This window comes from Pseudotenacibaculum haliotis, assembly GCF_042684245.1.
GTDB lineage: Bacteria > Bacteroidota > Bacteroidia > Flavobacteriales > Flavobacteriaceae > Polaribacter > Polaribacter haliotis_A.
Map to the genome: position 1 here is coordinate 749,731 of NZ_JBHULH010000004.1, position 57,671 is coordinate 807,401.

Sequence of the window (57,671 nt, forward strand, 5' to 3'; positions counted from 1 at the left end):
AGCATTATTGAACAGCACTTTATCAAACTGAAACATTGCCAGTTTAAAAGAATTAATTGCCTCATCATTAACTGCTACTTTAAAAGCCAATTCTCTAGCATTTAGCACAATGGCTTCATCAGACATTTCGGCTATTTTTGAAATCTTAAAGCTGTTCTTATTAAGTAAAACTATGTTTAACAGTTTTTGCAGATTTTGATTCGAATAGTAACGAATATTGGTATCTGTTCTTTGAGGTTGTAAAAGATTATACCTCTTCTCCCAAATTCGAATTGTGTGAGCTTTGATGCCCGAAATATTTTCAAGATCCTTGATCGTAAAATCTGTTTTTATACTGTTCAATTTTAGTGCATTTATCTTAAACAAAGATACAGGTTTTATTTAAAAATGATTTTTTCATCTAATTATTGTAACATTTTTAACAAATTGCATACTTATTTATCAAATCAACTAACAAAGAGTGCAAACCGAACAAGAAAATAAGTTTTTGACAGATTTTGAGGCCAATCAAAATATTGTTCATAAGGTTTGTAGGATCTATACGACAAATCAGGATGCACATAACGACCTGTTTCAGGAGATTGCAATACAGCTATGGAAAAATTATTCTAAGTTTAGAGGAGATGCTAAATTTAGTACATGGATGTATCGTGTTGCCTTAAACACAGCTATTTCTTTATATAGAAAGTCTAGTAGGCGAGTAAAAACACAAGATATTAGTGATATAGCTTTTAAAATTGAAGCTAAAGAATATGACGATACAGAAGAAGTTCAATTAAAAGCGCTTTATGGAGCCATTAGAACATTAAGTGATATTGACAAAGCTCTTATCTTTTTATATCTAGAAGATAAACCTTATAAAGAAATTGCAGAAACACTGGGTATTAGTGAAGTAAATGCAAGGGTAAAAATGAATAGAGCTAAAGATAAATTGAAAAAAATATTAAACCCATAAAAGAGAAATCATATGGATTTAACGCAATATAAAAAGGCTTGGGAAAATCAGCCGGAAGAAAAAAACAAGGTTTCTGCTCTAGAGATCTATAAGATGACACAAGCTAAATCGACATCCATAGTCAAATGGATATTCATTATCGGGCTTTTAGAGTTTGTTGTACTTAACTCTTTAGTCTTCTTTATTGATATTGATCAAGCTCATGAGGAGTACGACAAAATAGGGCTTAAAAAATTTATTATAGCCTCAGAGATCGTAGCTTATTGTGTAGCCATCTTTTTTATTGTTAGATTCTATATTAATTATAGAACCATCAATACGGCAGATTCTACAAAAATTTTAATGTCTAAAATTTTAAAAACACGTAAAACTGTTAGACAGTATGTCTTATTTAACCTAAGCTACATGTTTATTATTATCGTTGTGGTAGCCATTTCATTTGTAAAAGTAAACATGGAAACAATACCTGACGATAGGTTTGCACTTCTAATTGCCTTTTTTATCTTGGGTGGTTTGGCAATTTTAACTGTAATCTGGTTATTCTATCAACTCCTCTATGGTTTCTTATTGAAAAAGTTAAAAAGAAATTATAAAGAACTCTCTAACTTAGAAATAAAATAAACAACAAACCCTCTTTTTCAAGAGGGTTTGTTGTTTAAAATGATTTAAGTTCTTTTAGGAGTTGCTCTAACATATCATCTGTAAAATCCAGATGTGTTACGATTCTTATTTTTCCATCTCCCATAGGTGTTAGCAGAATTCCTTTGTCTGCCATTTTTGCTATAAAATCATCGGCATTCATATCGTCATTCACATAAAAAATAAGAATATTCGTTTCAACCGGTTCTATTTTCTTTACATAAGACAATGTATGTAGTACTGATTCTATCTGTTTTGCTTTTCTGTGATCTTCTGCCAATCTATCTACGTTGTTTTCTAAGGCATACAATCCGGCGGCAGCTAGAAATCCAGCTTGTCGCATTCCGCCTCCAAACAATTTACGAACTCTTAACGCACTGGCTATATGTTCTTTTGTTCCCAAGAGGATAGAACCTACGGGAGCTCCCAATCCTTTAGACAAACAAATAGAAATGGTGTCAAACAACTCTCCATATTGCTGAGGGGTTTCATTTTTTGCTACTAGTGCATTAAACAAACGAGCTCCATCTAAATGGTAACTTAAATTATTTGCCTCACATACTTTTTTGATCTTAATCAGTTCTTCAAAATCCCAACAAGCTCCTCCTCCTTTATTGGTTGTATTTTCTATACACACCAATCTAGAAAAAGGCACATGAATATCTGCTCTTCCGGCAACTGCTACTTCCAATTGTTCTGCTGTAAACATTCCTCTGTCTCCATCAATCAATTTACAGGTAACTCCTGAGTTAAATGCAGCGCCTCCTCCTTCGTAATTATAAACATGAGCCCACTTATCGCAAAAGATCTTATCTCCCGGTTGGGTATGTAATTTTATTGCTGCTTGATTGGCCATAGTACCAGAAGGAAAGAACAAAGCGTCTTCCATACCAAACATTTCGGCAGCGGTTTCTTGTAATAAATTTACAGTTGGATCACTCATAAATACGTCATCTCCAACTTTTGCATTCATCATAGCATCCAACATTCCTTTTGTTGGTCTTGTAACTGTATCGCTAATTAAATCTACAATCATAATAAGGTTAAAAGTTTTATTTCGCTTCTAGGGTTTTTAAGCACTATCCATTCTTTGTGTGCAAACTCTCCGCTTTTCCAGTTGATCATTCTATCTTTTCTTCTCCAATAGCTTTTGAATATCCATAAAAACAAACTATTCTTAGAGAATGTTCTTTTCAAGGTTTCGTAATTTTCTCCGCAACATCTTTCTCTAAACACCACTCTTTTAAATGTTCTTATAAAATATCTGCGTATAATTAAATTCAAGGAATAGTCCAACCATACAATCACAGAGGCTTCTTGCCAAAGAGTATCTTTTAGTAGGGTTTGATAGCTACCTGTGACAATCCATTCTTCCTTTCCTTCTACTTCACTCGTTACATCTTTGACAAATTGTTCTTTTTCTTTTTCGATCCAATTGGGTAAGAAATAGAGGTCATCCAAATCTACATGTAAAATAGATAGATCTCTTGAAAGCTTTCGTCCCAAAGTTGTTTTACCGGTACAAGTAGTGCCTGTAATAATGATCTTTCTTTTCATATAACTTAATCCGTACCAATAGGAGATCCATCTGGTATCTTTGGAACACTTGCTCTCTTAAATTTCTCCGGGTAATTCATAAAATTAAGGATTAGAGATAGGATTTCTTGTTGATACATTCTCTGAATACCTTTTGCTTTAGAGTTTCTGTAATCGTCTTGAATCTCTCTTAATTTAGCTCTGGCAATTCCGTTTACCTGCTTGTAAGTAGCATTACTTACTGCCAAAGTTATTAAATGATTTACTACCTGTGTATTAATTACATTCTGCAACTCTTGCTTATAGTTGTCTTTGTGGTTTTTCTTAATTGTTGCTTCAATTAATTCATCTAAGACTTCTACCAATCCTAATTGTTTTTTATCTAAGCTTTTGTGTTGTACCAATCGAGTAGCTCTCTCTGGATGCAGTAGCAATCCTAACGTCATATCTGAAGCTGTTTCTACAGCTCCATAAGGATCAAAAGCTACTCCGGCTTTACTTTTAAACGATTCTCTAGAACGTCCGTAACCCATCGCTCTTGGTGGGAATAATGACAAAAGGCTTTTTGGAATAGCTACTTCATCTACTGATAATGTTCTTAGCAAAGTTGCCAATGCTTTTCGTTCTGTTTTTCCGTCTACTCTTTCTACAATAGTATTACCATCTCCTTTTACCGCATAGGTATAGTTTAAACCTCCTATTACCTTACTTACAGCTTCTGTTTGATAGCGGTGGAAAAAGTAAAGAGGTACAAATACATCTTCTAGTACAGAGTAAGGTTGATTGCTTTTAATATTGTCTTTAGAGAAATTATTCATAGCCAATCTTCTTACAGCCAATACATTTTCTAACTCACCAGTAATATCTGCTCCGTTATCCCATAAATGAGCATAAGCGTGAGCTCCTCCTCTTGGTCTTGCATCTTGATCGGAAATAAAACGGGCTCCATTTTTAAAAGCATCATCCAACAACTTCTTTAATTCTGCTTCTTCATTTTGTGGAAACTCAGCATAAGAATATGTGATAGCTATCTTATCCCAATCTCCAATTTTGGTATCATAGGCGTTTGAAAAGTCTACTTTCCCATTTTTTACAGTTAAAGTAGGGTGTGGATAATCCATTACAGAAGCTCTTCCTTTTGAACTTGCAGCAAAATTATGTGCCAATCCAATGGTATGCCCTACTTCATGAGCGGATAACTGACGAATTCTAGCCAATGCCATTTGCAAAGCAAAGTCATCGTCTGTATCGTTATTTTTATATGGAGCTTGTAATGCTTGAGCTATTAAGAAGTCTTGACGAATTCTTAATGATCCTAAACTCACATGTCCTTTGATAATTTCTCCGGTCCTTGGATCGGATACTGAGCCTCCATAACTCCAACCTCTTGTAGAACGGTGTACCCACTGTATTACATTATATCTCACATCTAATGGATCTGCATCTGCCGGTAACATTTTTACCTGAAAAGCATTTTTATAACCTGCAGCTTCAAAAGCTTGATTCCACCATCTTGCTCCATCTAACAACGCTGATCGAACCGGTTCTGGAGTTCCTCTATCCAAATAGTAAATAATTGGTTCTTTTGCTTCACTCATCGCTGCATTGGGGTTCTTTTTTTCTAAGCGGTGTCTATAGATATATTGCTTTTTTATAGGTTGATTTACAGGCGTTGCATAATCTAAATAGGATAATGAAAATGATCCTGATCTTGGGTCAAAAACTCTAGGTTTGTAATTATCATCAGGTAATTCTACAAATGAATGATGTTGATGAACAGTAACCAAAGAAGAAGTAGGTGTTACACTACGAATATTGTATCCTCTGGCTTTTCCTTTGAACGTAAGCAATACATCAAACTCAACATTTTTAGGAAAGGCTTTAGTTCTTTCTAGATTGAAAGCACTCTTGGTTTTATCTAGACTGTAACTACCTTGTCCTGATCCTGACAAGCGATCGCTAACCCCGTGAGCATCTCTCATAAAAAACAAACTTGCATCTACCAAGTATTTTCCTCCTTCTGTTTTTTCAATTTTGAATCCATGCAAAACAGATTTTGCAAAGGCTTCTTTAACAGATTTTTTCTCTTCTATATTGTCTGTAATTGCTCTGTAATCTAAATTAGGTTGCACTAGCAACAGTTTGTTTCCTGCCTTTTGGAACTTCACCACTCTTTCACCTCCCAGTTGTCCTCTATCTAAACCTATATCGTTAGATCCAACACCTTCAGAGAGTGAGTTTACATACAAAAACTCTTGATCTATTTTGTCTACCTCAAGAAATATCTTGTCTTTACTTTCATCATAATAGAAAGTGAAGTATCCCTCAAATTTTTGAACGTTTTTATTGTCTTTAAAAAATTGTGAAAATCCTTGAATTGTAATGCTTAAGAAAAGAATTACGGCGATTGCTTTTTTCATTTTAGTTTGTTTGAAGAAGCGTAAATTTAAAGATATTTAGCGAAAGTTGTTTTCTTTCTATTACTTCATATAAAAAAAACACGAATGTCTAAAAAGTGTTTAAAACAATACGCTCTGTTAAGTCCTTCAACAAAAGAGAAAGGAATTCAAAAGCCGATTCTCATTTTTTAGATTATTTTTGCTGGACTTATGGTGACACAAGAACAACTAAAAGACATATCAACAAGAGTCGTAAAGCTTAAAACCTATCTGGATATTGAAAAAAAGCTGATCGAAATTTCGAATGAAGAAGAGAGAACAGCCGATCCAAATTTTTGGAACAATCCTAAAGAAGCTGAGGTTTTAATGAAATCTCTACGTTTCAAAAAGAAATGGGTAGAAGATTATAATAAAGCTGTTTCTTTAGATGAGGATCTACAAGTGCTTTATGATTTTTATAAAGAAGGTGAGGTTGACGAGTCTGAAGTTGTAGAGCAGTACAATTCTGCACATTCTTTTATTGAAGACATTGAGTTTAAGAATATGCTTTCTGATGAAGGTGATAGTTTGAGTGCTGTAATTCAAATTACTGCCGGTGCAGGAGGAACAGAAAGCTGTGATTGGGCAGAAATGTTAACTCGAATGTATACCATGTGGGCAGAAAGGCAAGGTTTTAAAATAAGTACACTCAATTACCAAGAAGGAGACGTAGCCGGAATTAAAACTGTAACTCTAGAGCTTGATGGCGATTATGCTTTTGGTTGGTTAAAGGGTGAAAATGGCGTACATAGATTGGTTAGAATCTCTCCTTTTGATAGCAATGCCAAACGTCACACTTCTTTTGCTTCTGTATATGTATATCCGGTTGCTGATGATTCTATTGAAATTGAGATCAACCCGGCTGATATTGAGATCACCACAGCACGTTCTAGTGGTGCCGGAGGACAGAATGTAAACAAAGTTGAAACCAAAGTACAGTTAACTCACAAACCTACCGGAATTCAAATTTCGTGTTCTAACTCCAGATCTCAGCACGACAACAGAGCTACCGCTATGCAGATGTTGAAGTCTCAACTATATGAAATAGAGCTTCAAAAAAGACAAGCTGCCAGAGATGATATTGAAGCCAATAAGATGAAAAACGAATGGGGTAGCCAGATCAGAAACTATGTGATGCATCCATACAAATTGGTAAAGGATGTAAGAACTGCTCACGAAACAGGAAATGTAGATGCTGTAATGGATGGAAATATCAATCCGTTCCTAAAGGCATATTTGATGTTAAACGGACAGAAAGAAAGTTAAGTTAGTTATGCTAATTTACGGAATAGACTCAAAAAATATTGGAGCTAAAAGAATCCCAGGTGAAAGATGCCCTATTTGTGATTCAACATCACTAGAAATTTTTTGTATCGTAAAATATGCCCATTTCTATTGGATTCCATTATTTCCTATGTCAAAAAAAGCATATCCTTTTTGCAAGAGTTGCAATACCAAAATTAAAAATCGGTTTATTCCAGAGAAGATTGTTTCTAAGATAAAATTTGAAAAGAAAAACGTTAATATACCTCTTTATATGTTTTCTGGAGTAGTTGTTATTCCTGTTATTATCTTAATCTTTGTTTATTTAATGAGTACAATACAAAATTAAAATAGATTCATATGATCAAAATATATCACAATCCACGTTGTAGAAAATCCAGAGAAGGTCTTCAAATTGTAGAAAACTCTGGGAAAGAGTTTGAAATAAGAGAATACCTTAAAGAGTTACCTTCAGAAGAAGAACTTTCTTCTGTAATCGGTCTGTTAAAAATCAAACCTATTGATTTGGTTCGTAAGAACGAAGCTATCTGGAAAGAAAGTTACAAAGGAAAAGAACTTTCAGACAGTGAGATTATTAAAGCAATGGCTGAAAATCCTAAATTAATAGAGCGCCCAATTGTAATTCATAATAATGTTGCAGTTATTGGTAGACCTCCTGAGAAAATTCAACAAATTCTCTAATCTTGTTCTGTTAAATGACACTGCTTTTTGTTTAACAGAATATTAACAACCCGGCATTAAACTTCCTCTCAACTTTGCAGTCGAAAGGAAAACCATCAATTCTAACTAATGAATAAAGTCACATTTTTGTATGTGCTCTTTCTGTTCAGTGCTGTTTTTGCATATGCACAGAAACCCACATCTCCCCAAGTAACCATCACAGGAAAGATTGTAGATGCTAAAACCAACGAGCCTTTAGAATATGCTACTGTTGTTTTAAAAGACATCAAAACTCAGAAGCTGAGTGGTGGTATTACCGATGAAAAAGGAAACTTTAATATTAAAACTCCAAAAGGAACTTATGAGGTAAGTTTCGAATTCATTTCATTCAAAACCGTAAAACTTCCTAATAGAGTTATAGATAAGTCTATGAGTTTTGGCACGATCAAGCTAAAAGAAGATGCCGAAGTTTTAGATGAGATCAATATTGTTGCTGAAAAAACGACTGTAGAAATTCGCCTTGACAAACGAATTTACAATGTAGGAAAAGATCTTACTGTAAAAGGTGCCAGTGCATCTGATGTTTTGGATAATATTCCCTCTGTAAATGTTGATGTAGAAGGAAATGTTAGCTTACGTGGAAGCGAGAATGTACGTATTTTGATCGATGGAAAACCTTCTGCTTTGGTTGGTCTTAGTGGAACAGATGCATTGCGTCAATTACCTTCAGATGCTATAGAGCGTGTTGAAGTAATTACATCTCCTTCTGCTCGATATGATGCCGAAGGAACTGCTGGTATCTTAAACATCATTTTGCGTAAAGGAAAAGCAACCGGTTTTAACGGATCTATTAATACTACCATTGGAGATCCAACCCAATTGCAAATTGCTCCGAATATAAACCTAAGAACAAAGCGCTTTAATTTATTTACCAATTTAGGATATAGCTACAGAAAAGGTCCGGGAAATTCCTTAACCAATTTAAGTGCATTTGAGAATGGAGTATTGCAAAGTACTCGTATTGAAGACAGAGAGTTTGAAAGAGAACGTAAAGGCTTTAATGGAAATTTTGGATTGGAAGTTTTTCTAACCAAAAACAGTTCAATTACTGGAACGTTCTTTATTAGAGATTCTGATAATGGAAGTGGGTCTACCAATAACATTGGTGTTTTTGATGCGCTTGGTGCACAGACACTCTCAGATATTCGTATTCAAGATGAAGAAGAGACCGATAAAACAACTCAATTCTCTTTAAACTATACAAATAACTTCAACACAAAAGGTCACAAATTGACTGTTGACTTCCAGTATAGTGATAGTGAAGAGGTTGAAACTGCTTTTATTAATGATTCTTCCGGTGTAGAAAATAATTTAACAGAAGAGAATTCTCAAAATACTTTAGTTCAAACCGATTATGTTTTACCGCTTGGAAAAAACTCTCAGTTTGAAGCTGGTTATCGTGGACAATTTCAAGATCTAACGTCAGATTTTTTAGTAACAAGAACTCCTCCGTTAGCTTTTGATCCTTCAAACAATTTAGTATTTAATCAAAATGTAAATGCTATTTATAGTCAATACGGAAGCAAAATCAATAAGTTCTCTTTCTTATTAGGATTGAGAAGCGAGATTACAGATGTAAAAGTTCGTTTGGTTAATACCAATGACAATTTTGACTATAACTATACCGAGTTCTTCCCTACAATCAACTTAGGGTATGAAAGAACAGAAAAACAAAGTTTCACATTAGGATATAGTAGAAGATTAAGACGTCCTAGATTTTGGTTCTTAAACCCATTTGAATCTAGAAATAGCCAGAATGTAATTTTTAAAGGAAATCCGGGATTGATCCCAACTTTCACAAATTCTTTTGACTTAGGATATCTTCAAAAAATTGGAAAATTCACAGTTAACTCTTCTATTTACTACCAACATGCCGTAAATAATATTGAGCGCGTGTCTAGAGACGAGATCAGACCTATTGGTCCCGGAGGTACTAATGAGGTAGTAACCATTAGAGAACCTATTAACCTTTCTTCAGAAGATCGTTATGGGTTTGAATTAACTACAAATTATAGTCCTTCAAAAACTGTAAGACTTTCCGGTAGTTTTAATTTCTTCAGAACACAAACAGAAGGAAGTTACTTATACGAGCAATTTAGCATAGATAACAACAATAATATTGTATCTACTCCTGTAGAGCAGGATCTAGGAAATTCAAATAGCAGTTGGTTTGCACGATTCAACTCAAGAATAACTTTACCTGGTAAGATACAATGGCAAACTCGTATGTTCTACAGAGGACCAAGAAAAACGGCTCAAAGCGAGATTAAAGGTTTGTTTTCTGCCAACCTAGCCTTTAGTAAAGATGTGTTTAAAGAAAAAGGCACTTTGGTTCTTAATGTGAGTGATGTTTTCAATTCAAGAAAAAGACAATCATTAACTTTTAACCCTTCTAGAGATAACCCAACAACGATTAATGATCAGGAGTTTCAATGGAGAGTACGTCAGATTTCTTTGAATTTCACCTACAGATTTAATCAAAAGAAAAATCAACGCGATAGGCAAAGAAGAGGCGGAGACGACTTTGAAGGTGGTGGTGAAGAGTTTGGTGGTAGACCATAATTATGGTAATCACAAAACCTATAACAATAAAAAAGGCTCGCATTTGCGAGCCTTTTATTTTATATGATATTAAAAAAACTACTTATTAGCAGCTTCTTTAGCTTCTCTCTTTAATTTAAAGTTTTCCCAAATAGTTCCACCGATCCAGTAAGGAACTACGAACGCTAGTAAGAAGATCAACAACCAGAAACCAGCTGTAAAAATAAACATGAATAATACTAATCCTGAAAATTGAGAAAAATCTAACATCTTTTTTTGTTTAAATAATCTGTGCAAAAATAATAGATATTTTCGACAAGAACTAGAAATTCAAAAAATATTTCAACAGGAAAATCCTTGCAATTGTTGATAACTGATTGTAGGGGATTTTGTAATTTTGTGAAGCATAAAAACACCAATCAAATTATGAAATATCGTATAGAGAAAGACACGATGGGAGAAGTGCAAGTACCAGCAGATAAATACTGGGGCGCACAAACCGAAAGATCAAGAAATAATTTTAAAATTGGACCGGCAGCGTCTATGCCTCTTGAGGTTGTTTACGGCTTTGCTTACTTAAAGAAAGCTGCTGCTTATACCAATGAAGAGTTAGGTGTTTTAGCAACCGAAAAACGTGATCTGATTGCGCAAGTATGTGATGAGATCTTAGATGGAAAGCACGATGATCAATTTCCTTTGGTTATCTGGCAAACAGGATCGGGAACACAATCAAATATGAATGTGAATGAAGTGATTGCCAACAGAGCTCATGAAATTGCAGGAAAAGTTATTGGAGAAGGAGACAAAACCATTCAACCGAATGATGATGTAAACAAATCTCAATCTTCTAATGACACCTTCCCTACCGGAATGCACATTGCGGCTTACAAGAAAGTTGTAGAAGTAACCATTCCGGGTGTAGAGCAATTAAGAAATACTCTTGACAAAAAAGCCAAAGACTTTGCTAATGTTGTAAAGATTGGACGTACACATTTAATGGATGCTACTCCATTGACTTTAGGACAAGAATTTTCAGGGTATGTAGCTCAATTAGATTTTGGTTTAAAAGCATTGAAAAGCTCTTTAAGTCATTTAAGCCAGTTAGCTTTAGGTGGAACAGCTGTTGGAACAGGATTGAATACTCCTAAAGGATATGATGTTTTAGTAGCTAAGTACATTGCAGAGTTTACCAACTTGCCTTTTGTAACTGCTGAAAATAAGTTTGAAGCTTTAGCTGCGCATGATGCTATGGTAGAAACTCATGGAGCTTTAAAGCAATTGGCTGTTTCTTTAAATAAGATCGCTAACGATATTCGTATGATGGCATCGGGCCCTCGTTCAGGTATTGGAGAAATTATCATTCCTGCTAACGAACCGGGAAGTTCTATCATGCCTGGAAAAGTAAACCCTACTCAAGCAGAAGCCATTACAATGGTTTGTGCGCAAGTAATGGGGAACGATGTTGCTGTAACTGTTGGAGGAACGCAAGGACACTACGAATTAAACGTATTCAAACCTATGATGGCTGCTAACGTATTACAATCTGCACAATTGATTGGTGATGCGTGTGTATCATTTGACGTAAACTGTGCTGCCGGAATAGAACCAAATCAAACGAGAATTACTGAGTTGTTAAACAACTCATTGATGTTGGTAACAGCCTTGAATACAAAGATTGGTTATTACAAAGCTGCTGAAATTGCCAATACAGCACATGCAAACGGAACAACCTTGAAAGAAGAAGCAATTCGATTAGGTTATGTGACTGCTGAAGAGTATGACGAGTGGGTGAAACCCGAAGACATGACAGGCAGTTTAAAGTAAAAAAGAAAATTATATATATTGAAAGCTGCAATTTAATTGCAGCTTTTTTTATGAAACAAATTAAAGAAGAAAAGATTATGACGAATCATGAAGAGTTTATGAGTGAAGCTGTGAAAGCAGCTTTAAAGGGAATGAGCAACAATGAAGGAGGTCCTTTTGGGTGTATCATTGTAAAAGATGGTGAAATTGTAGGTAGAGGAAACAACAAGGTAACCTCTACTAACGATCCTACAGCTCATGCAGAAGTTACTGCCATTAGAGATGCCTGTCAGAATTTAGGTTCTTTTCAATTGGATGGATGTATTGTATACACATCATGCGAACCTTGTCCAATGTGCTTAGGAGCCATTTATTGGGCACGACCAGACAAAGTTTTTTATGGAAGCAATCAAGTAGATGCTGCCAATATTGGTTTTGATGATGAGTTTATCTACAAAGAGATTCCGTTACCTTATGAGAAAAGAAGTATTCCTTTTGAACAAGTAGGAAGAGATATTGCTCTAGAGCCATTTCAAAAATGGTCTGAGAAAGAGGACAAAATAGAGTATTAAAAAAGAGCCGAAGCAAATTGCTTCGGTTTTTTATTTATAAATATCTTTCTTGAAAAACTCTTAGGTGATGGTTTACATGCCCGGCAGATAAATAGCCTAAAGCTCTAACCGACATTGGACTCCCAGAAGCTGTTCCGATTCTTGTTAAGGCCTCTTCAGAAAAACTTTGATACATTAGGATTGTAGACATTCTAACTGCATTGAACTCGCTTAAGATCTCTTTAAAATTACGATCATTGGCATTTGACACATCGTTATAATCGTCTTGTTCAAAGCCCTGCAACGAAGTTTTGTCGTTTCTTGCAAAACGCAAAGCTCTATAATTAAAGATTCGCTCTGTATCTATAGCGTGTTGCAATAACTCTTTGATGGTCCATTTGCCCTCTGCATACCTGTAAAGTTCTTTATCTTCCGGGAGTGTTGCTAATACAGCATTCACTTCTTTTTGAGATTCAATTAAAACTTGTGTTATTGATTTTCCGCTAGAAGCTAAGTCATGAATGTAGGGTTTGTAATAAGGATTGTATTCGTTTTCCGGGACCATAAGTTTCGATTTTTAGTGTAAGTTTGTCAAACGAAAATAATCAATTCTAATGACAACCTTATTCATCAATATTAAAGAGCTGATACAAGTAAGAGAAACTTCCGTTCAAAAAGTTTCCGGAGAAGAAATGAAAGAACTTCCAACAATTAAAAATGCTTTTTTATTGATTGAAAATGAGTTGATCGTAGATTATGGATCAATGGATGCATTGCAAAGCAAAGAGGTTGATGAAGTTATAGATGCTACCGGAAAGATTATTCTTCCTACTTGGTGCGATAGTCATACGCATTTGGTCTTTGCTTCTACAAGAGAAGGTGAATTTGTAGATCGTATCAATGGTTTAACCTACGAAGAGATTGCAGAAAAAGGAGGCGGAATCTTAAACTCTGCTAAAAAACTGCAAAACACCAGCGAAGAAGATCTGTATAAAGATGCTGAAGTGCGATTACAGAAAGTAATAAAAATGGGTACTGGTGCTATTGAGATCAAATCCGGTTACGGACTGAGTGTTGAAGCTGAATTGAAAATGTTGAGAGTTGTTAAAAGACTTAAAGAAAACTATAACATTCCTATCAAAGCAACTTTCTTAGGAGCCCACGCTATTCCCGCTGAATATAAGAGCAACAGAGAAGCCTACATTGAGATGATTATTAATGAGATGATTCCTTTGGTTATTCAAGAAGGTTTGGCTGATTATATTGATGTTTTTTGCGAAAAAGGATATTATACTCCTGAAGAAACAGATCGTATCTTAAAAGCCGGAAAAGAAGCCGGATTAATTCCGAAAGTACACGTAAATCAGTTCAATTCTATTGGAGGTATTGCTACATGTGTAGAAAACAAAGCTCTTTCTGTAGATCATCTTGAGGTAATTACAGATGCAGACATAGATCAACTTAAAGGATCTAACACAATGCCTGTAGCGCTTCCCTCCTGTTCTTTCTTCTTAGGAATTCCTTACACTGATGGGAGAAAGCTTATTAGTCATAATCTACCTTTAGCATTGGCTACAGATTACAACCCGGGATCTACTCCTTCAGGAAACATGAACTTTGTAGTGTCATTGGCTTGTATTCGAATGAAGCTAACTCCGGAAGAAGCTATCAATGCTGCTACAATTAATGGCGCGTATGCATTAAATCTTGAAGATCAAATAGGAAGTATTACTCGAGGTAAGTTGGCTAATTTTATGGTTACAGAAACCATAACATCCTATAACTTTATTCCATACAACTTTGGATCACACACTATAGAAGATGTGTACATCAAAGGAATTCGTATGTAATTACGATTTATCTTTTGGGCTTGATAAAGTTGATCAGTTTCGCTAGGAACCCTTCCGGAACATCATTTTCATGGTATCCGTTACCGTACTTACCGTAACCGTAGCCATAACCATAGCCGTATCCGTAACCATATCCATAACCGTATCCGTATCTGGCTTTTACGGTAAAGTCGTTAATGATATAACTAATATTGGTAACCTCTTTATTCAAATACTTATCATCTATCATCTTCATCATTCCTTTTTCAGAATAATTTTGACGAATTACATAACAAATAGCATCAGAATATTTAAACAACTCTAAGGCATCAGAAACAAGTCCTACCGGCGGAGTATCAATTACAATATAATCGTAATCTTCTTCTAATTGCTGGATCAATTGATCACACTTCTCGCTTAACAACAATTCCGATGGGTTTGGTGGTATAGGTCCAGAAAGAATAATATCCAAATTAGGAATTTTAGATGTTGTAATGATCTCATCTAAACTCTTCTGATTGATCAGGTAGTTTACAACTCCCACCTCATTTTTAAGTTCAAAATCTGTATAGATCTTAGGCTTTCTTAAATCCAACCCTAATAAGATCGTTTTCTTTCCACTCAATGCAAAAACAGTTGCCATATTGATGGAAATCATTGTTTTTCCTTCACCACTTACAGAAGATGTCAAGATCAAGGTTTTTGATTTCTTATCTTTCTTTGTATCACTCTTGAATAAAAACTGAATATTGGATCTGATTGCTCTGAAAGATTCAGCAACAGAAGATTTTGGTCTTTCAAATACAGCCAAGTTATTGATTCCTGTATTTCTACCAATAATTCCCAAAATAGGAATGCTATACCTCTTCTCTATCTCTTCAACAGTATGAACTTTATTGTCTAAAAGCTCTTTGATAATAATGTAAAACAGTGGGAAAATAACTCCAAGCATTAAGGCTACCAAATAATTAAATGTTGGTTTAGGATAGATTGGTCCTTGCCCTAGATCAATAGCAGAGTCTATTACTTTAACGTCGTTTACTGTAGCTTCAATAGCTGTTCCGGCCTCGTAACTCTTTTGCTTTAAGTATGTATAAATGAACTCAGAAAAACTCAAATTTCTTTGATAGTTGATCAATTGCTGCTCTTTCTTCGGCAGTTTTCTCAACCTGGTATCATACTTAGCCAAATCTTTGCTTAGATCTGTTTTTGTTTTATTAAGCGACCGTTTGTTGTTGCTAATATTCTCATAAAGGTTCTCACGTATCTGATTGATCGTACTTGAGATCTTTTTATACTCAGGGTGCGCCTGAGTTACTTGCGATCCTAAAAGCTCTCTTTTTGTAGATTCTAAGATTAACTCTTGTACCAACGAAGTTACTTTAGAGTCCGGTACATCAATATAAGCAGGAACAGGTACTTTAGAAGTATACACCGTATGAGAACGCACATATTGCTCTAACGAGTTTAGATCATCAATTGTTCTGTTGATCTTCCGTATGTTATTATTGATGTCTTTTGTTTGCGACAATATCTCAGCTCCTTCTGTAGATAGATCATAGATATTGTTATTCTTTTTAAACTCTCCAATAGTGTTTTCGATTTTATGCAAACTGTCAGACTCCAGTTCAAATAACTTATCGATATATCTTTTAGTCTTTTCTGCGTAAAGCGTTTTCTGTTTTTGCTTATCTCTAGCTAATACTGCAACAGAAGCATTCAGGTAATCAACAATCCTATTCTTATTAACACCTTCCATCTGTAATCGCATCAAAGAAGCTCCTTGCGTAACATTGGTTACTCTTACTCCTCTATATGCCCCTACAGCTCCATTGAAATTCACAAAATTAATATAGTAGGTCTGTCCGGGTGTTAAAGGTTTTTGACTGGATATGGTAAAATTAAAATATGGCTCCTCAATCTTTGCGTCAAAATATCCTTTATAATTAGGTGCTAAGAAGAATTCTTTTGAATATCCCTCCTCCTTCATTTCAAAAGTAGTCAGATCTCTATCAGAATAACGCATCTTCCAAAACTTGGTTGCTTCACCTCTCTCGAAAGAAAGAACAATTTTATTATTTTCTAGAGTTCTTATCTTGAGTAACTTATTTTGCAATTGATATCCTGATGTATCTACTTCTACTTTAAAAGGAGTTCCTCCGTAGACATCTTCCAATCGATATCTTCCATCTTGGAAATATCCAATATAAAACTGCAATGAGTCTACAACCTTTTCGTTGTGAGTTCTGGAAGTAAGAATAATTTTTACTGTTTCAAGAAGATCGCTGGCTCCACCCCAATTGAAAGTTAAGTTTGTTCCTGTAGAGAAAAGAGGGTTGTTCTCTTCCTTTACAGAGATCATGGTATCTAAACTATATCTCTTCTGTCTATAACCATTTAAGAACCTTGCTACAATTACAGCAATAACAATAGTTACAAGAAATAGTTGCCAATAGCCTAAAACTTTAAAAATATAGTACTTGACATCAAAAGAACCTTGTTGTTCCGAATTATTTTGGTAGTTCTTACTCATAGAATTACAAACCTCTTACAATTAGAATTGTTGATGTTACCAATGTAAATACAGAAACAATTGTAGTTAATGTTTGAAGACCTGTTGTTCCTGTTCCCCAAGATTTTTGTTTTAAGGGCATTACATTAATATAATCATTCGGCTTGATAAAAAATATCTCCGAATTCAATGCTTCAATATTAGTTAGATCAATCTCAAATTTCTGAACACCTGTAGGTGTAAAACGAAGTACCTGTACATCTTTACGATTTCCTACAACCGTAATATCTCCTGCATTGGTAATAGCGTCAATTATACTTAACTGATTTTGATATACAACTTTAGGACCGGGACTTGCCACTTCTCCCATAACCGTATACTTAATTCCATTCAAACGAACAGTAACAAAAATTTCTACACCCTCTTTTAAATATTCTTTTAACTTCTCTTCTATTTTCTTTCTTACTTCTGTTGTGGTATATCCCAAAACATTGATCTCTCCTAAATAAGGCACTCTAACGTTTCCATGTCTGTCAACAGAAAACCCTGTAAAAAAGTTGGCTCCCTGAGATTGATTTTGGATGTTGGTACCTCCTCCTCCGGTGTTGGATTTTTCAAATAACTTTACCAAAGACTCATCTTCAGCCTTAATGTCAATTGTAATAATATCATGCACCTGTAATTTGTATGGAGCATCGTTAATTTCTCGAATTTCTTTTAGCGACACCGGCTTTCCTTGAAGATAAATAAGGTCTTTATTTGGAACACATGAAGATAAAAAAGATACAAAAAGTAAAAACAAGAGAAGTTTTCTCATATCGTGGTAAAGTCATTAGTAGAGACAAATATAATTTTTATAAGCGTAAACGAACAAATTTTCTATTAATTTCGTCCCTAAATTTAAAAGTCGTTGTTTTCTAGAATTGCCTCATACCTCAAATTCTTCCTTAAATCCAAAAATCATCACGGGGTACATTCACCTTTTGTGTTCAATTTGGTTACAAAATGTTTGTATGATAAAAAGAATCTCCCTGAGTTTTCTACTTTAGAAAAGTATAGAAAAGAGCTACTATCTAATGAGGAAAAAATCCATGTTACAGATTTTGGCGCAGGGTCAAAAGTATTTTCTTCCCATATAAGGCAGATATCAAAGATAGCTCATTATGCGGGAATTTCAAAGAAAAGAGCAGAACTACTCTTGAGATTAACTCAATACTTCCAACCTAAAAACATTCTTGAATTAGGTACTTCTTTAGGAATAGCTACTTCTGCACTCTCATTAGGAAAGCCTAACAGTACTATCACAACATTTGAAGGATGTAAAGAAACTCTCAATATCGCTAAAGAGATGTTTGAGAAGTACGAATTGAAAAATATTCGTGCTCTAGAAGGAGATTTTCAACAGACTTATTTTTCTGAAGTACAAAAAAGCGTATTCGATCTTATTTACTTTGATGGCAACCATACCAAAGAAGCCACTCTCAGTTATTTTGAAGCTTGCTTGTCTTCTATTCACAATGATACAGTCTTGATTTTCGACGATATTCATTGGAGTAAATCTATGGAAGAAGCTTGGGAAGAAATCAAAGGTCACGAGAAAGTTACTGTTACTATAGACACCTATCAATGGGGACTCGTTTTTTTCAGAAGAGAACAAGAAAAAGAACATTTCATCATCAGGGTTTAAAGCCTTAAATTTGCTTTCATGAAAATATATACAAAAACAGGAGATCAAGGTACTACTGCTCTATTTGGAGGAACGCGAGTTCCAAAACATCATTTAAGAATAGAGTCTTACGGAACAGTAGATGAACTCAATTCATATATAGGTCTGGTAAAAGATCAAGCAGTAGATACAGTAACCAAAGAATCTTTGATCAAAATTCAGAATGATCTTTTTACTCTGGGAGCAATGTTAGCCACTCCTCCGGAAAAAGAAACATTGAAAAGCGGTAAAGAGCGATTAAATATTCCTAAAATAACTACTTCGTCTATTCAGTTTTTAGAAGATCAAATAGATCAGATGAATACTCAATTGCCACAAATGACTCATTTTATTTTGCCGGGAGGTCATACAACTGTGTCATTCTGTCACATTGCAAGGTGTGTTTGTAGAAGAGCTGAGCGCTTATCTGTGTCATTACATGAAGAAGAAGCCATCAATCCGGATGTTTTAAAGTATTTAAACCGACTTTCTGACTATCTTTTTGTGCTGGCACGAAAGTTGTCGCAAGACTTATCAGCTCAGGAAGTTAAATGGATTCCTGAAAAATTTTAATAAGTTCTTTTTTTATTGATTTATATTTCTAAAAAAACTTGACTTTTTAAGTAAAAAATTTATTTTTGCAAAAAATAAATCTAAGAAATGTATTGGACTTTAGAATTAGCATCATACTTAGCAGATGCACCATGGCCGGCTACTAAAGACGAATTAATAGATTACGCTATTAGAACGGGAGCTCCTCTTGAAGTTGCAGAAAACTTGCAAGAAATAGAAGATGAAGGTGAAGCATACGATTCTATAGTTGAAATTTGGCCAGATTATCCGACCGAAGAAGATTATCTTTGGAATGAGGATGAATACTAAAAAAACACAAATCAATTCATAAAAAAAGTCTCTAAAGAGGCTTTTTTTTTGTTTACTTTTAAACCCCCAAGCTCAAAAGAGCATTGAGGATAAAACATACCAAATAAGAATGAGTATCTTAAATTCAGTAATTAAAATATTTGTTGGAGACAAACAACAAAAAGATTTAAAAATATTACAACCGATTGTAGAAAAGGTAAGATCCTTTGAATCCGGTTTGTCTTCGCTATCACACGACGAACTAAGAAACAAAACAGTAGAATTCAAACAAAAAATTGCAGAAGCTACCAAAACGTTTAATGATCAAATAGTAGCTTTAGAAAAAGAAGCTACTGAAGCTGAAATAGACAGGCAAGAACAGATTTATACTGAAATCGATCAATTAAAAGATCAAGCTTACGAAGCTTCTGAAGCTGTCTTGGAAGAAATCATGCCGGAAGCTTTTGCTGTTGTTAAGGAAACTGCTAAACGTTTTGTTGAAAATGAAGAAGTAGAAGTTAGTGCAACTCCTTTTGACAGAGAGCTTTCAGGAACAAGAGAACATGTTGTACTGGAAGGAGACAAAGCTTTTTGGCAAAACTCTTGGGATGCTGCGGGTAAACCAGTAACCTGGGATATGATCCATTATGATGTACAGTTGATCGGAGGATCGGTATTACACCAAGGAAAGATTGCAGAGATGATGACAGGGGAAGGAAAAACATTGGTTTCTACATTACCTGTTTACTTGAATGCCTTAACCGGAAACGGAGTACATGTTGTAACTGTAAACGATTACCTTGCAAAAAGAGATAGAGCTTGGATGGCTCCTATTTTTGAATTCCATGGTTTAAGTACAGACTGTATTGATTACCACCAACCTAATTCTGAAGACAGAAGAAAAGCTTACAACGCAGATATCACTTACGGAACAAACAATGAGTTTGGTTTCGATTATTTACGTGATAATATGGCGAGCTCAAAAGAAGACCTTGTACAGCGTGCACCTAACTATGCTATTATTGATGAGGTAGATTCTGTATTGATTGATGATGCCAGAACTCCTTTGATTATTTCGGGGCCTGTACCGCAAGGAGACAGACATGAGTTTAACGAGTTAAAGCCATTAGTTTCTGACTTAGTAGGTTTACAAAACAAATATTTAGTAGGCGTTTTAGCAGAAGCTAAAAAATTAATTGCTGAAGGAAACACCAAAGATGGAGGGTTCTTATTACTACGTGTATACAGAGGAATTCCTAAGAATAAAGCATTGATAAAATTCTTATCTCAGGAAGGAGTGAAACAAATTCTTCAGAAGACAGAAAACACATACATGGCAGATAACAACAAGTTAATGCCGGAAATTGATGCTGAACTTTGGTATGTAATTGAAGAGAAAAATAACTCTATCGACCTTACCGATAAAGGATTTGCCCACCTATCATCAAAAACTCAAGACGAGCAATTCTTTATTTTACCGGATATGGGATTAGAGATCGGATCTATCGACGGTAGTGAAGATACGCCAGAGAAGAAAGCCGATCTTAAAGAACAGTTATATAAGGATTTCAACGTAAAAAGCGAACGTATTCATACCATGAATCAGCTTTTAAAAGCTTATAGCCTTTTTGAGAAGGATGTAGAGTATGTTGTGATTGATAACAAAGTAATGATCGTTGACGAGCAAACGGGTCGTATCATGGACGGTCGTAGATATTCTGATGGTTTGCACCAAGCAATTGAAGCAAAAGAAAGTGTAAAGATTGAAGATGCTACCCAAACTTTTGCTACTGTAACACTTCAGAACTACTTTAGAATGTATCGTAAACTTTCTGGAATGACAGGTACTGCCATTACAGAAGCCGGTGAATTCTGGGAAATTTATAAGTTAGATGTTGTAGAGATTCCTACCAACAGACCTATTGCTCGTGATGATAAGCAAGATCTTGTTTACAAAACTACTCGTGAGAAATACAATGCAGTAATTGATGATGTTGTAGAACTTGTAAATGCAGGGCGTCCTGTTCTTGTAGGAACAACTTCTGTAGAGATTTCAGAATTATTGGGTCGTATGCTAAAAATGCGTAAGATCAATCACAATATCTTAAATGCGAAACTACACAAGAAGGAAGCTGATGTTGTTGCTGAAGCTGGAAAGCCGGGGCAAGTAACTATTGCAACCAATATGGCGGGTCGTGGTACCGATATTAAACTATCTGACGAAGTAAAAGCTTCAGGAGGATTGGCAATTATTGGTACAGAAAGACATGATTCTCGTCGTGTAGACCGTCAGTTACGTGGTAGAGCGGGTCGTCAGGGAGACGTTGGTTCTTCTCAATTCTATGTGGCTTTAGATGACAACCTAATGCGTTTGTTTGGATCGGATAGAATTGCCAAGATGATGGATAGAATGGGATTAAAAGAAGGTGAAGTAATTCAGCATTCAATGATCACCAAATCTATTGAAAGAGCACAAAAGAAAGTTGAAGAGAACAACTTTGGTATCCGTAAGCGATTGTTAGAGTACGATGATATTATGAATTCACAGCGTGAGTTTGTTTACAAAAGAAGACGTCACGCTTTAGATGGTAAACGTTTACAGATAGATATTGCTAATATGATCTATGAGACTTGTCAATCCATCATCAATACAAATAAAGAAGCCAAAGACTTTCAAAACTTCGAGTTTGAGTTAATTCGATTCACTTCTATGACCTCTCCTTTTAGTGAGGATGAGTTTGAGTCTTTAACAGAACAAGAGTTAACAGATAAGTTGTATGAGATCATAACTACTCACTACAAGGAAAAAGCAGAGAGAAATGCTGCACTTACGTATCCTGTAATTAAGAATGTTTATGAGAATGAAGGAGATCGTTATGAAAGAATTGTGGTTCCTTTTACAGACGGAATTAAAACATTACAAGTAGTAACCAACTTAAAAGAGGCATACGAAACACAAGGAAAATCTTTAGCAACAGATTTCGAAAAGAACATCACTTTAGCTATTATAGATGAGAATTGGAAAGATCATTTACGTAAAATGGATGATTTAAAGCACTCTGTACAAAATGCATCTTACGAGCAAAAAGATCCTTTATTGATCTATAAATTTGAAGCGTTTGAATTATTCAAAGTTACTATTGATAAAGTAAACAGAGAAGTATTGTCTTTCTTGTTCAAAGGAGAACTTCCAAACCAAGGAAACACAGAAGTATCTGAAGCTCGTCAGCAAAAAAGAGAAAAATTGAGCTTGCAAAAAGATGAAGTTCAGAATTCTACTGAGCAGGCCATTGCTAGCTCACGTCAGCAACAACAAGAACCTGTTGAAACTATTGTTAGAGAACAACCTAAGATTGGTAGAAACGAACGTGTTACTATCAAGAACATTATGAGCGGTGAAGAAAAAACCGTAAAATACAAACAAGCCATTCCACTAATTGACAAAGGAGAATGGGTATTGGTAAACCAATAATCATAAAAAAAGCCGCTCTAATGAGCGGCTTTTTTTATTGAATCGTAAGAATCCTTTACTTCTTTCTCAAGTATATATTTCCTAAGCCTGCATTCAGTTTCATTTTAACATTTCCACTTTTCAGCTTCAAACGCATCTGTTGCTTTCCTAATTCTTCTTTTTCCTCTTCTATTTTAAAATCGATATCACTGTAGATAGAAGAACCTTGTGCATCTAGCATTACATTAGAACTTTCCGGTAACGTAATATCAATAAATCCATTATTGCTGTAGATAGAGTACAATTTTTGTGGTGTCTTTTTATCAAACTCAACAGTAACGTTCCCTCCTATTGTATTGATAGAAACCGGGCCTGTAACATCTGTTAACTTCATGTTGTTCAATGTAGAGGCTATTTCTACTTCTCCTGAAAAATTTGATAACGAAGAAACATTAGAACTGTAAAACAATGGGCTCTGGCTAGTCTTTGTATTGTACTTACATCCATTGGTTTCCCATACAATTTTTAATGAGTTAGGAACTTGAATTTCATATTTTTCATCTCCAAATATTACAAACTGCCCATTGGTAGGTGTCTCATCCATAAAGATCAATTCGCCGTTCTTTTGCTCAATAGTAAAATAGATTCCTAATTCTCTATTCTCATTCTTCTTCCCTAGTTTTTTCAATCCTTTTTTACGGCTTGCATCACTAAAGTAATATACAAATCCTCCTTTTTTAGTAGTATCTGCTTTATATGTTAAGCTGTATTGACTTTGCTTGTTTGATCTTAGATTTCTAGATGTAGAAGTTACTAATCCCTTATAGCTTGATCTTTTCCCGTGTAGGCTTTTGATAATGACTTCATTTCCGCTGTAGCCTGTTATTTTAAAGTTTTTGGATGAACATATTCTTAATGTTCCTTTGCTAAACTTTATCTTTTTTTGTGCACTCATTGGCATTTGAATGAAAGCCAGTGCTAAAATGATTATTAATGCTTTAAAATTTTTCATTTTTTTATTGTTTTAAATTTGTCATAGCCAGTGTTGCATTGCTCTTTACTATTTCAAATGTTTTTTCATCTTTAATAATGTCTTCGAGAGGTTCTTGTGCACGTTTCTCTCTTAAAGTTGCTAATGAGTTAATTAACTTTATTTGTACCAATGGTTGTTTTTCTTTACTAAGTGCTTCTATGAGCGAGTTTCTGATTTCTTGATTATGTGGAAACTTTAACAAGGCATCAACCGTAGCGATCTTTACATTTGCATTGTTATCTGTAAGCAATGTTTTGATCAAAACTTTGATAATCTTTGCATCTTCCTTTTGATATACATCACTAAACTCATATACTGCTTCTAACCTCTTTCCTGTAGACTTATCTTCCAAACTTGCCAAGAGCTTAGATCGTTTCTTTTCGTTTTGTAAGTAATCGTTATAATACCAGAATACAGTAGAAATAGCTAGGATCAGAGATGCTGCAACTGATATTCTTTTCAGATAGATTAGTTTACTTCTTTTGGGCTTGTGTAGCCTTTCTTTGAGCTGCTGCTCAAAACTTTGATCTAGCTTGGCAGAAGCTTTTTGATCATCAAAGGCTTCCTTATGCTCCTGTATGTAATCTTTTAAGTTCATTCTTCTTTGCTTTTCTTACCGCTTCTACCAATAAGTTCTTTCCTCTTCTGTATTGATTTCTTACGGTACTTTCTTTTAGGTTTAGCATTTCGCTAATCTCTCTATGATTGTAATCTTCAATCATGTAGAGTACCAGAATAATTCTATATTTTTCTTTTAAACTATGTAGGCATTCTTTGATCAGTTCGATAGAGTATTCTGAACAATTTTCTAGTTCTAACTCTTCAGAACTTTCATCGGCTATTTGAGTTTCTTCTATCCACTGCTCTCTTCTTCTCTTTCTCACATTATCTAAAGAGGCATTTACTACAATTCTCTTTAACCACGCTCCTAAACTCAACTCCTCTTTGATCTGACCTATCTTTTCAAAGCCTTTTACAAACGATTCTTGTGTAATATCTTCTGCATCTTCTCTACTCTTTACAATCCTGTAACTTACATTGTACATCATATCCTTGTACAAGTTGTACACGGTAAGTTGGGCAGAATAATCATTCTTTTTACACTTTCTTATGAGCTCTCTTTCGTTCAAAAAAGGTTCTTTTGGTTGGTCTTTACACTACTATAACGTAAGTTACTAAAATGTGTCGCAAAAAAATTTATCTTTTTTTTATTAATTTAGTGGTGTCAAATGAATTAAAAGTGAAGAAGTTAAGTTTGTTTATTGTTTCCCTGATCTTTTTGAGCACTCATCTGTTTGCTCAAGAGTTAACTGACAACAGGCAAAAGTTCCAAAAGGAATATGAATTGTTGGAAAACAAAACGCAAACTAAATTAGCTCTACTACAAGCCGACTTTGATAAAGAGTCACAAATTATTACTCAGAATTATCAAATAGAAATTGGCAAATTGACAAAAGAGTATGAATCGAGTCCGGTAAAAACGTTGGTTCTTCAAAAGAGATACCAAAAAGAAGCCGGAAAGATCACAAGCAAGTATGATCTAATGATCAAAGACCTGATGTATAAAACAACGGTTCAGAAAGCTAAAATTGAAAATGATTTCTATCATGAAAAAAACAAGCTCATGAAGAAACACAATATCTACTTAAATGAATAAAAAAACGCCGCTGAAATCAGCGGCGTTTTTTTATGTTTATATTTCTTCTTTACAAACTTTGGAAATCTGTATCCATTTTGATGTAATCTAAGAATTCTCTTTTGGTTTCTTTTTCTTTAAACTTTCCACCAAATTCCGCAGTAACAGTACTACTTTCAATATCTTTAATTCCTCTTGAGTTTACACATAGGTGCTTAGCATCAATTACACAAGCTACATCTTGTGTTCCTAAAGCTTTTTGCATAAACTGCACTACTTGCATAGTTAAACGCTCTTGTACTTGTGGTCTTTTTGCAAAGTAATTTACAATACGGTTCATTTTAGAAAGACCAATTACTTTACCATTAGAGATATAAGCAACATGTGCACGCCCTACAATTGGTAATAAGTGATGTTCGCACGTAGAATACACGATGATATTCTTTTCAACCAACATCTCACCATAATTGTAATTATTGTCAAATGTAGATGGCTTTGGTTGATTCTCTGGATTCAACCCCATAAACAACTCCTTTACAAATGCCTTGGCTACTCTTTTAGGAGTACCTCTTAGGCTATCGTCTTCCAAGTCCATACCTAAAGTGATTAGAATATCCTTCACACTTTCTTGGATTCTCTTCATTTTTTCTTCGTCAGAAATATCAAAAGCGTCATCGCGCAAAGGAGTCTTTGCTGATGTTCCTATATGATTCTCTCCCAACTCATCTATCTTATCCTCGTTAGGTTTTGTATTCACCTCTATCATCTCTGTTTTTAATTAGGGTGCAAATTTACGACTTTCGCCGTTAATTTACTTAGTTTCTACAATCAATTGTTCAAGAGTGCAATTTCGCTGTTCTCCCTTAACTCTATCTTTTAGAACGTATTGGTCGTTTTCTATCTCAGAAATTACAAACGGAATAGCTCTTTTATCTGCATATTTCCATTGCTTCTTTTGCTGATTATTACTTGTAGCTGTATCAGGATAGATCTCAGATTTGATTCCTTCTCTACGCAAAGCTTGTACAGCTTTTAAGCGTTGTAAGTTATCCTCTTCATTGAAATTTAGGAATAGAACTTTAGGCTTAGGCAATTCTACTGCTTCAAACAACCCTAGTTCTTCTAAAACTAAGTAGATTCTATCCAAACCAAATGAGATTCCTACTCCACTCACATCTTTCAATCCAAAGATTCCGGTAAGATCGTCATATCTTCCTCCTCCACCGATAGATCCCATTTTTACTCCTTCTGGTGCGGCTACTTCAAAAATAGCTCCTGTATAATAGTTTAATCCTCTGGCCAATGTTACATCCAATGTCAATGTTGCTGATTGCAATCCTAAATCTGCAATAGTATTTACAACAGATCGTAACTCTTCTACTCCATCTTTTCCTTCTTCAGAACTTGATAATAAATTTGCCAATACGTCCAATTGCTCTGTATTAGATCCTGATAATTGGAATAAAGGCTTCACATTCTCAATAGCTTCTTCAGAAATTCCTTTAGATAGCATTTCTTTGATTACTCCATCTTCTCCAATCTTATCCAACTTATCTAAAGCCACTGTAAAATCGATTAGCTTGTCTTTGGCTCCAATTACTTCAGCAATTCCGGATAAGATCTTACGATTGTTCATCTTTATCGTAGTTCCTTTCAATCCTAGATTGGTAAATACCTCATCATATAATTGCACAAATTCTACTTCTTGTAATAAAGATTTACTTCCTACTACATCGGCATCACACTGATAAAATTCTCTGAAACGTCCTTTTTGCGGACGATCTGCTCTCCATACCGGTTGAATTTGATAACGTTTGAATGGAAACGTGATCTCATTCTGATGTTGCACTACATAACGTGCAAAAGGTACAGTCAAATCGTAACGTAAAGCTTTTTCAGAAATCTTTGCTGTTACTTTGTTACTTTCCTTAGAAGCTAACAGGTTCTCATCTACTTTAGCTAAATAATCTCCAGAATTCAGAATCTTAAAGATCAAACGATCTCCTTCTTCCCCATATTTCCCCATTAAGGTTGAAGAGTTTTCAAAAGTGGGTGTTTCTATAGGTTGAAATCCATAGGTTTCAAAAGCAGCTCTGATCGTATTCATAATATAGGTACGATTGGCTACTTCTGTAGAAGAAAAATCTCTGGTTCCTTTTGGAATGCTTGGTTTCATATTCAATTATCTATTGTCAATTATCAATGTTCAGTGGTGATAAAATGCTTACCTCCGCTGCGCGGACAAATATCCGAAAAATCTTAGGAAGTTGTATTCTGGCTGGCTGCTTTATTTTTAATGCGAAGCGAATGAATACTGGCATTCAATTCGAAACCGAGCAACAAGATGATAGCATTCAACCATATAAATAACATTAAGATCAATAAGGTTCCGATAGAACCATACAACTCGTTGTAACGTGCAAATTCATTTACATAGTAACTAAACAGGTAAAATGTTAATATGGATAGAAGTGTAGTAAATACAGATCCCGGTGATAAGAAACGAGAATGCTTTCCGGTTTTTGTTCCGTATTTATATAAAATTGAAACAATAGTAAAGATCATTATCACGAATAAAGCTCCTCTTCCTAGTTCCAGCAAAAAAGTTTCGTCTTCTATCCATTCTTTCTTTATGGCTGCATCAAGCAACAGCTGATAAAATACCGTTAGGGTAACTGTTACCAATAAGAACAAAGCCATGATAAATGAAACCAACATGGAAATGAAATAAGCTCTGACTACATTTCTCATTTCTTTGACATGATAAGAATATTCAAAGCCTCCAAAGATGGCATTGACCCCGTTGGTCATTAAAAAAATAGATACTAAAAAACCAAAAGACAATAAGCCGGCTTGTTTCTTATTTAAAATATCCAACAGAACTGAATCTACTGCTTCAAAGGTTTTGGGTGGTAAAATTTCTGAGATCAAAGTAATTAGATTCTCTTGAAATCCTTCAACAGGGATGTAAGGAATCAAGGTTAGAACGAAAAGCATAAAAGGAAAGATTGCCATAAAGAAACTGTAGGCAATTCCTCCTGCTCGGGTAGTTAACGCGCCTTCTACAATTCCTATTACATACATTTCCAGAACATCATATAACGACATTCCTTCCAGTCCGGGAATTTTGATCTTCTTCCCAAATCTGACCAGTATGTTGATTACCGGAATCTTTTCTAATTTTTCTTCTACTTCTTTACTCATTGTTTAGTTTCAGGATTCAAAGTTTCAAAGACTTAGATCGCCTTCAAACTTAAATCCATATTGTACACCGAATGTGTTAATGCTCCTGAAGAGATAAAATCTACACCACACTCTGCATATTTACGAATGGTGTCTTCATTGATACCTCCTGAAGATTCTGTAAGACACTTCCCATTGATCAATCTAACAGCTGCTTTGGTTTCTTCAAAATCAAAATTATCGATCAGAATCCTATAGACTCCATCATTCTTTATAATTTCTTCGATCTCGTTCAAATTTCTTGCTTCTACAATGATCTTAATGTCCAACCCTTTTTCTTGAAGATAGTTTTTTGCTTTGGTAATAGCCTGTGTAATTCCTCCTGCGAAATCGATATGATTGTCTTTGATCATCATCATATCATATAAAGCAAAACGATGATTAACACCTCCCCCAATGGTTACCGCCCATTTTTCCAGCGCTCGAATTCCCGGAGTTGTTTTTCGTGTATCCAAAACTTTCGTTTTTGTTCCTTTTAGCAAGTCTACAAAAAACCATGTTTTGGTAGCAATTGCACTCATACGTTGCATTGCATTTAGAACAATTCGCTCTGCTTGTAAGATCGATTGTGATTTTCCTGAAACATAAAATACAATATCGCCATGTTTAACAGGAGAGCCATCATTAATTAATGTTTCTACCTCTAATTCAGAATCAACATACTCAAATACTTTCTTGGCAAACTCTACACCTGCAATTATACCGGTATCTTTTACTAGTAATTTGGCTTTTCCTAATGCATCACTAGGGATACAGGATAAAGAAGTGTGATCTCCTTCACCAATATCTTCCCTCATTGCATTTTTAATAATGAGGTCTAATTCTTTTTCAAACTGTTCTGGGGTTATCATCTTTTTAGAAATTTGTCACGCTAAAATACAATTAAAAGAAACACATTCTTAACATAAATTGTACTTTTGAAAAATGAAAATCAAGCTTCTAGTTATTGGCAAAACAGATGATAAACATCTAGAGCAATTGATCGGTGTTTATCAAAAGCGTTTACAACACTATATCAACTTTCAACTAGAGATCATTCCTGACCTCAAGAACAGTAAAAACTTGAGTCAACTGCAACAAAAAGAGAAAGAAGGCGAGCTTATCTTACAAAAGTTACAAGCAACCGATCAGCTGATTTTATTGGATGAAAAAGGGAAAGACTTTCGTTCTATTGAGTTTGCCAATTACTTACAAAAGAAAATGAATTCTGGTATCAAACAACTGGTTTTTGTTATTGGCGGGCCTTATGGTTTTTCTGAAAAAGTATATCAAAAAGCAATGGGAAAACTATCATTTTCTAAAATGACGTTCTCCCATCAAATGATTCGCCTGTTTGTGGTAGAACAGATATATCGAGGTTTTACCATTTTGCGAAACGAACCTTATCACCACGAATAAATTCACGGAGTATATTTTGATTCATTTTATTCCTATTACATCAACATAGCAGCTACTACTGTGATGTAAAAAATTGAGATTTGGATCATTATCTTTATCATGATATTCATTTTTTGTAGATACAATTTGTTCTTGTTTTTAGGCATACGTATTCCTCTTTGTTGAAAGATCAACTCGTAAAAAATACTTGCCAATACGTAAAAAGGGGTGCCTAGCTAATCATTCATTAGTAAGCAAAAAGGATCAATTAGTATACTTTTGGAGTATGTTATACAGTAGAATTACTTCTAAGATCAAGACTGGGATTACAAAGAAAGCTGCAAAAGGTGCTAATAGGACAGTAATGAGCATAACTCCTAAAACAACCTTGATGATTCCAATTACTTGAGCTAAAGATCCAAATCGATCTTTTAATCTCAGAATTCCTATTCCTAAGATCAATTCAGAAATTCCAAACAACATTGCAATAGCAATTCCAGGTAATATGACTCCTGAATGTTCATCTACTTCATAGATTACCAAGCCAAGGGTAATTAGTGTAATGACAACTTCCATGATGAAATAGATATATGTTGCAGATACAAGAGTTGTGTTATCAAATAGCTTTCCTACTCTGTGGTATCCTCTTAAGAAAAAGAATAACGAAATTAGAAATGGAATGCTCCATAAAAGTGTAGGAATAAGCATACTTCCATCATTATGACTAAATGTAGCTGCCAATTCAACAATCATCCCGATGGATGAAAAAACAGCAACAAAAATCCCTGAGATCCAGCTAACACGTAGTGTTGTTTTATCGTTTTCAGAAAGCTCTACTTTTTCTTCTTCGTGAATAGAGGAATCAAAAAATATTCCTGTATCTACACCTAGAGCTTCTAAAATAGTCTTTACCGTAAAACTCCTTGGAGTTACATCTCCAGCTTCTATACGCTGTATGGTTCTTACGTTGATATTGCATTTTTCAACAAGTTCTTCTTGAGTAAATCCCTTGGACTTTCTCAATTCTAGGATTTTCTTCCCCAACTCTGGTTGTTTCATGATGTACAAGTTTTTGTTTTTCATACAATGTTACTTTCAGAATTCAACTTGTCAAATTTTTTACAGTGATTTTAACCCGACATTTGCGCGACAAATCAGTACCAACAAGGGTTTCAGCGTTTTTAGATTGAATTGCAATGTACTTAATTTTCTGCAAAACAAACGACTTTATTTGATTACATTTGTGCTTTAAGTATCGTATATGAAACTGGTTTTTGCTACAAACAACCTTAATAAATTGAAAGAAGTGCAAGAAATGCTCTCAGAAAAAATAGAGCTTCTTTCATTAAAAGATATTGGCTGTACCGAAGATATTGAAGAGACAGCAACTACCTTAGAAGGGAACTCTAAATTGAAAGCCGATCATATAACCAATCATTATCAATACGATTGTTTTGCTGATGACACAGGACTTGAAGTTGATAGTTTAGATGGTGCCCCTGGTGTTTATTCTGCACGATATGGTGGTGAGCCTAGAAATGCTGATAGGAATATTGACAAATTGCTAGGCGAACTACAAAACAACAATGACAGATCAGCGCAGTTTAGAACAATCATCACCTTAAATTTAAAAGGAGAAAGTTACGATTTTGAAGGTGTTTGTAAAGGTCAAATTTTACAAGAAAGATCCGGAAATGGTGGATTTGGTTATGATCCCGTTTTTCAACCCGAAGGACACTCTCAATCTTTTGCTGAAATGAGTGCTGAAGAAAAAAATAAGATCAGCCATCGTGGACTGGCTGTTGAAAAACTTGTCCAATTCTTAAACAATCTAGATTGATCAACCAAAAAACATATACTCAACAGTTCATTGGGCTATCAATAGCTCTTGTTGTTCTGATGTTCTTTAGTATAAGTTTGGGTTCTGTTTCTATTCCCGTTTCTGAGATCTTTGATATTCTTACAGGGAGTAGCAGTTCCAAGCAAAGTTGGGAACTTATTGTTTTAAATTTTCGTCTTCCAAAAGCTGTCACAGCTATTTTGGTAGGATCAGGACTATCAATTAGTGGTTTGCTAATGCAAACATTATTTCGAAACCCTCTAGCCGGACCTTTTGTTTTAGGGATATCTTCCGGTGCCAGTCTTGGAGTAGCTCTTCTTATTCTAGGTTCAAGTATTTTAGGAGGTGTTTTAACCTCATTAGTTATCTCTAATTGGGCTATTGCCATTGCTTCTAGTTTAGGAGCTGCCTTGGTATTGTTTGCTGTCTTATTAGCCGCTAACAAAGTAAGAAATACCATGTCTATTCTGATCATCGGATTGATGTTTGGAACTATTACAGCTGCCATCATAAGTGTTCTCACGTATTTTAGTAGCGCGCAACAGATTCAACAATATGTATTCTGGAGTTTTGGTAGCTTAGGGAATTTGTCTTGGAGTGAAGTAAGTGTTTTTACTATTATTTTCTTAGCAGGAGTTTTGGCTCTGTTACAGGTATTTAAACCTTTGAATGCTTTTTTGCTAGGTGAGAATTATGCAAAAAGTCTTGGGATTAACATTGTGAGAAGTAGAAATATTATTCTTTTGGTAACCAGTTTACTTACCGGAGTTATTACTGCTTTTGCCGGACCTATTGCCTTTATAGGCTTGGCTGTTCCTCATATTACCAAACTGATCTTTAAAACTTCTAATCATAAAATATTAGTTCCTGCAGTTGGATTGCTAGGTGCTATTATTTTATTGATTTGCGATATGATTGCACAACTACCCATGAGCGAATTTACACTGCCTATCAACGCTGTAACGTCTTTGTTTGGAGCTCCGGTGGTTATTTGGTTATTGATTCGAAAAAAGAAAGTATACGTATGAGCCAATCAATATCACATATTGTTTTGGAAACTCGTGATCTAAGTATTGGATATCGAGATAAAAAAAATGTTCATACTATTCAGAAGGATATAAACCTTACCATAGGGAAAGGACAATTAGTTGCTGTTTTAGGTAAGAATGGAATTGGAAAATCAACGCTTTTAAGAACGATCACAAAAGTTCAAACTCCTTTATCGGGTACAGTTTTATTAGATGGAAAGAATTTAGAAACATACGATTTTAAAGAGCTTTCTAAAAAAGTTGGTGTTGTTTTAACCGAACGTTTACCCGAAAGCCAGCTAACAGTTTTTGAACTGGTTGCCTTAGGTAGGCAACCTTATACGAATTGGGTTGGCAAACTAAAAGAAGAAGATATTGAAAAAGTAGTTTGGGCTTTGGAACAAACGGAAACTTTAGATCTGGCAAAGAGTCATTTTTATGAGTTGAGTGATGGTCAATTACAGCGTGTTATGATTGCCAGAGCATTGGCTCAAGACACGGAGATTATTATGTTGGATGAACCCACAGCTCATTTAGACATGCATCATACCATTAAAATCTTTCAGTTACTTGAGAAACTTGTTAAGGAAACTCAAAAAACTATTATCATGACTTCCCATCAAGTAAACTTGGCCATTCAATATGCTCATCAGATTATTTTATTAACTGATAAAGAAGTAGATAGTGGGACTCGTGAGGAATTGATCCAAAGGAATGCTTTTGATAAACTATTTCCAACAGAAATCATTAACTTTAACGCAAGCTTAGAACAATTTGTTATTCATAAAAATTCGTGAGTAATCTCCTCTGATTTTTAAGTGTAACAAAAGGTCGTTATTAGACACTAATTACAACAAAATTAATTTTAATTCAATGAAAAAAATACTCCTTGCTGCTAGTATGCTTGCTTTGGTCTCTTGTGGATCAACACAGGATGCTACAACACCTAAAAAAGCTAAGAAATCTTCTGCTGACACAAATGTAGATCTAGCTGTAAAATATGCATCAACCATTACAGCAAAAGACTTAGGAAACCATTTATTTACTTATGCTTCTGATGAATTTGAAGGAAGAGATACCGGTGAACCTGGTCAGAAAAAAGCAGTTGAATATTTAAAGAATTTCTATGTAGCTGAAGGAATCCCTTCTCCTTTAGGAGGAGATGATTACTACCAAGAAGTTCCTGCATCTTACCTAAATAAATTTTCAAGAGGGAAAGACTTAAAAGATTCTGAGAATGTATTAGCTTTTATCAAAGGGACAGAAAAGCCTGATGAAATTGTAGTAATTTCTGCTCACTTAGATCACGTAGGAGTAAATGCAAACGGAGAGGTATACAATGGTGCTGATGATGATGGTTCCGGAACTGTTGCTATCTTAGAGATTGCAGAAGCTTTCAAAAAAGCCGCTGATGCCGGACACGGTCCAAAACGTTCTATCCTTTTCTTACACGTAACAGGAGAAGAGAAAGGATTGTTAGGATCTCGTTTCTACACAGAAAATCCTACTTTCCCTATTGCAAACACAGTTACTGATCTAAACATTGATATGATTGGTCGTGTTGATGAAAGACACAAAGGAAATCCAAACTATGTATACTTAATTGGTTCTGATAAGTTGAGTACTGAGCTACACAACATCTCTGAAGCAATGAATAAAAAGTACACAAATATTGAGTTGGACTACAAATACAATGACGATAACGACCCAAATCGTTTCTATTACAGATCTGATCACTATAACTTTGCACAGTATGATGTTCCTATCATTTTCTATTTCAACGGAACTCACGAAGACTATCACGCAGTTGGAGATACTCCGGATAAGATCAACTATGAAATGTTAGAGAAAAGAGCTCGTTTGGTATTCCACACAGCTTGGGAAGTAGCTAACATGGACAAGAGAATTGTTGCTGACAAAGCCAAAAAGAAAGACGAATAGTATTTCAATCATAAAAAAAGCCTCACAAATGTGAGGCTTTTTTTATAGAATAAACTTTTTAATAGCTTCTCTCCTAGCTCCTTTCTTTGTTTGATCTGAACCAATGAGTTTGTCTTTTTCAGAGAACATTTGCTGAGCCGTAGCTGCATCATAGATAAAATATTCAATATTCATAGTGCAATCCAGAAGATCGTTCCTGTAAGCATTTTCTTTGTATGTGTACTTTACGATACCAATGCAGATAAAATCGGTGTACTTCTTTAAGTTACCATCAAAATACTGTACGTTGGACGATTTTAAATGAGATGCTATTTCTGGAGTCATTTCAGAATGATAGATAATATCTTCCGTAATAAAATAATCTCTTTTTATAAACTCTTCTTTCAATCGTTTTGTCAATGCTTTGTCTATCTGATCGTTCTCATCAAACACAAATAAACTTACCTCATCTCTGTCTTTTGAATTCTCTAAAGAAGTATTCCAAATAGTTTCTCTTTTTACCTTTTTCTCAACAACTACAGGTTTTTCTTTCTTTTTAATGATTTTCATCTCTTTTACCTTATAGGTTCTGGGATCTACCTTTGCAACCTCTTTGGCTGGTTTTTGGGCTTCTTTATATTTCTTGATGATTTCTTCTGTAACAAGCAACAAATCTGCTCCGGTTACAGGATGCTTTCCTTTGTTTTTGTAAAAAACAATAGAATCGTTTACCATAGCGTACCACAACAAAGCTTTGCCTTCTTCTTTTGAGAAGAATTCCGTTTGTTCATTTGGTATGACCTGAATAAGAGAGTCTTTTTTAGAATCGTTTGTTTCTGTAATGGTTGAAGTTTTCGTTTCTTCTTTTGTTACTTCTTCTTTTCGTAAAAAGACGTATCCTAAAGAAGAAATGAGAATCACGAGTACTAGTAGGTATATCCATTTTTTGGATTTACCCGACTGATTGTTTTTAGGGGTATTCATAGGGTTAGGGGATTTAAAATGTAGGTATAATCAGTTTTGTATTCTTATATGAAGTGTTTTTATTTGAGCTCTATAAAGGTAACAAATTCGTTTTTAGTATCTTTAAAAGAAAAACTATGGATGGATGGGGTGCACTTGCAATGTTGATCAAACGTCAGAATGCTGCTAAATACCGCAAAGCAGAATTACGATATAAACTTCAGAAAAAGAAAGAAAGCTTTGTTCATGATGCTTATGATAAAGACGGAGAAGAATTTGAGTTTCCGAAATTTTCAAAACTTCAAATGGATACCTTTAAAAAAGAGATTAGAACTGAGATTCAACAACAACAAATACGAAGTATTGGAACTTATCTCTTGGTAATACTATTTATTATTGGGTTTGTATACTTAGCTCTTTGGCTTAACACTAATGCTTCTTAGTGCATCATTTTAAAAAGTAGTTCTTTTAAAATATCCCCTTGAGTTTGATTGCTAGCCCCCACTCCTTTACTCTTTACATCTGCGTCTCTTAACATAGCAATGATCTGAGCCACTTTACGCATAGGATAGTTTCTACCGGCAGAGATATAATCTGTAACAAAGAAAGGTCGGATTCCTAATGCTTTTGCGACATTGTCTCTAGATTTGTTTTGTAATCCGTGATAGATTAGTAATTGCGTGAAGAAACTATTGAGTAATGAGATGGTCATTACCAAAGGGTTGTTCTTCGGGTTCTGAGCAAAGTAATTTATAATACGGTTGGCTTTTAAAATGTCTCGCTCTCCAATAGCTTTTCTTAATTCGAAATTATTGAAGTCTTTAGAAATTCCGATATTTTCTTCAATATGATCAGGAGTAATAATCGTTCCTTCTGGCAAAATAGTAATCAATTTATCTAATTCATTACTGATCTTACTCAAATCTGTTCCCAAAAACTCTACCAACATTTGTGCAGCCTTGGGTTCTACTTGATATTTCTTCCCTCCTAAAACTCTTCGGATCCAGTCTCCAACCTGATTTTCATACAAAGGCTTGCTTTCAAAGATCAATCCGCTTTTTCCTACGGCTTTGTATAACTTTTTACGCTTATCCAGCTTCTTGTATTTGTAGTTTAACACCAATACGGTAGAAGGCTGAGGGTTTTCTACATAAGAAGTTAATTTCTCAATAGTTCTGCTAAGATCCTGAGCTTCTTTAACAATCAATACTTGTCGTTCAGCCATCATTGGAAATCGTTTTGCTGAAGCTACAATCTCTTCAATAGAAACATCTCTCCCATACATAACAACTTGATTGAATCCTTTTTCTGATTCTTCCAATACGTTGTCTTCGATAAAATCAGAAATTTTATCAATATAATATGGCTCTTCACCCATTAGAAAATAAATCGGCTTGATATTTCCGCTCTTAATATCTGAAACAATCTGATTGATCTCGTTCATGAATAATATTGTTCCGCTTGTAACGCGGTATCTAAATTTAGTAATGGATTCTCGATATTTCGAGAAGGACAAATTAAAAGAAATAATTACATTTGAGCGATGCAACCACTAAATTTTCCATCGTACTCATTCCGACTCAAAGCTAGCGAAAATAAGACACTTATTTTCGATGTTATTCGAAAAAAAAGTGTGGTACTTACTCCAGAAGAATGGGTGCGTCAACATGTGGTTCATTTTCTTCATCAGGAAAAGAAATATCCTCTTTCTCTAATCTCTGTTGAAAAGCAATTAAAAATAAATTCATTGAACAAAAGAACTGATATTATTGTATTTGACAGACAGGGACTACCCTACATTATTGTTGAGTGCAAGGCTCCTTCTGTGAAAATAACTCAGAGTACTTTTGATCAAATTGCCAGATACAACCTTCAGTTAGAAGCCCCTGTTTTAATGGTTACCAATGGGTTGGAACACTACTATTGCCATATGGATCATAACAGGAAAGCTTATAATTTCTTACCTGAGCTTCCAGAATATGAATTTTAGCAAATCTTTGCATCCTCTATTCATTCATAAATGGTAAGTTTGCACACCCGATCATTTACGAGATTGTACTTTTGAAAGTAGCTATTGTCATATTAAACTGGAATGGAAAAAAATTGCTTGAGCAATTTTTACCTTCTATTGTCAATTTTAGTGCTGAATTGGCCGATATCTACGTGGCTGACAATGCCAGTACAGATGCTTCAACAGCATTTGTAAAAGAACATTTTCCTTCTGTACATATTGTAGAGAATGCTATTAATGGCGGATATGCTAAGGGGTATAATGATGCCTTACAGTCTATTAAAGCTGATATTTATTGTTTGATCAATTCTGACGTAGAAGTTACTAAGGGTTGGTTAGAACCTGTGCTTGATGTCTTTAAACAAGAAAGTAATACGGCTATCATTCAGCCTAAGTTGTTAGATTATAAAGACAAATCGAAATTTGAGTATGCCGGTGCCGGTGGTGGGTTTATCGATTTTTATGGCTACCCTTATTGTAGAGGACGTGTTTTTAATCATTTAGAAACAGATGAAGGTCAGTACAACGATATTGAGTCTATCTTTTGGGCTTCAGGAGCTTGTTTCTTTGTACGTTCTGAAGTTTACCATAAACTAGGAGGTTTTGATGAGGATTATTTTGCTCATCAAGAAGAAATAGATCTTTGTTGGAGAACTCAGAATGAAGGTTATGATATCAAATATGTAGGAACTTCTACTGTGTATCATGTAGGTGGTGCTACATTACAGGAGAGCAATCCGCATAAAACCTATTTAAATTTTAGAAATAGTCTACTAAATGTTATCAAGAACGTTCCTAAGCAACGATTTCTCTTTGTGGTTATTTCTCGTTTGATCCTAGATGGTATTGCCGGAGCAAAGTTTATGCTAGAGCTTAGACCTGTTCATACTTGGGCTATCTTTAAAGCGCATTTGAGTTTGTACAAGAACTTCTATAAATTCTTAAAGAAGCGTAGAAAACTCCAAAAGAAGTTGGAATACAATCTACACACAAGTGTTGTTTGGCAGTATTTTATTTTAGGAAGAAAAAGGTTTAAGAATCTTCGCTGATTCCAAATCGTCTTTGTAGATATAATACAACAGGAAAAAGACGGCGACTCCTCCAAAGGTATGCCACAACCAATGAGTTCCCATTGGTAAAAGAACTATAACACTATCTAAGGTTCTAAAAGTAACAGCCAACCCAAAAACGACCATTCCAAAAATCAAAAACCGAACATTTTTCCACTGTGTTTTATATGCATATAGGAAGAAAGGGGTTAATACTGTTATTGCTGTAATTGCATACCCTGCCGAGATAGCAAAGTTTCTGGGCAAATCCAACATTCGAAAGCCATAGTTCATCAAAAATAGTATTCCAAAAAATGCTATTCTCTGCCACCATTTTTCTTGAGATTTTCCAATGAAATATAGAATTCCTAATAAACAAACAATCATAATTGGTAACCAATCCATTACCAACCATACTTGATGGCTTCTGGTTGCATGAAAGACGGTACCTCCTACCCAACTTGTAAAAATTATAGGAATAGAGATCCATAAAAAAATATGCTGCTTCGGTTGCTTGTATATTCTAACAATAAAGAATACAAGAATGGCAATAAAAATAAGATTGCTAAATGTATTAAAAGGTTCTACAGGGAGCCTTCCTTGAATGGTCTCTTGGTATATGGGACCTGTATCGTTCGGGAACTTGATCTGCAACATTATAAAATATCCAAATCTCCTTTTCCTTCTCTTAACACTTCTGGTTCTGCCCCGGTAAGATCAATTACTGTAGAAGCCGTATTATCACCATAACCTCCATCAATAACCATATCTACCAAGTTTTGCCACTTCTCGAAGATCAATTCAGGATCTGTGGTGTATTCCAGTACATCATCATCATCGTGAATTGAGGTAGATACTATAGGATTTCCAAGCTCCGCAACAATCTGTCTTGCTATATTGTTATCCGGAACTCTAATACCTACTGTCTTCTTTTTCTTAAAAACCTTTGGTAGAGAATTACTTCCGGGCAAGACAAAAGTATAAGGTCCCGGCAAAGCTCTTTTTAAAATCTTATACGTAGGAGTGTCTATTTGTTTGACATAATCTGAAAGGTGGCTTAGATCATTACAAACAAAAGAAAAATTAGATTTTGCCAATTTTACTCCTTTGATCTGTGCTACTCTTTCTAGTGCTTTGGTATTTGTAATATCACACCCCAAACCATAAACAGTATCGGTTGGATAGATAACCAAACCTCCTTTTCTTAGTACTTCTACAGCTTTTTGAATTTCCTTTGGATTAGGATTCTCGTTGTATATCTTAATAAATTCCCCCATAACATAAAAGTACAAAAGCTCAGGCTGAAAATCAACCTGAGCTTATTTTTTTTGGGAAGCGCTTATTGGATTAGACTTTGTCTACCAATCGGAAACCTTCTCCGTGTATATTTAAAATTTCTACTTCTTCGTCTTCTTTTAGGTATTTACGCAACTTAGCAATATAAACATCCATACTTCTAGAAGTAAAGTAATTATCGTCTCTCCAGATCTTTGTTAATGCCAATTCTCTAGGCATTAAATCGTTCTTATGTAAGGCAAGCATTCTTAATAGTTTGCTCTCTTTAGGAGATAATTTTTGAGGATCGTTTTCACCTATAGATAGGTGACGTAGCTTTGAATTGAAAAAGAATTTTCCAATATTAAATTCAAATTGTTCGTTTTCGGTGGTCGTTTCTGATTCTTTTCTTTGTAAGATCGCTTTGATCTTAAATAACAACACCTCAGAATCAAAAGGCTTGTTTAAATAATCATCTGCTCCTACTTGGTATCCTTTCAGAACATCTTCTTTCATTGTTTTAGCTGTTAAGAAGATAATTGGCACTTCTTTATTTGTAGATCTAATGTCTTGTGCTAGAGAGAATCCATCTTTTCTAGGCATCATTACGTCTAAGATACAAAGGTCGAAATCATTGTTCTTAAACATGATCAAACCTTCTATTCCATCTTTAGCGTGTGTAACATTGTAATCATTAAGTGCTAAATAATCTTTTAAGACTGTTCCAAAATTTGGATCGTCTTCAACTAATAAAATCTTTTTACTTCCCATGTTTTTAAGTTTTATATTAAAGGTAATTTTACTGTAAATGTGCTTCCTTTTCCTTTCTCGCTTTCTACAAAAACCGTTCCGTGATGATTTTCTATGATCTCTTTTACATAAGCTAACCCGAGACCATGCCCCTTTACATCATGAATATTTCCTTTTTGTTCTCTGTAGAATTTGTCGAAAACGTACTTCTGAGCTTGCTTGCTCATACCAATACCTTCATCTTTAACTTTAATGATGATGTTCTTATTGGTGCTTTCTGTATAAATATCAATCTTTGGCGCATCTACTGAGTATTTCAGTGCATTTTCCAATATGTTTACCATAACATTGGTCATATGAAACTGATTTGCCAAAGCTTCAGATTGTATTGCGTTAAAATGTGTTGTAATTGTACCTTTCTTATCTAAGGTTAATAAGTTTACGTGTGAAACCGCATCTTCTATAATATCGTGAACGTCTACAGCATCTTTGTTGATCTCTATCTGATTCTTTTCTAATCTTGAAATCCTCAAAACGTTCTCTACCTGGCCGTGCATACGCTTGTTTTCATCTCGAATCATCTTAATATAACGCAACACTTTTTCTTCATCTTTAAGAATCTTTGGATTCTTAATTGAATCTAAAGCCAAATTGATGGTTGCGATTGGAGTTTTAAACTCGTGCGTCATGTTATTGATGAAATCTGTTTTGATCTCTGATATCTTCTTTTGTTTTACCAATTGATACAGAGAACTTGAGAAGGCTACAATAATGATGAAAATAAAGAAAAGCGATAAAAGTAAAATGTAAGAGATGTCAGATAAGATATGTTTGTTCTTTTCCGGAAAACTTACATATAGTATATAATCACTATTCCCATTACCATCTTTAAACAACGGATACTTGTAACTCTTATCAGGGTCTATAGTAAAATACCCTGATTTAAGCTTGGTAGCCAACTCATTGTTATAAACACCGTATTTAAAATCTATATCGATATTATTTTTTTCTAATTCTTCTTTGAGTGTTGTATTGATCTCTCGATTGCTAATTCTCTTATGAATTGGGAACTCGTTCCTGTATTCATTAAACAAATCATTGATCACTTTTCTATCTGTCCACTCATCAAATCTACTTGATTTAGACAAGCTCTTTTCACTAAAATCAGAGATCAACTCATCTCCTGTAACCAATTGAGCAGTAAACATATCGTTCCTTCTTGTGAATCTTTTTAAAACGATAGAATCGTTGGTAAAAAAAGGACTGTCATTTAAAATATCTAAAGGCACTTTAAAATCCTCTTCTATAATGGTTGATCCAAATGAGAACTTTCTACTGTTTACTGTATCGATTTGTTGAATCAGAAAATTCTTAATTTCTGCTTTGCTTAAAAACTCTCTACTTTCAAAAATGGGTTGCAATTTAGATTTATAAAGGTCTTCTTCCTTCAGTTTTAATCGTTCCGAAGCTCTGGCCATCGCCTTTTTTACATCACTATCAAATTGCGTATCCTTACTCTCAATAGCATTGTTGATCCAATACAACTGAACTGAGATAATTCCTATCAAGGAAATACTCATCAACACTACTATAAGGACAAAAATTCTCTTACCCATCACTCAAAAATAGAAGTTATAACAAGCTTGTTTTCGATTTTAACGTAGATTAACAAAAACAATAAATTTTTAAGTAAATTTTAAGAAATAAATTGAATTATCCTAAAACAAAAGACTCTTTTTTGTTAAAATATTGTAGAAATCCTGAACTTTTAACAAAGTTTCTTTTTTACTGATATTCAATATTATATAGTTTGACAGCAATTTTTTCTGTGTGTCACTCCATTGATTATTCACTCTTTTCATAACTTCTTCTCTAGTAACACCATCTCTAGACGTTACTCTGGCAATTCTATCTTCTAAAGGTGCAATTACCGTGATAACAATATCACATTGTTGATCGCTTTTTGCTTCAAAAAGAATGGCATTTTCGTAGATAATGATTGTAGACGCTTCTTTTTGAGCTACAAAATCTTGAAAATGACTTTTCACCGCCGGATGTACAATTGAGTTTAATTTTTGTAGACGCCCCGGATTATCAAAAACCTGTGAAGCAATATAAGACCTGTTCAGTTCTTCATTTTTATAAGCTTCTGATCCAAACTCAAGAATGATCTTTTCTTTGATCTCTTGTGATTCATTCATTAGCTTTTTTGCTTCTTCATCTGCATGATAATATGCTGTATTATCATACGATAGAAAGCATTCTGCTACATATGACTTTCCGCTTCCTATACCTCCTGTAATACCTACTATCATGATTATTTTTCGATTAAAAAATCTATTCGTTGTGGAGAGATCTTTACGTTCTTTACCAAATTAGACTGTTGTATTAATTTAGGTACAAGATATGTAAGGTTGTTATCTATAGACAACCTGTAATCACATTCAATTCTAAAAGATGATGGTTTTACATCATTAAAACTTGAAAGCGCAATTTTATAAGTAAGGTTCAATTCTTTTGGAAATGTGCTTATGGTAATACTGTCTGGTAAATTCATTACCGCAAAAGGAATTTTTACGGTTCCTTCCGTGAATTTTTCAACAGTCGCTTTGATTGTCACTTTGTCGATTCCCAGATTTGTATTGCTTCCAGAAAACTTTTTTAACGGTAGTTCTTCATCAATAGATTCATTTAAATCTGATCTGGTAAAAAGATTCGTTTCTACAAATTGTATCGTATCTAAGACTGCTTCAGGGCCTGAAACCAAAACAGAATCAGGAGCAATGGTAATTTTGCCGTTTACATCATAGCCTGCCTCATAGGAAAGGTTACTATTTAGTTGTACCGGTACTTTCTTCTGACTTAAAAAACCTAGGTTAAAGGAAATAGAATCTTTTATGAAATGATCGATATCTACTCCCGCAGTCATTTGTCGTTGTATGGAAAGCTTTTGCTGATTTAACAACAAGTAATAATTTGAGCCTGATTTTTGATATAAATTAGTTCCATCGATCTTTAATGTTCTTGGAAATAGTTTCCCTGAAATTAGTTTAAATCCTGTTGTTTTTATGTGAACTCCAATTTCTTTTACAGGTTCTTCCTGCAAGAGTTTGTCTGTAGGCAAGTTTTCATAAGAAACCGGGTACTCTATTGTACTCTCATATTCTTTGGAAAGCTTGGTTAAAAACCAAAAAATAACAGAAGCAAGAATAAATAAAACGAAGTTCTTTGATATAGAGTTATTTCCTACTTTCAATTTTTTAGTTTTTAAATCATATGCAATCTAATTAATCCCCAAGGAACCTCAAAATTGAGGCATAAAAAAAAGTGAGCTTTTGCTCACTTTCTTATATCTTTTCCAACTTACTTACTTCTTTTCAGCTGGTGCACTGTATTTTTTACTAAGCTCTACAGAAATCGCGTCTCTTTCAAACTTAATTTTTCCGGCTCCTGTTTCAATTGTAACTGTACCATCAGTTTCATTGATGTCTACAAGTTTCCCGTGAATTCCGCTAGAAGTAACCACTTTACTCCCTCTTTTAAGTTCTTCTCTAAACTTTTTTTCTTTCTTTCTTCTTCTGTTTTGTGGTAAAATCATAAAAAAGAAAATCACTGCAAACATAGTTGCCATAAAGAACAACATGTTAGGACCTCCTCCTTCTGCTTGTAAAAAAATCGTATTAAATGTCATTATTTTGCTTTTGGAGTTACATTTCCTTTAATTCTCAATACTTCTCTTCCTTTAGCAGTATTTGTGAATAAAGTAATTGTTTTGTTTTGTCTGTTAGGTTTACCAGCTGTATTGAACTTAGCTAATATTTTTGCTGATGCTCCTGGTTTGATCGGCTCTCTTGGCCATTGTGGTACTGTACATCCACAAGAAGGTTGAGCGTTGGTAATTACCAAATCTGTTTTTCCTGTGTTTGTAATTGTAAATTCTGTATCTACAACATCACCTTCGTTTACAGTTCCAAAATTAAATTCTGTCTTGTCAAATGAGATTGATGGAGCTCCTTTACTGATCTCTACATCTCTTTTTTTAGCACTCTCTAAGTTTTCACTTTTTACTTTAGAAGAAGCATTTCCTTCATTACATGATGTAAAAACTACTACTGATAGTGCTAATGCGCATACTATATATAATTTCTTCATGATTCTTATTTTTTGTAAAAATAATAAATTATAACAATCCTCTTCCTACTTTAACCAATCTTTTGCTTTCTGTGTATTCTCTAGAAAGTTTATCTAAAACACCATTAACAAAGTAGCTACTTTTTTGTGTAGAGTAGTCTTTTGCAATTTCTATATATTCATTGATGGTAACTCTTGTAGGAATAGAAGGAAAATGTAAAAACTCACAAATCCCCATCTTAAGTAAGATCATATCTATATCTGCAATTCTATCAGACTCCCAGTTAGGTGTATGATTCTTAATATCGTCCTCAAAAGTATGGTGGTGAAGAATTACCTTTTTGTATAATTCTGATACAAATTCTTTATCATCATCATTCTTATACAATGATCCTAACATGAAAGGTCCGTTTGTATTTTGCTTGTTTAGTGTTCTTACCACCCAAGTATTTACAAAAGGTATATCGTCTACCCAAGTAATATTGGTATCTTCAAAATATTCGGCTAGTTTTTCATTAGGAGCTACGATCTCTTTGTAAAAATCGATCACAAAACTTTTATCAACCTTATAAGAATCTTCAACAGTGTTCAAGTATCTTCTGTACAAGTCGCTTTTCTGAAGTTCGTTCCAGATTAGCTTAACATACTCATCATTTAAAGACCAGTCTTCTAGTTTTTGAGCTTCTAAGTGTAAACGAATGGAACTGCTTTCAGCGATCTTCTTAATCAATCTATTGTTGATGAATTTCATATTTGGAGACAGGTCGTCTTTAGTAGCCAAATACTTCTTTTTAGAAATCTCAATTTTTTGTTCAGCTAGTTTCTGAACTTCTACCAACAAGTAAAGCATTAGAACATAAAGGTCGAACATCTTTTGAATGCTATGCTTCAAAAACTTCTCTTCTTTTACGATGTCATCATTATGCGATTGAATCATCGCATAAACAGATTGCATTACTTTAACACGTATATGTCTTCTATTGATCATTGAAAGAACTTGTTTGTCATAAAAAAGAGCGAATGAAAATGATTTTCAAACGCTCTGCAAAAATATAATTATTTCTTTACTCTGCTTAAGAGTTTGCCTCTTTTTTACGAGTATCTATTCTATTTTGTGCAATATTAAATGCAGCTCTGTGAGTTGTGATATTTTCTTTCTCAGAAAGCTCAAAAATCTCTAAAGTGGTGTTGTAGATATTTTCAGTTTTTCTGATACTCTCTTCTTTGTTATATCCTTCGATCTCTGCATATACATTGATAATACCTCCGGCGTTGATCAAGAAATCTGGAGCATAAGCAATTCCTTTTTCTTTCAACAACCTTCCGTGTTTTACCTCATCTGCCAATTGGTTGTTTGCAGCTCCGGCAATGATCTTAGCATTTAATTGATTGATCGTTGCATCGTTTACAGTAGCACCCAAAGCACATGGAGCGTAAATATCTATGTCTAAACCATAGATATCATTTCCTAACACTACATTAGCATTGTACTTCTTAGACAATTCTTCTAATCTTGCTTCATTGATGTCGTTGATGATTACTTGCCCACCTTCTTCAGTAATGTGCTTCACCAATGTTTCTCCAACATGTCCTACTCCTTGTACTAATACTTTCTTTCCTTCTAATTTTTCTGTTCCGTAAACGTATTTAGTAGCAGCTTTCATTCCCATATATACTCCGTAAGCAGTAACTGGAGAAGGGTTTCCTGATCCTCCTTTAGACTCAGAAATTCCGGTAACGTGTGGAGTTACTTCACGGATGATATCCATGTCTCTTGTTTCCATTCCTACATCTTCTGCAGTAATATACTTTCCGCTTAATGAGTGAACAAATTCTCCAAACTTACGCATTAGATCATCATTCTTTTGCGTTTTTGCATCTCCAATAATAACAGCTTTTCCTCCTCCAAGGTTTAAGCCTGTAATTGCTGATTTATAGGTCATTCCTCTCGATAAACGTAAAACGTCATTTAAGGCATCCCATTCTGATTTATATGTCCACATTCTGGTTCCTCCCAATGCAGGTCCCAAAACTGTATTATGTATTCCAATTATTGCTTTTAAACCCGTATCTTCGTCATTGCAAAATACGATCTGTTCGTGCCCGTCAAAAGACAATTGACCAAATACCGGATCGTTCTTAATTGCGTCAGTATCTATGATTTGTGATGTCATGTATGATATTTTTTAAGTTTAAGAAAATTAGATTTTTCTCAAAAAATTCGGTGCAAAAATACGATATCTTCAATTCATAGCAAACTAAATACCATTCAATTATATATATTTTAACTAAAAAGATATCAACATAAAATATTCATGAAGGCCCTTCAATACTTAAACAAGTACTTTATAAAATACAAATGGAGGTTATTAATTGGAATATTTATCACCATCTTGTCTAAGATCTTAGCACTGCAAATTCCAAGGATCATCAGCGAGTCCTTAAATGGTGTTGAGGATTATATAAAAGGCAAGAATACTGATATTTCCGTCGTTCAAAATGAACTCTTTTGGAACATTCTTACCATAATAGGCGTTGCTATTTTGGCAGGGTTCTTTACCTTTTTGATGAGGCAAACCATTATTGTAACATCACGTTTGATTGAGTTCGATCTTAAGAATGAAATCTATCAGCAATACCAAAAGCTTTCTATCAATTTTTACAAAAAGAATAGAACGGGTGATTTGATGAATCGTATTAGTGAAGATGTTACCAAGGTTCGTATGTATTTTGGCCCTGCTGTTATGTATACCATGAATATGTTGTTTCTTTTTATTGTTGGGTTTACACAAATGCTAAAGGTTGATGCTAAGCTAACCATGTATACGCTAATTCCTTTCCCTATTCTTTCTGTATCTATTTTTATCATCAGTAAGATCATCAACAAAAAAAGTACTATTGTTCAGGTATACTTATCTAAGTTAACTACCTACAATCAGGAGTTCTTTTCGGGAATCAATGTGGTAAAATCATACGGTATAGAGCCTGTTGTTATTTCTAATTTTGATGAACTGGCAGATCAAAGCAAGCAAAAAAATATCGACCTGAGCAAGGTTCAAGCATTATTTTTCCCTTTAATGATCCTACTTATTGGAATTAGTAACCTGATGGTTATTTATGTAGGTGGACAGCAATACATCAATGGAGAAATTCAAATTGGAGTTATTGCAGAGTTTATCATTTATGTAAATATGTTAACCTGGCCTGTGGCCGTTGTAGGTTGGGTAACCTCTATTGTTCAAACTGCGGAAGCTTCGCAAAAGAGGATCAATGAGTTTTTACAGGAAGTTCCAGAAATCCAAAATCACACTACAGAAGCTTTTAATGTAAAAGGGAAAGTTGAATTTGAAAACGTTTCGATAACATATGATGACACCAATATTGAAGCTTTAAAAGGTATTAGTTTTACTGTTGATGCTGGAGAAACTATTGCTATTCTTGGAAAAACTGGTTCAGGAAAGTCCAGCATTGTCAATTTAGTTTCAAGACTATATGACACTACAGATGGTGAGGTTAAAATTGATGGTAGTCCTATCAAGAAAGTCAATTTGGATGCTTTACGAAGTGAGATAGGTTTTGTTCCTCAAGATCCTTTCTTATTTTCAGATACCATTTCCAACAATATTAAGTTTGGAAAAGAAAATGCAACTCACGAAGAGATTGTTGATGCTGCAAAGAAAGCTGTAGTACATGATAATATTATAGGGTTTAAAGACGGTTACGAAACCATTCTGGGAGAACGTGGAGTTACACTTTCCGGTGGGCAGAAACAGCGTGTTTCTATTGCTAGAGCTATTATTAAAACACCTAAGATCTTGATCTTTGATGATTGCCTTTCTGCTGTAGACACAGAAACAGAAGAGCGTATTTTAGGAAATCTAGAGCAAGTATCAAAAGATAAAACCACCTTCATTATCAGTCATCGAGTTTCTTCGGCAAAAAACGCTGACAAGATCATAATTTTAGATGAAGGAAAGATTATTCAACAAGGCACTCATAATCAATTGATAAATCAAAAAGGGTACTACAAAGACCTTTATGAACAGCAACTTTTAGAGAAAGAAATGTAGTCTCAGATTTTGCCAAGACAAATATTTTGTTAGATTTGTTGCTTATTTTAAACAATCAACATAATATTTTAATAAAGTTATGGCAGAAAGAGTTGAGCAAGAAGAAATCTTTTCACAAGTATTAAGAGCAGGAAGGAGAACTTATTTCTTTGATGTTAGATCTACCAAAGCGGATGATTATTACTTAACAATCACAGAAAGTAAGAAGTTTACACATGATGATGGTTCTTATCATTATCAGAAGCATAAGATTTATCTTTACAAAGAAGACTTTAGTGATTTTCAAGAAATGCTACACAAGGCGACTGACTTTATTATCAATGAAAAAGGTGCCGAAGTAATAAGTGAGCGTCACCAGAAAGATTACAAGAAAGAAGAAACAACTATTGAAGAAAAAACAGCTGAAAGCTTTACAGATGTTAGTTTCGAAGATATTTAACATCTAGATTCAAATTCAATTTACACTAAAAAGGTCGTCATTTTTTTGACGACTTTTTTTTATAGTATACTTTTAATCGTTTGTGTTTTAGCAATGGTTTCTTCCCATTCTTTTTCTGAATCGCTCTGAGAGGTAATTCCGCCTCCAACGTATATATTTGCCAAAGTTTTAGAAAACTCCATACACCTTAAGTTGACAAATAATTCTGTTTGTGAAGTAATGTTAATCTCTCCCAAAAAACCTGAATAGTATTTACGGGAATACCCTTCTTCTTCTAAGATAAAATCTCTTGATTCTATTTTTGGCAATCCACAAACTGCCGGAGTTGGATGTAGTATATGCAATATATCTTGCAGCTTGTCTCCTTTTATCTTTCCAGATATGTCTGCTTTTAAATGCAATAAATTTCCTGCTTTTGCTGTATAGGTTTCAGAAACATATAAATCTTCAATTGAAGATTTCTGTATTTGAGAGACTATAAAATCTACCACAAATTGATGTTCTTTTTGCTCTTTTTCTCCCCAATCAGGTTTCATATTCCCTTCAAAAGATTGGGTTCCTGCCAATGCCATGGTTTTGAATTCGTTTCCTTTTAAGGTTACCAGTCTTTCAGGAGTTGCCCCTAACCATAAACCTACCTTTGGATGATACCAAACGTACACAAAAGCATTTTCATACTTCTGCAACATTCGTTGAAATACAGATACTAGCTGAAAATCATCAATTTGAACTTCTTCTATTCTAGAAAGAACTACTTTTTTAAATTTTCCTTCCTCAATGGCTTCTACTCCTCTTTCTACCAAATGCAAATGCTTTGCTTTGTCTGAAGTTACAACTTCAAACTTCTTTGCTCCTTCTTCAACATGAATTGCTGCTGTTTCTTCAAGAAATTCACAACTTACATACGGAAAAATAAGAGATGATTCTTCAGCATTAAAGGGTGCAAAGACAAAACCTCTTTCGGTATAGTCTTTTGTATAATGTAATTCATCACTTTGACAAAAAACTCCTTTTATCGTTTTTTCGTTAGGCTTACGAAAACAAACGAAAGGCAATTCATTTGAATGATGATCTGAAATCTTATTGAAAAGTAAACTCAATTAATTCAATTGTTTTAAAAGTTCGTTCTTTAATTCTGTAAAATTAGACCAAATGAAACCATGACCTGCTTCCGGAATAGTAACCAATTCAAAACGTTCCTTAGGAAGTTTTCTTTCTAAGTAAGTAGAATTATCAAAAGGTACAATTCCATCTGCATTTCCATGAATACTCACTACTTGATTGGGGTTCTCTCCCCAAGTTTGTTCAAAGTTTTTAAGATCTTCTCTGTGAGTCATTTTTTCTTTTGAAGCCTGCCTCCAAATAGGCGGAACCATCCATCGGGTTAATTTCCATTTGTAAAAATTTAGAGCCCAAGGCATAGGCTCTACTTTACTGTATACAGCCGGAGCAAATAAAATAACTTTTTTATACGGCTTTTTTGACGCCAAAGCTATGGGGCCTCCATAAGAATAACCTGCTAAAATGGTTTTACTTGAATCTAGCTCTTGCGCTATATGTTCTAACATTTCAACTTCAAAAGCAATGGACTCTTGTACATTATTTTTATCCTTGTAGTTGTATCCTATCCTATCGTAAATAATCATGTTTGCTTTTCTTAGCAATAGGCTATCGGTCATATATCTTTTGAAATCTAAAACAGATCCGATAGTTCCATGAACAAAAACAATGGTTGGTAATGTGGTATCTTTTACAATAGCCACTTTACGATATTCAAAAGTCTTGAATTTCTCTTTGGTAATCGTAGGTGTTACCCCTAACTCTTGGAATTCTTTTAGTACTTTTTTGTCAGACTTTGGAGCTGTAGCTATGTAAAACAGAATATAAAGCCCAATAAAAAGAAGAAGTACGATGACACCTATGATCTTGAGAATCTTCTTAAATAGCTTCATCTACTTTCTCTTTTCTAATACGATACTAGTCATTTTACAGATCGAGATCAAATTCCCTTCTTCATCAACGATTTCAACTTCCCAAAGCTGGGTAGTTCTTCCTTTATGAATATTTCTGGCAGTAGCAAAAACCTCTCCTTCTCGCTTACTTTTAACATGGTTGATGGTGAGTTCTATACCATTCACCAGTTGATTTTTATCTTCCAGAAAAAAATAAGAAGCTGTGCTAGCTACGGTCTCTGCCAGTGCCGCAGTTGCTCCTCCGTGAAGTTGTCCGAAAGGTTGATGCACTTTAGATCCTACAGGCATCTTAGCAGTTAGATAATCCTTACCAAGATCAACATACTCTATATCAAGTGTTTCCATAAGCGTATTTTCTGAACGCTCATTCATCCCTTTCAGAATTTGTTCTTTATCCATATGAATTCGTTAGATATGTAAAAGTACATATAAATTATTGTAATTTTGTCCCATAAAATCGTAGGATATTCATGTATAAGATTCGTGTTATTTTAGATACACAAGAGGACGTTATCAGAACTGTATTGGTAGATCGCTCTATCAATTTAGAAACACTGCATTACATTATTGCCAGGTCATTTGGTTTTGATGCTCAAGAAATGGCTTCTTTTTACAGAACAGATCATGAATGGAATCAAGGTGAAGAAATTCCTTTGTTTAATATGTCTGAAGCCGGTGAGGGAATTTCTATGCAAAACAGTTTTCTTAGAAAAAGCTTACCCAATGTAAATGACAAGTTGATCTATGTCTATGATTTTTTCAACATGTGGACTTTTTATGTTGAAGTAATAGAAATTTCAGAAAAAACAGATCAAAACCTACCACAAACAATTCTGGCTGTGGGAGAAATTCCTGAAGAAGCTCCTGAAAAAGAATTTCTTGCTGAAGATTTTGGAAATGAGCCAGATGACGAGTTCAAAGATGAGTTTGAGAGCTTGGATGATTTTGATTTTGACAATTACTAGTCTGAAAAATCTGTAACATATTTGTATCTTGGTCGTCATACAAACAATTAACCAACAGATACATACTTGGAAACAATCTTATCACTTAGAAATCTCGACAAAAAATACGGTCGAGTTCATGCTGTCAACAACCTTTCCTTTGACATCCAAAAAGGAAACGTTTATGGTATTTTAGGACCTAATGGTAGTGGAAAATCTACCACTTTAGGTATTATTCTTAATGTAGTTAACAGAACTTCTGGAGAGTTTAGCTGGTTTGACGGAAAGATGTCTACCCACGATGCTTTAAAGCGTGTAGGTGCCATTATTGAGCGTCCAAACTTCTATCCATATATGACGGCAAGTCAAAACCTTGCTTTGATCTGTAAGATCAAAGGAATTTCTACAGATAAGATTGATGATAAACTGAAAACTGTAAATCTTTATGAAAGAAGAAACAGTAAGTTCAGAACTTTCTCTTTAGGTATGAAACAACGTTTGGCTATTGCATCTGCATTGCTAAACGATCCTGAGATCTTAATTCTTGATGAGCCTACCAATGGATTGGATCCTCAAGGAATTCATGAGATCAGACAAATCATTAAGGGAATTGCTAAAAATGGAACCACCATTTTACTAGCCTCTCATCTATTGGATGAAGTAGAAAAAGTATGTAGCCATGTTGTTGTAATTAGAAAAGGAGTTAAACTTTACAGTGGTAGAGTTGATGAAATGACTGCTTCTAACGGATTGTTCGAACTGAAAGTAGAATCCGATGAAGAAAAACTAATCAAGTTATTGGAAGATCACAAAGGAATTGGTTCCGTTAAAAAAGAAGAAGATCTGATCATTGCCCATTTGGCAGAGCAGATAGGTTCTTCTGAAATGAATGCTTTCCTTTTTCAAAATGGGATCACGTTATCTCATTTGGTAAAACGTAAGCCTAGCTTAGAACAACAATTCTTAGATCTAACCGCAAACAACTAACCTAAAAATCAAAGTCATGTTAAGACTCTTAACCATAGAATTTCACAAATTAAGACACAATAGAGCCAGTCGTGTTCTATCTATCATATATTTTGGACTATTAACCTGTATCGCGCTTATTGCTGCTATCAAGTTCGATATTGGACCTGTAAAGTTTCACTTGGCAGAAGCAGGGATTTTCAACTTCCCATATATCTGGCACTTTAACACTTACATCGCTGCGATCCTTAAGTTCTTCTTATTACTTGTGATCGTATCTATGATGGCCAATGAATACAGCTATAAAACGCTGAAGCAAAACCTTATTGATGGTTTAAGTAAAAAGGAATTTATTCTTTCTAAATTCTACACCGTTATTGCTTTTGCATTGATCTCTACTTTGTTTGTATTTGTAGTATCTCTTATTCTTGGGTTGATCTATTCAGATTATAACGAGTTTAGTATTATCGTTACAGACCTTCAGTATTTATTCGGATTCTTCATCAAACTAGTTGGATTCTTCTCTTTTGGTTTGTTCTTTGGAATCTTAGTAAAAAGATCGGCTTTTGCAGTAGGTGCAATGGTTGTTTGGTTGATCATTGAATCGATGACCAAAGGATTGCTTTACTACTCTTTTAGAAAGATGGATAACATTTCTGAGCGTGTTGGAGACATTATGCAGTTTATGCCTTTTGAATCTATGTCTAACCTGATCAAAGAGCCTTTTTCTAGGTTGAATGCTGTAAAAACAGTAGCCAATCAAATTGGGGAACAGTTTACAAAGAGTTATGATGTTCAGTTTTTAGATGTTATGATCGTTTCTGTGTGGACATTCGTCTTCATTTACTCTTCGTATGCTTTACTGAAAAAGAGAGATTTATAAGATATTTTTAGCATAGCTGTCACAAATTTTTATCTATATTTGTGACAGTTATAATTAAAAAAAAGAACTATGAAAAAAATTACACTCTTTGCAGTGGTGCTTTTGGTATGCACTACTGTTTTCTCTCAAACAGGAAAAGTAAACAATAATTGGTATTTTTCCTCTTCCACTACTCCTCTAGGAGTTACATTCAATAATCCTAATGGTTCTCCTTCAGTTTTAACTGACAGTCAGGCTGAAAACGAAAAAGCAGCATCTTCTGTTAGCGATTCCAGTGGAAATCTTCTTTTTTATTTTGACGGTATCAAAGTAAGAAACAAGCATCATCAAGTAATGCCTAATGGGGTTTTGGAGCACTTACCTAATACAACAAACGAAATAGCTGAAGAAGCTATTATAGTTCCAGATATTACAAACAATGATAGATATTACATCTTCATAGCTCATAATTCTTATCTGAACTTAACTGAAAGTGGGTATTACTATTCAATTGTAGATATGAGCTTAGACAGTGGTAATGGAGATGTAGTACAAAATGTAGGGGGTCCGCTTCTAGATGCAAATGGTCTTTTAAGTTTGACAACTAATAACGGACACAAAAGGTTAGCCTCTTACTATAACAAAGTTCAAAATATTATTTGGATTACCATATTGGACGGTTTTAACAGAAAGATTTTGACCTATAAAATGGACAGCAACGGTTTTAGTGATATTCCTGTACAGGTTTCTTCAGATGTTACTTTTGACCAGTTATCCTTAACTGAAGGAGGAATGAGAATTTCTCCAGATGGATCAAAAATAGCGATGTCTTTAAGATTAGATCCACAAAACACATCTGTAAAAGATGCTATAATTGCTGATTTCAACACCAGTACTGGAGCTATAACAAATCCTAAGCCTATTACCGTTACTGAAGTAAATGATGTAGAGTTTTCGCCAGATAGCCAAACGTTATACTTAAGAGGGTCATCCGGTTTGTATAGTGTTCCTGTTAGTGCTACTACCGGCCCTGCTACAAATCCAGCTATTCCTTCTTTATTTCTTACCCGAATACAAGGGAGAGGTTCAATCCAATTAGGGCCTGATGATAAACTTTACTTTAATCACATTATAGGAACTGCTGCTAAGTTAGGAGTTATTGAAAACCCAAACAATACTATTACTAATTTAAATATTATTGGTGAGCTATTGACTTTATCTGCAACGGGTGGAACCAATCTAACAACCCTTCCTCAAAGAGTTATTGATTTAGGAGTAAGAAACGAGCTATTCATAACAACATGGGTGGTAGACAGCAATGATAAAAGCATTACCATTCCTACTTTTAGCGGAGAAACCTATAATTATACTGTAGAATGGGGAGATGGCACTATATCTACCAATCAAACTGGAGATGCCACTCACACTTTTAATGATGCAGGAACCTACACTGTTAGTATTAGCGGGACATTTCCTCGAATTTATTTTAATCACGTAATTGAGAAAAACAGTTCTTCTAGTATTACCCTTAATAAGGATAAAATAATCGCTGTAAATCAGTGGGGGACTAACCAATGGACTTCTATGGATAATGCTTTTTGGGGATGCTCAAATTTAGAGGTGTTAGATACAAAATCTCCTAATCTTGCATTTACTACCAATCTATTTGGAATGTTCGCTTATTGCTCTAGTATGAATCAGCCTTTGAACAATTGGGATGTAAGCAACATAACAGACATGAGGTTTATGTTCTACTATGCGACATCATTCAATCAACCTTTAGACCAATGGGATGTGAGCAATGTAACACGAATGGGCTTTATGTTTGCAAGAGCAACCAATTTTAATCAAAGCCTAGGCAATTGGGATATCAGTAATGTAAGTAAAATGAGTGGCATGCTAGATAGTTCAGGTTTATCAAAAGTCAATTACGATGCAACTCTTATTGGTTGGAACAATCTTCCTTCTCTTCAAATTGGAGTATCTGTTGGAGCTTATGAATTACAATACTGTTCAAGTATTGCTGTAGCTGCACGTCAAAATATACAAAACACTTATGGTTGGTATTTTAGTGGAGATAGTAATTCATGTAGAAGTGGAGTTCTAGAAGATACCAAAGCACCTCAAAATATTTCAGAGTCATTAACAGTATATCCTAACCCCGGAACCGAGACAATCTTTGTAAATTATAAAAAAGGTACTTTAAAGAATTACGTTTTTCAAATAGTAGATCTATCTGGAAGAGTGATCTTACAAAACAATGAGAATAACAAATTAGATGTTTCTCATTTGAAAAAGGGAATATATATTTTAAAGGTTTTAGGTCTAAAAAAACAAGGAAGCATTAGATTTATCAAAGAATAAATACTTTTTGTTATTACTAAACTCTAAAATTTAGTACTAAAGAAGCTTAAATAAGACAGGTTTATTGTGACAATAAGCCTGTTTTTTTGATTATTTTCATTCTGTTTAAAAGCTCTTATAATAAAAATATCATAGGTCACGTTTTTCTAGTATCTTAAAGGCCTGTTAATTTACACCCATGAAAAAAATTTTATTTGTTATATTTTTACTATCCTTAACAACTCTTTCTGCTCAAAAGGAAGCCAACTTCTGGTATTTTGGTGAAAATGCAGCCTTAAATTTTAACTCAGGAGCACCAGTTCCTCATGGATCAGAAACTGATAATAAATTGGATACTTTTGAAGGATGTTCTACTTTTTCAGATGCTGACGGGAATCTACTTTTTTACATTGGAGCACCGGATCAAGATGCAAACAACTTAACGGTTTGGAATCGAAATAACGATCCCATGCCCTTTACTGATGTAGCCAATGGAGGTACTTTATTAAACGGGGATGCTTCGAGTTCGCAATCGGCACTAACAGTTCCCGCTCCCGGTCAGCCCAACATCTATTATATCTTTACGGTAGGAGCCCCCTCGAGTAACAATCAAGGTTTTTGGTATTATACCTTAGACATGAGTGCAGATGGAGGTTTGGGAGATATTGTTGCGGGTCCGGTTGCTTTGAACAACAATGCTTTCCCGGATGTAAACCATGTGGAGTGGACAGAAAAAGTAACAGCGGTAAGAGGAGATGAGTGTAATACTTTTTGGGTGATATCATATGCCAGAGGTAATTTTTACTCGCATAAAGTTACTTCTACCGGAGTAGATGCTACTCCTGTGGTGAGTAATTTGGGGAATACTTCTTATAACAATTCAACATTCCCTAATTTTCAAAACGACTTGGATCCCAGAGGGTATTTAAAGGTTTCTCCGGATGGAAGTACCATCGTATCTGCCAATATGAGTTCCGGTACCTTTTTATTCGA

Annotated in this window: 58 protein-coding genes and 1 pseudogene (2 of these 59 only partly in view); 28 read left to right on the plus strand and 31 right to left on the minus strand. The window is 34.5% G+C overall.

Annotation, left to right across the window (positions count from 1 at the left end; translation table 11 throughout):
• Positions 1-342: the beginning of a MerR family transcriptional regulator gene (locus ACFSRZ_RS11500; protein WP_379666706.1), read on the minus strand. 552 nt of this gene lie to the left of the window's left edge; the window shows 342 of its 894 coding nt (coding positions 1-342); the start codon lies at positions 340-342; its stop codon lies beyond the left edge, outside the window.
• A 118-nt stretch (positions 343-460) separates the two neighbouring features.
• Between ACFSRZ_RS11500 and ACFSRZ_RS11505 the strand changes: the two genes are divergently transcribed.
• Both ACFSRZ_RS11505 and ACFSRZ_RS11510 read left to right on the plus strand, forming a co-directional pair.
• Positions 461-955, plus strand: a complete 495-nt coding sequence (locus ACFSRZ_RS11505; RefSeq protein WP_379666707.1) for an RNA polymerase sigma factor — start codon at positions 461-463, stop codon at positions 953-955.
• A 12-nt stretch (positions 956-967) separates the two neighbouring features.
• A complete protein-coding gene (locus ACFSRZ_RS11510; protein ID WP_379666708.1) occupies positions 968-1,576 on the plus strand; it encodes a hypothetical protein in 609 nt (202 codons plus the stop codon).
• Positions 1,577-1,610: 34 nt separating this feature from the next.
• Here ACFSRZ_RS11510 and ACFSRZ_RS11515 read toward each other — a convergent pair whose 3' ends face one another.
• The 3 genes from ACFSRZ_RS11515 to ACFSRZ_RS11525 are packed head-to-tail and all read right to left on the minus strand — an operon-like array spanning position 1,611 to position 5,550.
• Positions 1,611-2,630 carry a threonine aldolase family protein gene (locus ACFSRZ_RS11515; RefSeq protein WP_379666709.1) on the minus strand — a complete coding sequence of 340 codons (1,020 nt, stop codon included), beginning with the start codon at positions 2,628-2,630 and terminating at the stop codon, positions 1,611-1,613.
• A complete protein-coding gene (locus ACFSRZ_RS11520; RefSeq protein ID WP_379666710.1) occupies positions 2,627-3,151 on the minus strand; it encodes an AAA family ATPase in 525 nt (174 codons plus the stop codon). The genes ACFSRZ_RS11515 and ACFSRZ_RS11520 overlap by 4 nt, the downstream gene beginning before the upstream one ends.
• Positions 3,152-3,156: 5 nt before the next feature.
• On the minus strand, positions 3,157-5,550 hold the full coding sequence (locus ACFSRZ_RS11525; RefSeq protein WP_379666711.1) for a zinc-dependent metalloprotease: 2,394 nt from the start codon (positions 5,548-5,550) through the stop codon (positions 3,157-3,159).
• Positions 5,551-5,739: 189 nt separating this feature from the next.
• On the opposite strand from ACFSRZ_RS11525, the gene prfB reads away from it, so the two are divergent.
• The 3 genes from prfB to ACFSRZ_RS11540 all read left to right on the plus strand — a co-directional run bounded on the left by prfB (position 5,740) and on the right by ACFSRZ_RS11540 (position 10,134).
• On the plus strand, positions 5,740-6,834 hold the full coding sequence (gene prfB, locus ACFSRZ_RS11530) for a peptide chain release factor 2 (RefSeq protein WP_379666712.1): 1,095 nt from the start codon (positions 5,740-5,742) through the stop codon (positions 6,832-6,834).
• 357 nt (positions 6,835-7,191) lie between these two features.
• Entirely contained in the window at positions 7,192-7,533 is a 342-nt protein-coding gene (gene arsC, locus ACFSRZ_RS11535) for an arsenate reductase (glutaredoxin) (RefSeq protein ID WP_379666713.1), read from the plus strand.
• Positions 7,534-7,641: 108 nt separating this feature from the next.
• Positions 7,642-10,134: a TonB-dependent receptor domain-containing protein gene (locus ACFSRZ_RS11540; protein ID WP_379666714.1), complete on the plus strand. Its 2,493-nt coding sequence runs from the start codon at positions 7,642-7,644 to the stop codon at positions 10,132-10,134.
• Positions 10,135-10,212: 78 nt separating this feature from the next.
• Here ACFSRZ_RS11540 and ACFSRZ_RS11545 read toward each other — a convergent pair whose 3' ends face one another.
• Complete coding sequence (locus tag ACFSRZ_RS11545; protein ID WP_379666715.1) at positions 10,213-10,383, minus strand: hypothetical protein; 171 nt, start codon at positions 10,381-10,383, stop codon at positions 10,213-10,215.
• A gap of 156 nt (positions 10,384-10,539) precedes the next feature.
• Here ACFSRZ_RS11545 and fumC point away from each other — a divergent pair, with 156 nt between their 5' ends.
• Positions 10,540-11,937 (plus strand): class II fumarate hydratase, encoded by a 1,398-nt coding sequence (gene fumC, locus ACFSRZ_RS11550; RefSeq protein WP_379666716.1) that lies wholly within the window; start codon positions 10,540-10,542, stop codon positions 11,935-11,937.
• Between the two features lie 77 nt (positions 11,938-12,014).
• Positions 12,015-12,488 carry a nucleoside deaminase gene (locus ACFSRZ_RS11555; protein WP_379666769.1) on the plus strand — a complete coding sequence of 158 codons (474 nt, stop codon included), beginning with the start codon at positions 12,015-12,017 and terminating at the stop codon, positions 12,486-12,488.
• Between the two features lie 34 nt (positions 12,489-12,522).
• On the opposite strand, the gene ACFSRZ_RS11560 is transcribed toward ACFSRZ_RS11555, so the two are convergent.
• Complete coding sequence (locus tag ACFSRZ_RS11560; protein ID WP_379666717.1) at positions 12,523-13,032, minus strand: DinB family protein; 510 nt, start codon at positions 13,030-13,032, stop codon at positions 12,523-12,525.
• 49 nt (positions 13,033-13,081) lie between these two features.
• On the opposite strand from ACFSRZ_RS11560, the gene hutI reads away from it, so the two are divergent.
• On the plus strand, positions 13,082-14,317 hold the full coding sequence (gene hutI / locus ACFSRZ_RS11565; protein WP_379666718.1) for an imidazolonepropionase: 1,236 nt from the start codon (positions 13,082-13,084) through the stop codon (positions 14,315-14,317).
• A gap of 7 nt (positions 14,318-14,324) precedes the next feature.
• Here the strand turns inward: hutI and ACFSRZ_RS11570 are convergent, their stop codons facing one another.
• Both ACFSRZ_RS11570 and ACFSRZ_RS11575 read right to left on the minus strand, forming a co-directional pair.
• Positions 14,325-16,829 carry an exopolysaccharide transport family protein gene (locus ACFSRZ_RS11570; RefSeq protein ID WP_379666719.1) on the minus strand — a complete coding sequence of 835 codons (2,505 nt, stop codon included), beginning with the start codon at positions 16,827-16,829 and terminating at the stop codon, positions 14,325-14,327.
• A gap of 4 nt (positions 16,830-16,833) precedes the next feature.
• Complete coding sequence (locus ACFSRZ_RS11575; protein WP_379666720.1) at positions 16,834-17,625, minus strand: polysaccharide biosynthesis/export family protein; 792 nt, start codon at positions 17,623-17,625, stop codon at positions 16,834-16,836.
• 93 nt (positions 17,626-17,718) lie between these two features.
• Between ACFSRZ_RS11575 and ACFSRZ_RS11580 the strand changes: the two genes are divergently transcribed.
• The 4 genes from ACFSRZ_RS11580 (at position 17,719) to secA (ending at position 22,846) form a co-directional block, all read left to right on the plus strand.
• Positions 17,719-18,495, plus strand: coding sequence for an O-methyltransferase (locus ACFSRZ_RS11580; RefSeq protein ID WP_379666721.1), 777 nt, complete (start codon positions 17,719-17,721; stop codon positions 18,493-18,495).
• 18 nt (positions 18,496-18,513) lie between these two features.
• Positions 18,514-19,086: a cob(I)yrinic acid a,c-diamide adenosyltransferase gene (locus ACFSRZ_RS11585; RefSeq protein WP_379666722.1), complete on the plus strand. Its 573-nt coding sequence runs from the start codon at positions 18,514-18,516 to the stop codon at positions 19,084-19,086.
• 87 nt (positions 19,087-19,173) lie between these two features.
• Complete coding sequence (locus tag ACFSRZ_RS11590; RefSeq protein WP_379666723.1) at positions 19,174-19,395, plus strand: DUF2795 domain-containing protein; 222 nt, start codon at positions 19,174-19,176, stop codon at positions 19,393-19,395.
• 109 nt (positions 19,396-19,504) lie between these two features.
• On the plus strand, positions 19,505-22,846 hold the full coding sequence (gene secA / locus ACFSRZ_RS11595; protein WP_379666724.1) for a preprotein translocase subunit SecA: 3,342 nt from the start codon (positions 19,505-19,507) through the stop codon (positions 22,844-22,846).
• 55 nt (positions 22,847-22,901) lie between these two features.
• Here the strand turns inward: secA and ACFSRZ_RS11600 are convergent, their stop codons facing one another.
• From ACFSRZ_RS11600 to ACFSRZ_RS11610, 3 genes are read right to left on the minus strand one after another with little or no spacing between them, the layout of a single operon-like run.
• On the minus strand, positions 22,902-23,837 hold the full coding sequence (locus ACFSRZ_RS11600; RefSeq protein ID WP_379666725.1) for a DUF4097 family beta strand repeat-containing protein: 936 nt from the start codon (positions 23,835-23,837) through the stop codon (positions 22,902-22,904).
• 4 nt (positions 23,838-23,841) lie between these two features.
• Positions 23,842-24,456, minus strand: a complete 615-nt coding sequence (locus ACFSRZ_RS11605; RefSeq protein ID WP_379666726.1) for a HEAT repeat domain-containing protein — start codon at positions 24,454-24,456, stop codon at positions 23,842-23,844.
• On the minus strand, positions 24,425-24,988 hold the full coding sequence (locus ACFSRZ_RS11610; protein WP_379666727.1) for an RNA polymerase sigma factor: 564 nt from the start codon (positions 24,986-24,988) through the stop codon (positions 24,425-24,427). The genes ACFSRZ_RS11605 and ACFSRZ_RS11610 overlap by 32 nt, the downstream gene beginning before the upstream one ends.
• Before the next feature lie 110 nt (positions 24,989-25,098).
• Between ACFSRZ_RS11610 and ACFSRZ_RS11615 the strand changes: the two genes are divergently transcribed.
• Positions 25,099-25,515: a hypothetical protein gene (locus ACFSRZ_RS11615; RefSeq protein WP_379666728.1), complete on the plus strand. Its 417-nt coding sequence runs from the start codon at positions 25,099-25,101 to the stop codon at positions 25,513-25,515.
• 49 nt (positions 25,516-25,564) lie between these two features.
• Here the strand turns inward: ACFSRZ_RS11615 and folE are convergent, their stop codons facing one another.
• From folE to nadC, 4 genes are all read right to left on the minus strand, one after another.
• Complete coding sequence (gene folE / locus ACFSRZ_RS11620) at positions 25,565-26,260, minus strand: GTP cyclohydrolase I FolE (RefSeq protein WP_379666729.1); 696 nt, start codon at positions 26,258-26,260, stop codon at positions 25,565-25,567.
• A 45-nt stretch (positions 26,261-26,305) separates the two neighbouring features.
• The gene (gene hisS / locus ACFSRZ_RS11625) at positions 26,306-27,670 is read right to left on the minus strand and encodes a histidine--tRNA ligase (RefSeq protein ID WP_379666730.1); all 1,365 of its coding nucleotides are present in this window, start codon (positions 27,668-27,670) and stop codon (positions 26,306-26,308) included.
• An 83-nt stretch (positions 27,671-27,753) separates the two neighbouring features.
• Positions 27,754-28,698: a YihY/virulence factor BrkB family protein gene (locus tag ACFSRZ_RS11630; protein WP_379666731.1), complete on the minus strand. Its 945-nt coding sequence runs from the start codon at positions 28,696-28,698 to the stop codon at positions 27,754-27,756.
• Positions 28,699-28,730: 32 nt separating this feature from the next.
• Entirely contained in the window at positions 28,731-29,588 is an 858-nt protein-coding gene (gene nadC, locus ACFSRZ_RS11635) for a carboxylating nicotinate-nucleotide diphosphorylase (protein ID WP_379666732.1), read from the minus strand.
• 73 nt (positions 29,589-29,661) lie between these two features.
• On the opposite strand from nadC, the gene rlmH reads away from it, so the two are divergent.
• Positions 29,662-30,135, plus strand: coding sequence for a 23S rRNA (pseudouridine(1915)-N(3))-methyltransferase RlmH (gene rlmH / locus ACFSRZ_RS11640; RefSeq protein WP_379666733.1), 474 nt, complete (start codon positions 29,662-29,664; stop codon positions 30,133-30,135).
• A gap of 243 nt (positions 30,136-30,378) precedes the next feature.
• On the opposite strand, the gene ACFSRZ_RS11645 is transcribed toward rlmH, so the two are convergent.
• Entirely contained in the window at positions 30,379-31,173 is a 795-nt protein-coding gene (locus ACFSRZ_RS11645; protein WP_379666734.1) for a helix-turn-helix domain-containing protein, read from the minus strand.
• Between the two features lie 202 nt (positions 31,174-31,375).
• Here ACFSRZ_RS11645 and ACFSRZ_RS11650 point away from each other — a divergent pair, with 202 nt between their 5' ends.
• The 4 genes from ACFSRZ_RS11650 to ACFSRZ_RS11665 all read left to right on the plus strand — a co-directional run bounded on the left by ACFSRZ_RS11650 (position 31,376) and on the right by ACFSRZ_RS11665 (position 34,923).
• Complete coding sequence (locus ACFSRZ_RS11650; protein WP_379666735.1) at positions 31,376-31,954, plus strand: non-canonical purine NTP diphosphatase; 579 nt, start codon at positions 31,376-31,378, stop codon at positions 31,952-31,954.
• On the plus strand, positions 31,954-32,982 hold the full coding sequence (locus ACFSRZ_RS11655; RefSeq protein WP_379666770.1) for a FecCD family ABC transporter permease: 1,029 nt from the start codon (positions 31,954-31,956) through the stop codon (positions 32,980-32,982). Before ACFSRZ_RS11650 ends, ACFSRZ_RS11655 begins: the two co-directional genes overlap by 1 nt.
• Complete coding sequence (locus ACFSRZ_RS11660; protein WP_379666736.1) at positions 32,979-33,779, plus strand: ABC transporter ATP-binding protein; 801 nt, start codon at positions 32,979-32,981, stop codon at positions 33,777-33,779. The genes ACFSRZ_RS11655 and ACFSRZ_RS11660 overlap by 4 nt, the downstream gene beginning before the upstream one ends.
• Before the next feature lie 76 nt (positions 33,780-33,855).
• Complete coding sequence (locus tag ACFSRZ_RS11665) at positions 33,856-34,923, plus strand: M28 family metallopeptidase (RefSeq protein ID WP_379666737.1); 1,068 nt, start codon at positions 33,856-33,858, stop codon at positions 34,921-34,923.
• A 42-nt stretch (positions 34,924-34,965) separates the two neighbouring features.
• On the opposite strand, the gene ACFSRZ_RS11670 is transcribed toward ACFSRZ_RS11665, so the two are convergent.
• The gene (locus tag ACFSRZ_RS11670; protein WP_379666738.1) at positions 34,966-35,886 is read right to left on the minus strand and encodes a hypothetical protein; all 921 of its coding nucleotides are present in this window, start codon (positions 35,884-35,886) and stop codon (positions 34,966-34,968) included.
• A gap of 116 nt (positions 35,887-36,002) precedes the next feature.
• Between ACFSRZ_RS11670 and ACFSRZ_RS11675 the strand changes: the two genes are divergently transcribed.
• Complete coding sequence (locus ACFSRZ_RS11675; protein WP_379666739.1) at positions 36,003-36,308, plus strand: hypothetical protein; 306 nt, start codon at positions 36,003-36,005, stop codon at positions 36,306-36,308.
• On the opposite strand, the gene holA is transcribed toward ACFSRZ_RS11675, so the two are convergent.
• Positions 36,305-37,309: a DNA polymerase III subunit delta gene (holA, locus tag ACFSRZ_RS11680; RefSeq protein WP_379666740.1), complete on the minus strand. Its 1,005-nt coding sequence runs from the start codon at positions 37,307-37,309 to the stop codon at positions 36,305-36,307. The genes ACFSRZ_RS11675 and holA overlap by 4 nt on opposite strands.
• 99 nt (positions 37,310-37,408) lie before the next feature.
• Here holA and ACFSRZ_RS11685 point away from each other — a divergent pair, with 99 nt between their 5' ends.
• Both ACFSRZ_RS11685 and ACFSRZ_RS11690 read left to right on the plus strand, forming a co-directional pair.
• Entirely contained in the window at positions 37,409-37,855 is a 447-nt protein-coding gene (locus ACFSRZ_RS11685; RefSeq protein ID WP_379666741.1) for a type I restriction enzyme HsdR N-terminal domain-containing protein, read from the plus strand.
• Positions 37,856-37,926: 71 nt separating this feature from the next.
• Positions 37,927-38,925 (plus strand): glycosyltransferase family 2 protein, encoded by a 999-nt coding sequence (locus ACFSRZ_RS11690; RefSeq protein ID WP_379666742.1) that lies wholly within the window; start codon positions 37,927-37,929, stop codon positions 38,923-38,925.
• Here ACFSRZ_RS11690 and ACFSRZ_RS11695 read toward each other — a convergent pair.
• The 10 genes from ACFSRZ_RS11695 to ACFSRZ_RS11740 all read right to left on the minus strand — a co-directional run bounded on the left by ACFSRZ_RS11695 (position 38,893) and on the right by ACFSRZ_RS11740 (position 47,255).
• Entirely contained in the window at positions 38,893-39,582 is a 690-nt protein-coding gene (locus ACFSRZ_RS11695; RefSeq protein ID WP_379666743.1) for a hypothetical protein, read from the minus strand. The genes ACFSRZ_RS11690 and ACFSRZ_RS11695 overlap by 33 nt on opposite strands.
• Positions 39,582-40,202: an L-threonylcarbamoyladenylate synthase gene (locus tag ACFSRZ_RS11700; RefSeq protein ID WP_379666744.1), complete on the minus strand. Its 621-nt coding sequence runs from the start codon at positions 40,200-40,202 to the stop codon at positions 39,582-39,584. The genes ACFSRZ_RS11695 and ACFSRZ_RS11700 overlap by 1 nt, the downstream gene beginning before the upstream one ends.
• Before the next feature lie 70 nt (positions 40,203-40,272).
• On the minus strand, positions 40,273-40,971 hold the full coding sequence (locus ACFSRZ_RS11705) for a response regulator transcription factor (protein WP_379666745.1): 699 nt from the start codon (positions 40,969-40,971) through the stop codon (positions 40,273-40,275).
• Positions 40,972-40,982: 11 nt separating this feature from the next.
• Entirely contained in the window at positions 40,983-42,566 is a 1,584-nt protein-coding gene (locus ACFSRZ_RS11710; protein ID WP_379666746.1) for a sensor histidine kinase, read from the minus strand.
• A gap of 102 nt (positions 42,567-42,668) precedes the next feature.
• Positions 42,669-43,265, minus strand: a complete 597-nt coding sequence (gene coaE, locus ACFSRZ_RS11715; protein ID WP_379666747.1) for a dephospho-CoA kinase — start codon at positions 43,263-43,265, stop codon at positions 42,669-42,671.
• A 2-nt stretch (positions 43,266-43,267) separates the two neighbouring features.
• A complete protein-coding gene (locus ACFSRZ_RS11720) occupies positions 43,268-44,206 on the minus strand; it encodes a CdaR family protein (RefSeq protein ID WP_379666748.1) in 939 nt (312 codons plus the stop codon).
• Positions 44,207-44,317: 111 nt separating this feature from the next.
• Positions 44,318-44,641: a preprotein translocase subunit YajC gene (gene yajC / locus ACFSRZ_RS11725; protein ID WP_379666749.1), complete on the minus strand. Its 324-nt coding sequence runs from the start codon at positions 44,639-44,641 to the stop codon at positions 44,318-44,320.
• Positions 44,641-45,102 (minus strand): DUF1573 domain-containing protein, encoded by a 462-nt coding sequence (locus ACFSRZ_RS11730; protein WP_379666750.1) that lies wholly within the window; start codon positions 45,100-45,102, stop codon positions 44,641-44,643. Before ACFSRZ_RS11730 ends, yajC begins: the two co-directional genes overlap by 1 nt.
• Before the next feature lie 28 nt (positions 45,103-45,130).
• Positions 45,131-46,069 carry a transcription antitermination factor NusB gene (gene nusB, locus ACFSRZ_RS11735; RefSeq protein WP_379666751.1) on the minus strand — a complete coding sequence of 313 codons (939 nt, stop codon included), beginning with the start codon at positions 46,067-46,069 and terminating at the stop codon, positions 45,131-45,133.
• Positions 46,070-46,154: 85 nt separating this feature from the next.
• On the minus strand, positions 46,155-47,255 hold the full coding sequence (locus tag ACFSRZ_RS11740; protein WP_379666752.1) for a Glu/Leu/Phe/Val family dehydrogenase: 1,101 nt from the start codon (positions 47,253-47,255) through the stop codon (positions 46,155-46,157).
• Between the two features lie 141 nt (positions 47,256-47,396).
• Here ACFSRZ_RS11740 and ACFSRZ_RS11745 point away from each other — a divergent pair, with 141 nt between their 5' ends.
• Both ACFSRZ_RS11745 and ACFSRZ_RS11750 read left to right on the plus strand, forming a co-directional pair.
• Entirely contained in the window at positions 47,397-49,151 is a 1,755-nt protein-coding gene (locus ACFSRZ_RS11745) for an ABC transporter ATP-binding protein (RefSeq protein ID WP_379666753.1), read from the plus strand.
• A gap of 79 nt (positions 49,152-49,230) precedes the next feature.
• Entirely contained in the window at positions 49,231-49,590 is a 360-nt protein-coding gene (locus ACFSRZ_RS11750; protein ID WP_379666754.1) for a PUR family DNA/RNA-binding protein, read from the plus strand.
• Positions 49,591-49,649: 59 nt separating this feature from the next.
• Here the strand turns inward: ACFSRZ_RS11750 and ACFSRZ_RS11755 are convergent, their stop codons facing one another.
• The 3 genes from ACFSRZ_RS11755 to ACFSRZ_RS11765 are packed head-to-tail and all read right to left on the minus strand — an operon-like array spanning position 49,650 to position 51,962.
• A complete protein-coding gene (locus ACFSRZ_RS11755; RefSeq protein WP_379666755.1) occupies positions 49,650-50,690 on the minus strand; it encodes an isochorismate synthase in 1,041 nt (346 codons plus the stop codon).
• A complete protein-coding gene (locus ACFSRZ_RS11760) occupies positions 50,691-51,542 on the minus strand; it encodes an alpha/beta fold hydrolase (RefSeq protein ID WP_379666756.1) in 852 nt (283 codons plus the stop codon). It lies immediately after the preceding gene.
• Complete coding sequence (locus ACFSRZ_RS11765; RefSeq protein ID WP_379666757.1) at positions 51,543-51,962, minus strand: PaaI family thioesterase; 420 nt, start codon at positions 51,960-51,962, stop codon at positions 51,543-51,545.
• A gap of 71 nt (positions 51,963-52,033) precedes the next feature.
• On the opposite strand from ACFSRZ_RS11765, the gene ACFSRZ_RS11770 reads away from it, so the two are divergent.
• The 5 genes and pseudogenes from ACFSRZ_RS11770 to ACFSRZ_RS11790 all read left to right on the plus strand — a co-directional run.
• Positions 52,034-52,528 (plus strand): IS1096 element passenger TnpR family protein, encoded by a 495-nt coding sequence (locus tag ACFSRZ_RS11770; protein ID WP_379666758.1) that lies wholly within the window; start codon positions 52,034-52,036, stop codon positions 52,526-52,528.
• A gap of 66 nt (positions 52,529-52,594) precedes the next feature.
• Positions 52,595-53,494 carry an ABC transporter ATP-binding protein gene (locus ACFSRZ_RS11775; protein ID WP_379666759.1) on the plus strand — a complete coding sequence of 300 codons (900 nt, stop codon included), beginning with the start codon at positions 52,595-52,597 and terminating at the stop codon, positions 53,492-53,494.
• 16 nt (positions 53,495-53,510) lie between these two features.
• Positions 53,511-54,356 (plus strand): ABC transporter permease, encoded by an 846-nt coding sequence (locus ACFSRZ_RS11780; protein ID WP_379666760.1) that lies wholly within the window; start codon positions 53,511-53,513, stop codon positions 54,354-54,356.
• A gap of 69 nt (positions 54,357-54,425) precedes the next feature.
• Positions 54,426-56,699, plus strand: coding sequence for a BspA family leucine-rich repeat surface protein (locus ACFSRZ_RS11785; RefSeq protein WP_379666761.1), 2,274 nt, complete (start codon positions 54,426-54,428; stop codon positions 56,697-56,699).
• A 178-nt stretch (positions 56,700-56,877) separates the two neighbouring features.
• Positions 56,878-57,671, plus strand: a pseudogene (locus ACFSRZ_RS11790) (hypothetical protein); its annotated part runs 1,088 nt beyond the window's last position; the annotation flags it as partial.

What these genes read in the sequence shown, in the direction of transcription:
- ACFSRZ_RS11560 (WP_379666717.1), bottom strand. Translation starts at nt 13,032, where the DNA reads ATGGTCCCGGAAAACGAATACAATCCTTATTACAAACCCTACATTCAT.
- ACFSRZ_RS11745 (WP_379666753.1), top strand. Translation starts at nt 47,397, where the DNA reads ATGAAGGCCCTTCAATACTTAAACAAGTACTTTATAAAATACAAATGG.
- ACFSRZ_RS11700 (WP_379666744.1), bottom strand. Translation starts at nt 40,202, where the DNA reads ATGGGGGAATTTATTAAGATATACAACGAGAATCCTAATCCAAAGGAA.
- ACFSRZ_RS11650 (WP_379666735.1), top strand. Translation starts at nt 31,376, where the DNA reads ATGAAACTGGTTTTTGCTACAAACAACCTTAATAAATTGAAAGAAGTG.
- ACFSRZ_RS11675 (WP_379666739.1), top strand. Translation starts at nt 36,003, where the DNA reads ATGGATGGATGGGGTGCACTTGCAATGTTGATCAAACGTCAGAATGCT.
- ACFSRZ_RS11785 (WP_379666761.1), top strand. Translation starts at nt 54,426, where the DNA reads ATGAAAAAAATTACACTCTTTGCAGTGGTGCTTTTGGTATGCACTACT.
- nusB (WP_379666751.1), bottom strand. Translation starts at nt 46,069, where the DNA reads ATGATCAATAGAAGACATATACGTGTTAAAGTAATGCAATCTGTTTAT.
- ACFSRZ_RS11545 (WP_379666715.1), bottom strand. Translation starts at nt 10,383, where the DNA reads ATGTTAGATTTTTCTCAATTTTCAGGATTAGTATTATTCATGTTTATT.
- ACFSRZ_RS11660 (WP_379666736.1), top strand. Translation starts at nt 32,979, where the DNA reads ATGAGCCAATCAATATCACATATTGTTTTGGAAACTCGTGATCTAAGT.
- ACFSRZ_RS11695 (WP_379666743.1), bottom strand. Translation starts at nt 39,582, where the DNA reads ATGTTGCAGATCAAGTTCCCGAACGATACAGGTCCCATATACCAAGAG.
- ACFSRZ_RS11570 (WP_379666719.1), bottom strand. Translation starts at nt 16,829, where the DNA reads ATGAGTAAGAACTACCAAAATAATTCGGAACAACAAGGTTCTTTTGAT.
- ACFSRZ_RS11685 (WP_379666741.1), top strand. Translation starts at nt 37,409, where the DNA reads ATGCAACCACTAAATTTTCCATCGTACTCATTCCGACTCAAAGCTAGC.
- ACFSRZ_RS11510 (WP_379666708.1), top strand. Translation starts at nt 968, where the DNA reads ATGGATTTAACGCAATATAAAAAGGCTTGGGAAAATCAGCCGGAAGAA.
- rlmH (WP_379666733.1), top strand. Translation starts at nt 29,662, where the DNA reads ATGAAAATCAAGCTTCTAGTTATTGGCAAAACAGATGATAAACATCTA.
- ACFSRZ_RS11575 (WP_379666720.1), bottom strand. Translation starts at nt 17,625, where the DNA reads ATGAGAAAACTTCTCTTGTTTTTACTTTTTGTATCTTTTTTATCTTCA.
- coaE (WP_379666747.1), bottom strand. Translation starts at nt 43,265, where the DNA reads ATGATAGTAGGTATTACAGGAGGTATAGGAAGCGGAAAGTCATATGTA.
- ACFSRZ_RS11760 (WP_379666756.1), bottom strand. Translation starts at nt 51,542, where the DNA reads ATGAAGCTATTTAAGAAGATTCTCAAGATCATAGGTGTCATCGTACTT.
- ACFSRZ_RS11710 (WP_379666746.1), bottom strand. Translation starts at nt 42,566, where the DNA reads ATGGGTAAGAGAATTTTTGTCCTTATAGTAGTGTTGATGAGTATTTCC.
- arsC (WP_379666713.1), top strand. Translation starts at nt 7,192, where the DNA reads ATGATCAAAATATATCACAATCCACGTTGTAGAAAATCCAGAGAAGGT.
- ACFSRZ_RS11630 (WP_379666731.1), bottom strand. Translation starts at nt 28,698, where the DNA reads ATGAGTAAAGAAGTAGAAGAAAAATTAGAAAAGATTCCGGTAATCAAC.
- ACFSRZ_RS11525 (WP_379666711.1), bottom strand. Translation starts at nt 5,550, where the DNA reads ATGAAAAAAGCAATCGCCGTAATTCTTTTCTTAAGCATTACAATTCAA.
- hisS (WP_379666730.1), bottom strand. Translation starts at nt 27,670, where the DNA reads ATGAAACCAAGCATTCCAAAAGGAACCAGAGATTTTTCTTCTACAGAA.
- ACFSRZ_RS11770 (WP_379666758.1), top strand. Translation starts at nt 52,034, where the DNA reads ATGTATAAGATTCGTGTTATTTTAGATACACAAGAGGACGTTATCAGA.
- hutI (WP_379666718.1), top strand. Translation starts at nt 13,082, where the DNA reads ATGACAACCTTATTCATCAATATTAAAGAGCTGATACAAGTAAGAGAA.
- fumC (WP_379666716.1), top strand. Translation starts at nt 10,540, where the DNA reads ATGAAATATCGTATAGAGAAAGACACGATGGGAGAAGTGCAAGTACCA.
- ACFSRZ_RS11670 (WP_379666738.1), bottom strand. Translation starts at nt 35,886, where the DNA reads ATGAATACCCCTAAAAACAATCAGTCGGGTAAATCCAAAAAATGGATA.
- ACFSRZ_RS11780 (WP_379666760.1), top strand. Translation starts at nt 53,511, where the DNA reads ATGTTAAGACTCTTAACCATAGAATTTCACAAATTAAGACACAATAGA.
- holA (WP_379666740.1), bottom strand. Translation starts at nt 37,309, where the DNA reads ATGAACGAGATCAATCAGATTGTTTCAGATATTAAGAGCGGAAATATC.
- nadC (WP_379666732.1), bottom strand. Translation starts at nt 29,588, where the DNA reads ATGATAACCCCAGAACAGTTTGAAAAAGAATTAGACCTCATTATTAAA.
- ACFSRZ_RS11705 (WP_379666745.1), bottom strand. Translation starts at nt 40,971, where the DNA reads ATGGGAAGTAAAAAGATTTTATTAGTTGAAGACGATCCAAATTTTGGA.
- ACFSRZ_RS11730 (WP_379666750.1), bottom strand. Translation starts at nt 45,102, where the DNA reads ATGAAGAAATTATATATAGTATGCGCATTAGCACTATCAGTAGTAGTT.
- ACFSRZ_RS11750 (WP_379666754.1), top strand. Translation starts at nt 49,231, where the DNA reads ATGGCAGAAAGAGTTGAGCAAGAAGAAATCTTTTCACAAGTATTAAGA.
- ACFSRZ_RS11605 (WP_379666726.1), bottom strand. Translation starts at nt 24,456, where the DNA reads ATGAACTTAAAAGATTACATACAGGAGCATAAGGAAGCCTTTGATGAT.
- ACFSRZ_RS11520 (WP_379666710.1), bottom strand. Translation starts at nt 3,151, where the DNA reads ATGAAAAGAAAGATCATTATTACAGGCACTACTTGTACCGGTAAAACA.
- secA (WP_379666724.1), top strand. Translation starts at nt 19,505, where the DNA reads ATGAGTATCTTAAATTCAGTAATTAAAATATTTGTTGGAGACAAACAA.
- ACFSRZ_RS11590 (WP_379666723.1), top strand. Translation starts at nt 19,174, where the DNA reads ATGTATTGGACTTTAGAATTAGCATCATACTTAGCAGATGCACCATGG.
- folE (WP_379666729.1), bottom strand. Translation starts at nt 26,260, where the DNA reads ATGATAGAGGTGAATACAAAACCTAACGAGGATAAGATAGATGAGTTG.
- ACFSRZ_RS11665 (WP_379666737.1), top strand. Translation starts at nt 33,856, where the DNA reads ATGAAAAAAATACTCCTTGCTGCTAGTATGCTTGCTTTGGTCTCTTGT.
- ACFSRZ_RS11540 (WP_379666714.1), top strand. Translation starts at nt 7,642, where the DNA reads ATGAATAAAGTCACATTTTTGTATGTGCTCTTTCTGTTCAGTGCTGTT.
- ACFSRZ_RS11585 (WP_379666722.1), top strand. Translation starts at nt 18,514, where the DNA reads ATGAAAATATATACAAAAACAGGAGATCAAGGTACTACTGCTCTATTT.
- ACFSRZ_RS11645 (WP_379666734.1), bottom strand. Translation starts at nt 31,173, where the DNA reads ATGAAACAACCAGAGTTGGGGAAGAAAATCCTAGAATTGAGAAAGTCC.
- yajC (WP_379666749.1), bottom strand. Translation starts at nt 44,641, where the DNA reads ATGACATTTAATACGATTTTTTTACAAGCAGAAGGAGGAGGTCCTAAC.
- ACFSRZ_RS11600 (WP_379666725.1), bottom strand. Translation starts at nt 23,837, where the DNA reads ATGAAAAATTTTAAAGCATTAATAATCATTTTAGCACTGGCTTTCATT.
- ACFSRZ_RS11515 (WP_379666709.1), bottom strand. Translation starts at nt 2,630, where the DNA reads ATGATTGTAGATTTAATTAGCGATACAGTTACAAGACCAACAAAAGGA.
- ACFSRZ_RS11765 (WP_379666757.1), bottom strand. Translation starts at nt 51,962, where the DNA reads ATGGATAAAGAACAAATTCTGAAAGGGATGAATGAGCGTTCAGAAAAT.
- prfB (WP_379666712.1), top strand. Translation starts at nt 5,740, where the DNA reads ATGGTGACACAAGAACAACTAAAAGACATATCAACAAGAGTCGTAAAG.
- ACFSRZ_RS11555 (WP_379666769.1), top strand. Translation starts at nt 12,015, where the DNA reads ATGACGAATCATGAAGAGTTTATGAGTGAAGCTGTGAAAGCAGCTTTA.
- ACFSRZ_RS11740 (WP_379666752.1), bottom strand. Translation starts at nt 47,255, where the DNA reads ATGACATCACAAATCATAGATACTGACGCAATTAAGAACGATCCGGTA.